Raw genomic sequence first — 57,389 nt, forward strand, 5'->3', positions numbered from 1 at the left:
GCCCGGTTACATTCCGAACCCGGAAGCTAAGCCTTACAGCGCCGATGGTACTGCAGGGGGGACCCTGTGGGAGAGTAGGACGCCGCCGAACAATCTTTGGAAGGACCCCTGGTCACCAGCGTTCAGCTGGGACCAGGGGTCCTTTTTGTTTTTGCACTGCGCGCTGGGCACCCGGCTGCGCGAGAATGACTTGCGGTACCGAAGACAGGAGTCACCATGTCCACCAACTCTCCCGACGACCGACCGGAGCGCGACCAGCGGCGACGGGAGGACGGCCGGAGCGACCGCGGCGGTCAGCGCGGGGACCGTGGCGATCGAGGCGGCTTCCGTCGGAACGACCGTGGTGAGCGCCGTGACGATCGCGGCGAGCGCGGTGGCTTCCGACGTGACGACAACCGCCGGGATGACACCCGTCGGGACGACAGCCGTGGGGGCGGCTACGGCCGGCGTGACGACCGTGACCGGGGTGGTTTCCGCCGCGACGATCGTGGTGACCGTCCTCCCTTCCGTCGCGACGACCGTGGTGACCGTGGCGACCGTCCCTCCTTCCGCCGCGACGACCGCGGGGATCGCGGAGACCGCGGTGGCTTCCGCCGTGACGACAACCGGCGCGACGACAGCCGGCGTGAGGACAGTCGTCGTGACGACAACCGGGGCGGCGGGTACGGGCGTCGTGACGACCGCGACCGCGGTGGGTTCCAGCGCCGCGACGACCGCGGAGCCCGTGAGGGCTTCCGGCGGGACGACCGACGCGATGACCGGCGGGACGATCGTCGTGACGACCGCCGGGATGACCGGCGTGACGGTGACCGCGGCGGATTCCCCCGGCGTGACGACCGCGGCGAGCGCCGCGACTTCCGGGACCGCGACCGCGACCGTGGCTTCCGCAGCGACGATCGCGACCGTGGGAACCGCGGTGACGACCGGGATCGCGGCTTCCGCGGTGACGACCGGGAGCGTGACCGTGGGTTCCGGCGGGATGACCGTGGGGGCTTCCGGGGGCGTGACGACCGCGGGGATCGTGGTGGGTTCCGGCGTGACCGTGAGGACGCCGGTCGTGGCGGGCGTCCCGGGTTCCGTCGTGAGGACGGTCCGCGCGGTGAGAGCCGTGGCGAGTTCCGACGGGACGACCGGCGCGATGACCGGCGCGACGACCGGCGTGACGGTGACCGGGGTGGATTCCGTGGTGGCCGTGACGACCGCGGTGGGCGCGGGCCCCGGCGTGACGACCGTGGCGGGCGGCCCGGCGGCGGCTTCCGTGGCGGCCGTGACGACCGACGCGGTGGCGGCGGCCGGTTCCGTGAGGAGCGGGAGCGGGACCGGGAGCCGATCAAGCGCCTGCCGATCCCCGAGGACGTCACCGGGGACGAGATCGACAAGGACGTTCGGCAGGAGCTGCAGAGCCTGCCGAAGACGCTCGCGGAGGACGTCGCCAGGAACCTGGTGATGGTCGCGCGGCTCCTCGACGAGGACCCCGAGGGCGCGTACGCGTACTCCAGGATCGCGCTGCGGCTGGCCTCGCGAGTCGCCGCCGTGCGGGAGGCCGCCGGATTCGCGGCCTACGCCAACCAGAAGTACGGCGAGGCGCTGGCCGAGTTCCGGGCCGCCAAGCGGATGACCGGGAACACCGACCTGTGGCCGGTCATGGCGGACTGCGAGCGTGGGCTCGGGCGGCCGGAGAAGGCCCTGGACATGGCCGGTGCGCCCGAGGTGCACAAGCTGGACAAGGCCGGACAGGTCGAGATGCGGCTCGTCGCGGCCGGTGCGCGGCGGGACATGGGGCAGCTGGACGCGGCCATCGTGACGCTCCAGAGCCCCGAGCTGGCGGCCAGCTCGGTGCAGCCCTGGACCGCGCGCCTGCGCTACGCGTACGCGGACGCGCTGCTGGCCGCCGGGCGTGAGGACGAGGCGCGGGAGTGGTTCGCGAAGGCCGTCGAGGCCGACCGGGACGGCAGCACGGACGCCTCGGACCGGCTCGCCGAGCTGGACGGTGTGGAGTTCCTGGACGTCCTCTCCGAGGATGACGAGGACGAGGACGAGAACACCGATGAGGTTCCGGGTGGCGGTGCGGACGGCGACGCGGCTGCTGACGAGCCGGAGCACAAGGACTGACGTGAGGACTGACGTCCGGCCATGAGCGAGTCGCGTGAGTGAAGGGGGCGGATCCCGGTCGGGGTCCGCCCCCTTTCGCCTGTCGTGGAGCGCGGGTCAGAGGTCCAGCGCGCGCAGGACCAGCCCCGTCGCCGGCTTCGGGCCGAACGACGTCGACTTGCGCGGCATGGTCACGCCCTGCCGGGCCAGGTCGCGGACGACCTCCTCGCGGACCGGGTGCATCAGGACGGCCGTACCGCCGTCGCGCTCGGCCTTGGCGACCGTCGCGGCCGTGTCGTGGATGTAGGCGATGCGGTCGGGGGAGTCGTCGGGGATGTGCCAGACGTGGTCGAGGAGCGTGGCGTGCAGGACCGTCGCGTCCAAAGTGCGCCAGGCCGTGGGCCGGTCGGCCGGGATCGTGCGGGCCAGCAGGTCCGGGTCCGGGCGGTCGACGAGGTGGAAGGCGCCGTCGCCGGCCAGCAGGAACGCGTTGCCCGCGCAGGCCGCGTCCGCCAGTGCCGCCAGGGCCTCGGAGAGCGGCACGTCGAGACGGCATACGCGGAAGCGGCCGTCCAGGGCGGCCACCGCCTCGCCGACCGGCAGGTCGTGCAGGAGGCGGTGGATGGCGCGGACCCGCAGGGGGTAGCGGGCCGTGTCGACGAGGAGGACCAGGCCGTGGTCCCACGGGCTGGGCGAGGGGTGCTCCGTGCGCAGGCGGCGGTAGGTCGCCCAGCGGTGGTGGCCGTCGGCGATGAGAGCCTGGTGGCGGGCCAGGTCGTGCTGGATCGTGGCGAGCTCGGCGGGGTCGGTGACCGCCCACAGGCGGTGGCGGAAGCCGTCCTCCGTGGTGGTCGCGAGGAGCGGGGGCCGATCGGCGGTGCGCTCGATCAGGTCCGCCGTCGCGGCCGACGAGTCGTCACCGCGGTACGTCAGCAGCAGGGGCTCCAGGTTCGCCGAGGTGGCCCGCATCAGGGCCGCGCGGTCCTCGACGACATGCGGCATGACGTCCTCGTGCGGCAGCACGACCCGCTCGGCCGGGTCGGACACGCGCAGGGCGCCGATGAGGCCGCGCTGCAGCATGCCCTCGCCGTCGTGCTGCTCGTAGACGTACAGGCAGGGTTCCGGCTCGGTGGTGAGGATGCCCTCGGCCAGCCAGTGGCGCAGGGTGGCGGCGGCCTGTTCGTTGCGGGCGCCGGCGGTGGCGGCCTGGGGGAGGATCAGGCGGACGATGTTGTGCGGGTCGGAGGATTCGAGGTGGTGCAGGCCGTCGGGGCGCACCACGACGTCGTACGGCGGAGATGTGACGGCGGCAAGGCTGCCGACCCGGTCGGGGTCGTAACGAAGGCCTCGGAACGGGGTGAGTTCCAGGCCTCGGTGCACCGTTGCCTCCGAGTGACCTGCTGTCTTCATCCCGGCATCGTACGGGTGTCGGTGGCATGGGGGATGATCGGGGGAAAGCCGCCGAACCGAGGAGCGATGCGGGATGAGCCGGAGCGTCAGGACGAGGCCCGAGGGCAGTGGGCAGGCCCTGAGCGAGGCCTACGACACGGCACTGCTCGACCTGGACGGGGTCGTCTACGCGGGCGGGAGCGCGATCGAGCACGCGGTCGAGTCGCTGGCGTCGGCCCGCGAGGGCGGGATGCGTCTGGCGTACGTGACCAACAACGCGCTGCGCACCCCGGACGCGGTGGCCGGGCATCTCACCGAGCTGGGCATACCGACGGGCGCGGAGGACGTCATCACCTCCGCGCAGGCGGTCGCGCGGCTGATCAGCGAGCAGGTGCCGCGGGGCGCGCGGGTGCTGGTCATCGGCGGCGAGGGGCTGCGGGTCGCGCTGCGGGAGCGGGGGCTGGAGCCGGTCGAGTCGGCGGACGACGATCCGGTGGCGGTCGTGCAGGGGTACGGCGGGCCCGACCTGCCCTGGGGCCGGTTCGCCGAGGCCTCCTACGCGGTCGCCCGGGGTGTGCCGTGGTTCGCGTCCAACACGGACCTGACGATCCCCAGCGGACGCGGTATCGCGCCGGGCAACGGAGCGGCCGTGGAGGTCGTCCGGATCGCCACGGGCGCCGAGCCGCAGGTCGCGGGCAAGCCGCTGCCGCCGATGCACCGGGAGACGATCCTGCGGACGGGGGCGGAGCGGCCGCTGGTCGTCGGGGACCGGCTGGACACGGACATCGAGGGCGCGTTCAACGGGGAGGTCGACTCGCTGCTCGTCCTGACCGGCGTCACCGACGGGGCGCAGCTGCTGGCCGCTCCGCCGCAGCACCGGCCGACGTACGTGGACGCCGACCTGCGCGGGCTGCTGGGCGGCCAGCCGGACGTCGTCGAGGCGGGCGAGGCGGGCGAGGGCGCGTTCCGGTGCGGTGGCTGGACGGCGAAGGCCGGCACGGACCGGCTGGAGCTCGACGGGGAGGGTGACGCGCTGGACGGTCTGCGGGCGCTGTGCGCCGCGGCATGGTCGGCCGCCGGTGACGGGGAGTGCGGTCTGGACAGCGGGAAGGCGCTGGCGCGGCTGGGGATGTGAGCGCGGGGCGTGGAGGCGAGGGGCGGCCCGGCTCTCGCCTCGTGATCGATTGCGAGGATAGGCTAACCTAACTGCGTGTTGGTCGAGAGTCCCCCCGAACAGCGCGCGGAGACCGCCCCCGCGCCCCCAACCCGACGTGCGGCGCGTGCCTTTGGGCTGCTCCTGTCCGTCGCGATCCTGGTGCTCGTCGCACTGGCGAGTATCGCGATCGGAGCGAAAGAGCTCTCCCTCGGCCAGGTCTGGCACGGCCTGTTCGAGGACTCGGGGAGCTACGGCGACGTCGTCGTCGCGGAGCGGCTGTCGCGTACCGTGCTCGGGCTGCTCGCCGGTGCCGCCCTCGGACTGGCCGGGGCGGTGCTGCAGGCCCTCACGCGCAACCCGCTGGCCGATCCCGGACTGCTCGGCATCAACGCGGGCGCGTCCGCCGCGGTCGTCACGGCCATCACGTTCCTGGGCGTCACCTCGCTCACCGGCTACGTGTGGTTCGCGTTCTTCGGAGCCGCCGCGGTCGGGGCGCTGGTCTGGTTCCTCGGCGGCAGCCGGGGGGCGACACCGGTGCGGCTGGCCCTCGCCGGCACGGCGATCAGCGCCGCGCTCTTCGGCTACCTCCAGGCCGTGATGATCATGGACGACGCGGCGCTCGGCAAGATGCGCTTCTGGACGCTCGGTTCGCTCTCCGCGGCGACCGACTCGACCATCGAGCAGGTCCTGCCGTTCCTGCTCACCGGCATGGTCCTCGCGCTGGCCCTGGCCCGGCCGCTCAACGCCATGGCCATGGGCGACGACACCGCCAAGGCGCTCGGCGCCAACCTGAACCGGACCCGGGCGCTGTCGATGCTGGCCGCGACCGTGCTGTGCGGGGCGGCGACCGCCGCGTGCGGGCCGATCGTGTTCGTCGGGCTGATGGTGCCGCACGTGGTGCGCTCCTTCACCGGGCCCGACCTGCGCTGGATCCTGCCGTACGCGGCGATCCTGTCGCCGGTGCTGCTGCTGGGCGCCGACGTGATCGGCCGGATCGTGGCCCGGCCCGCGGAACTCCAGGTGGGCATCGTCACCGCGATCCTCGGCGGCCCGGTGTTCATCTACCTCGTACGACGGCGGAGGACGGCGCAGCTGTGAAGACCACCAACCGTGCCGCGAAGGCCACCGGCGATGCCGTGAGGAGCGCCGGCACCGCGAAGGCCGCCGGCGGCACCGCGAAGAGCACCAGCCGTGTCGTGCGGACCCCGGGCGGGCTGTCGATACGCCTGGACGTGCGGGCCTTCGCCGTCGTGCTCCTGCTGCTGATCGTGGCGCTCGCGGCGAGCGTGGTGCTCATCGGCACCGGCGACTTCCCGATCCCGGCCGCCGACGTGCTGCGCACGCTGGTGGGCGAGGGCACCGCGGGCCAGGAGTTCATCGTCAACGAGCTGCGGCTGCCGCGGGTCCTGGTGGGGCTGCTGGTGGGCGCCTCGCTGGGGCTGGGCGGCGCGCTGTTCCAGTCCATCTCCCGCAATCCGCTGGGCAGTCCGGACGTGCTCGGCCTCGGCCAGGGGGCGACGGCCGGCGCGCTCACGATGATCGTGCTGTTCTCCGGCAGCGCCAACCAGGTCGCGCTCGGCGCGCTCGCGGGTGGCCTGCTGACCGGCTTCGCGATCTACGTGCTGGCCTGGAAGCGGGGTGTGCACGGCTACCGGCTGGTCCTGGTCGGCATCGGCGTCTCCGCGATCGTCACCGCGGTCAACGGCTATCTGCTCACCAAATCGGACATCGTGGACGCGGCCCGCGCGGTGGTGTGGATGACCGGCTCCCTCGACGGCCGTGACTGGGCGCAGGTGTGGCCGCTGCTCGCCCTGTGCGCGGTGCTCGTGCCGCTCGTGCTGGTCAACGGCCGGGGGCTGCGGATGATGGAGATGGGCGACGACGTGGCGTACGCCCTCGGGGTGCGGGTGGAGCGCGTCCGGCTGCTGCTGATGGTCGCCGCGGTGCTGCTCACCGCGTCCGCGACCGCCGCGGCCGGTCCCGTCAGCTTCGTGGCGCTGACCGCTCCGCAGCTGGCCCGGCGGCTGACCCGGTCGCCCGGGCCGAACCTGCCGGCCTCCCTGTGCATGGGCGCCGCCCTGCTGGTCGTCGCCGACTGGGCCTCGCAGCGGGCGTTCGGCGCCGAGCAGTTGCCCGTGGGCGTCGTCACCGGCGTGCTCGGCGGTGTCTACCTGCTGTGGCTGCTGGTCACCGAACGCAAGGCGGGGCGGATATGAGTACCGGCACCGCAGCGGGCACGAGCGCCCGGAGCAGCAACAGCAGCGGGCTGAACAACCGAAGGAGCACCGTGAACCGTCTGTCCGCCGAGAACGTCACCCTCGCCTACGACCAGCGGGTCATCGCCGAGCAGTTGTCGGTGGAGATACCCGACCACTCCTTCACCGTGATCGTCGGGCCCAACGCCTGCGGCAAGTCGACACTGCTGCGGGCCCTGTCGCGGATGCTCAAGCCGAGCGAGGGCCGGGTCCTGCTCGACGGGCAGGTCATCCAGTCCCTGCCCGCCAAGAAGGTCGCCCGCACCCTCGGCCTGCTGCCCCAGTCGTCCATCGCGCCCGACGGCATCACCGTCGCCGACCTCGTCGGCCGCGGCCGCTACCCGCACCAGGGCATCCTGCGCCAGTGGTCCACCGAGGACGAGCGGGTCGTGCAGGAGTCCATGCGGCAGACCGGCGTGGCGGAACTCGCCGACCGTTACGTCGACGAGCTCTCGGGCGGTCAGCGCCAGCGCGTGTGGATCGCCATGGCGCTGGCCCAGCAGACCCCGCTGCTGCTGCTCGACGAGCCGACGACGTACCTGGACATCCAGCACCAGATCGACGTGCTGGACCTGTGCGCGCAGCTGCACGAGGAGCAGGGGCGCACGCTGGTCGCCGTGCTGCACGACCTGAACCACGCGGCCCGCTACGCCACCCACCTCATCGCCCTGCGGCAGGGCACGGTCATCGCCGAGGGCGCGCCGAAGGACATCGTCACGGCCGAGCTGGTCGAGGAGGTCTTCGGACTGCGCTGCCAGGTCATCGACGACCCGGAGACGGGCACCCCCCTGGTCGTGCCGGCGGCGCGCAAGGCACGGGTGCGGGAGGCGGCCGGGCCGCGGGCCACGGCGGAGACCGGGGCGGAGAAGATCGCCGCCACGGAAGCCTCCTGAGACGGAGAAGGCCGCCGCTACAGCAGTTTCCTGAGGCGGAGCAGGTCCCGCAGCCCCGCGTGCAGCTTCACCCGGCCCGAACCCCAGGCCGTGGCGAAGCTCAGCTCACCGTCGACCAGGGCCACCAGGTCGTCGCCGGTCATGGCCAGTCTGATCCCGGCCTTGTCCGGCGGCGGTCCGGGCACCGTGTCGTGCACCTCGATCCGGCCGCCCCGCATCCGGCCCACGAAGGTGACGTCCAGGTCCGTGATGTGACAGCTCACCGAGCGGTCCAGAGCCGCGGCCTCGCGGACGTCCCCTTCGGCGCGCTGCATGCTGTCCGAGAGCTTGTCGAGTGCGCTGCGGCACTCCTCGATCGTGGCCATCGCGACCGACGGTACCGCAGCGGTTCGCGGTAGCGTCGGGGCATGGACGACGCAGTTCCCCCCGCGGACCTCCCCGCGGACCTCCCGGCGGGCCTCGCGGAGGACCTCCCGGCGGATTGCCCGCAGGAGGCGCGGCAGGCGGAGCCCGAGCCCGACCCGGCCGCCCCCGCCCCCCTGAACGTGCCCCGCACGCCCACCGGCGACGCCGGCGTGGACGCCGCCCTGACCCGGCTCGGCGACGCCGACCACCTCGCCACGGACGGGCACATCGAGGTGTACGAGGATGTACACCGGGGGCTGCGCGACGCGCTGACCGCGCTCGACGTACGCCCGGGACCTCCGGCGCCCCCGCCGCCGCCTGGACCGAGGAGCTGAACCGAACGTGGCAGGAGTCGCACGACGCCGTCTGGACGCGGAGCTGGTCCGCCGCAAGCTCGCGCGCTCGCGTGAGCACGCCGGCCAGCTGATCGCCGCCGGGCGGGTCTCCGTCGGCAAGACCGTCGCGACGAAACCGGCCACGCAGGTGGAGACCGCCGCCGCGATCGTCGTCGCGGCCGACGAGAACGATCCCGACTACGTCTCCCGGGGCGGCCACAAGCTCGCCGGCGCGCTGGAGGTGTTCGTGCCGCAGGGCCTCGCCGTCGAGGGCCGCAGGGCGCTGGACGCCGGCGCGTCGACCGGCGGGTTCACCGACGTCCTGCTGCGGGCGGGCGCCGCGCACGTCGTCGCCGTGGACGTCGGATACGGCCAACTCGCCTGGTCCCTGCAGAACGATGAACGCGTCACCGTCAAGGACCGTACGAACGTACGCGAGTTGACGCTTGAAGCGATCGATGGGGAGCCTGTGGATCTTGTCGTGGGGGATCTTTCCTTCATCCCGCTCGGGCTGGTCCTGCCCGCCCTGGTGCGGTGCGTGAAGCCGGACGCCGACCTGGTGATGATGGTCAAGCCGCAGTTCGAGGTGGGCAAGGAGCGGCTCGGCAGCGGGGGAGTCGTCCGCAGCCCCGAGCTGCGGGCCGAGACGGTCCTGGGGGTGGCCCGGAAGGCCTGGGAGCTGGGGCTCGGGGTGAAGGGCGTGACCGCCAGTCCGCTGCCCGGGCCGTCGGGGAATGTCGAATACTTCTTGTGGCTGCGGGCCGGGGCACCGGAACCGGACCCGGCCGACGTTGACCGCGCAGTGGCGGAGGGGCCGCGTTGACCGAGAACCGAGCTCGTACTGTTTTCCTGCTCGCCCACACCGGCCGGCCCGCGGCCGTGCGCAGTGCCGAGCTCGTCGTGAAGGGGCTGCTGCGCTCCGGCCTCGGCGTGCGGGTCCTGGAGGACGAGGCCCGCGACCTGCCGCTGCCGGACGAGGTGGTGCTGGTCAAGGAGGCGACCCCGCAGTGCCTCGACGGGTGCGAGCTGCTCATCGTGCTGGGCGGCGACGGGACGCTGCTGCGCGGCGCCGAGTTCGCGCGGGCGTCGGGGGTGCCGATGCTCGGCGTCAACCTCGGGCGGGTCGGCTTCCTCGCCGAGGCCGAGCGCGACGACCTCGACAAGGTCGTCGACCGGGTGGTGACCAAGGCGTACGAGGTCGAGGAGCGGATGACCGTCGACGTCGTGGTGCACCAGAACGGCGACATCGTGCACACGGACTGGGCGCTGAACGAGGCGGCCGTGCAGAAGGTGTCCGCCGAGCGGATGCTGGAGGTCGTCCTGGAGATCGACGGACGGCCGGTCACCGGGTTCGGCTGCGACGGGATCGTGTGCGCCACGCCCACGGGATCGACCGCGTACGCCTTCTCCGCGGGCGGGCCGGTGGTGTGGCCGGAGGTGGAGGCGCTGCTGATGGTGCCGATCTCCGCGCACGCGCTGTTCGCGAAGCCCCTGGTGACCTCGCCGGACTCCGTGCTGGCCGTGGAGGTGCTGCCCCACATCCCGCCGGGTGTGCTGTGGTGCGACGGGCGGCGGACGGTGGAACTGCCGGCCGGGGCCAGGGTGGAGGTGCGGCGGGGGGCCGTGCCGGTGCGGCTGGCCCGGCTGCACCACGCGTCGTTCACGGACCGGCTGGTGGCGAAGTTCGCGCTGCCCGTGTCCGGCTGGCGAGGGGCTCCTCACTAACGGGTGACAAGGCCGGGCCGGTCGCAATCCCCGGCCCGGACCTCGTAAGGTCGTGTCCGTGTTGGAGGAGATGCGGATACGGTCGCTCGGTGTGATCGACGACGCTGTCGTCGAGCTGTCGCCGGGGTTCACCGCGGTCACCGGTGAGACGGGTGCGGGCAAGACCATGGTGGTCACCAGCCTGGGGTTGCTGCTGGGCGGCCGGGCCGACCCGGCGCTCGTGCGGATCGGGGCCGGCAAGGCCGTCGTGGAGGGGCGGATCACCGTCTCCCCGGACGACACGGCCGCGCTGCGCGCCGAGGAGGCCGGGGCCGAGCTCGACGACGGTGCCCTGCTGATCAGCCGTACCGTTTCGGCCGAGGGGCGCTCGCGGGCGCACCTGGGCGGACGCAGCGTGCCCGTGGGCGTGCTGGCGGAGCTCGCCGACGAGCTGGTGGCCGTGCACGGGCAGACCGACCAGCAGGGGCTGCTCAAGCTGTCCCGGCAGCGGCAGGCGCTCGACCGGTACGCGGGCGACGCGGTCGCCGTGCCGCTGGCCAAGTACGCCGAGGCGTACAAGCGGCTGCGGGCCGTCTCCGCCGAGCTGGAGGAGATCACCACGCGCGCGCGGGAACGGGCCCAGGAGGCCGACCTGCTGCGCTACGGGCTCGACGAGATCGCCGCCGTCGAGCCCCGGCCCGGTGAGGACGTGGAGCTGGCCGAGGAGGCCGAGCGGCTCGGGCACGCCGAGGCGCTGGCGTCCGCCGCCGCGGCCGCTCACGCCGCTCTCGCGGGCAACCCGGAGGACCCCGAGGGCGTCGACGCCGGGACGCTCGTCGCGGGCGCCCAGCGGGCCCTGGACGCCGTACGGTCGCACGACCCGGCCCTGGCCGCCCTGGCCGACCGCATCGGCGAGATCGGGATCCTGCTGCGCGACGCGGCCGGGGACCTCGCGGGCTACGCCGACGACCTGGACGCCGATCCGCTGCGGCTGGCCGCCGTCGAGGAGCGGCGGGCGGCGCTGACCGGGCTGACCCGCAAGTACGGCGAGGACATCGCCGCCGTGCTGGCCTGGGCGGAGAACGGCGCCACCCGGCTGACCGAACTCGACGGCGACGACGAGCGGATCGGGGAGCTGACCGCCGAGCGGGACGCGCTGCGGGCCGAACTGGGCGGGCTCGCGCAGGCCCTGACGGACGCGCGGACGGAGGCCGCCGAGCGGTTCGCCGCCGCCGTGACCGCGGAGCTGGCCTCCCTCGCCATGCCGCACGCGCGCGTGTCCTTCGACATCCGGCAGACCGAGGACCCCGAGGGCGTCGAGGTCGGCGGGCGGCCCGTCGCCTACGGGCCCGCCGGTGTGGACGAGGTGGAGCTGCTGCTGGCGCCGCACCCGGGCGCGCCGCCCCGGCCGATCGCCAAGGGCGCCTCCGGCGGTGAGCTGTCCCGGGTGATGCTGGCCGTGGAGGTCGTCTTCGCGGGGACGGACCCGGTGCCGACGTACCTGTTCGACGAGGTCGACGCCGGGGTCGGCGGCAAGGCGGCGGTCGAGATCGGCCGGCGCCTGGCACGCCTGGCGAAGTCCGCGCAGGTCGTGGTCGTGACGCACCTGCCGCAGGTGGCCGCCTTCGCCGACCGGCAGTTGCTGGTCGAGAAGACGAACGACGGGTCCGTGACCCGCTCCGGCGTCAAGGTCCTGGAAGGGGAGGAGCGGGTCCGGGAGCTGTCCCGCATGCTCGCCGGCCAGGAGGACTCGGAGACGGCCCGGGCGCACGCGGAGGAGTTGCTGGCGACGGCGCGGGCGGATCTGTAGGAGAGGGCGTCACGGCGCCGGGCGGGTTACCCAACTTCACTCGTGTGGGTGACCCGGCCCGGCGCATTTCCCCGGTGCCGCGCCCCGCGGTCGCGCCGCCGCGGTTCCGTCGTTCCCGGAACCCCCGTACGGCCTGGCATCCTTGGCGGAGTACGCGTGGGAAACCCGCGCCGTGACCGCCCGACCGAACCAGGAGCCCGGCCACGTGACGCCCGTGAGCAGCCACTCACCGCCTGGCCAGTCGCCGCTGCGCACCGTGCAGGTGCTGGGCGGGGGCAATGCCGCCAGCAGTGCGCATGTGCGCTCGCTGGCCGCGGGGCTCGTCGCCCGGGGCGTGAGAGTCACGGTGTGCGCCCCCTCCGAGGCCGATCGCGCCTACGACTTCCGCGGGGTCGGGGCCGACCACGTGCACGTGCCGCGCAGCAGTGACCCCGTGTCGGTGGCGGCGCTGCGGGCGGCCTGCGCCGACGCCGACCTGGTGCACGCCCACGGGCTGCACGCCTCCTTCCGGACGGTGCTCGCGCTCAGCGGGCGGCGCGTGCGGACCCCACTGGTGGTCACGTGGCACGACCGGGCGCACGTCGACGGGGCGCGGGCCCATCTGCTGCGCGTGCTGGAACGCCGGGTCGTCAAGGCGGCCACGGTGGTGCTGGGCACGACCTCGGCGCTCGTGGACCGGGCCCGGCTGACGGGCGCCCGGGACGCACGGCTGGCCGCCGTGGCGCTGCCCGGCCCCCGCGGGCCCGCCGAGCCCGAGGACCCCGACCTGCTGCGGCCCAAGGTGCGGGCCGAACTCGGCGCGACCGGACGGCCGTTGCTCATGGCCGTCGGCTCCCTGGAGCGGCACCGCGGCTACGACGTGCTGCTGGACGCCGCGCGCGTGTGGCGCCGCCTGGATCCCCTGCCCCTGGTCGTGATCGCGGGGGAGGGGCCACTGCGCGGCGAACTCCAGGGGCGCATCGAGGACGAGGGACTTCCGGTCCGGCTCATCGGGCGCCGTGACGACATCGGCGACCTGCTCGCCGCCGCCGACCTCGCCCTGCTGCCGAGCCGCTGGGAGGCCCGCTCGGTGCTCGCCCAGGAGGCCCTCCACGCCGGTGTGCCGCTCGTCGCCACCGACGTCGGCGGCATCCCCGAACTCGTCGGCGACGCGGCCGCACTCGTCCCGGCAGGGGACGCCCAGGCCCTCGCCGCGTCCGTCGTGGACCTGCTCGGCGACCCCGGGCGCCGGGACCGGCTGCGGGAGAAGGGCGCCCGGCAGGCGGCGACCTGGCCGACCGAGGACGAGACCGTTGCCCAGGTGCTCAGCGTCTACGACGAACTGACCCGGCCCCTGCCCCTGGCCTAGCCTGGACTAGAGGGCCTGGGGCACGTGGCGCCGGGCCCGCAGGGCCAGGCTCAGGGCCAGTACCGTCTGCGGATCGTCGAGGTCCGTGCCCAGCAACTCCCCGATGCGCGCCAGCCGGTTGTAGAGCGTCTGCCGGTTCAGGTGCAGCTCCCGGGCCGTCTCCGCCTTGCGGCCCGCGTGGGCGAGGTAGGTCGTCAGGGTGGGCAGCAGCGGCGGCCGGGAGCGGCGGTCGTGCTCCAGCAGCGGCCCGAGGGCCCGGTCGACGAAGGCCGCCAGGTCCGGATCGTCGCGCAGCCGCCACAGCAGCAGGTCGATGTCCAGGCGGCGGGCGTCGAACCAGGGCCGGTCCGGCAGCCCCTGGGCGGCCGTGGCCGTCTCGGCGGCGTGCCGCAGGCCCGAAGCCGCCGCCGTCCAGCCGCCCGCCACTCCGACGACCACCACGGGCGGCTGTCCGCCCGGCCGCAGCATCCCGGCCCGGCCCACCCCGGCCCGCAGCGCCGCCGCCACCCGGTCGGCCACCGCCGCCCGCTCCGCCTCCGCGCGCAGCCCGAGCAGCACCAGCACCCGCCCCTCCACCGGCCGCACCCCGAGCAGCACCGGCATGCCCACCGCCGCCAGTTCCTCCGAGACGGCCCGGGCCAGTACCGCCCAGCCGCCCCCCGGGGAGAGCGCGTCGCCGAGCCGCATGACGACCGGCAGCAGCGGCCCCTCGCCCGGCCGGAAGCCCAGGACCCGGGCCTGTGCCGGGGCGTCCTCGGCGGTGACCCGGCCCTCGGCGAGGTCCGTGAGGAAGTCGCCCCGCCCGCGCGCGGCCAGCTCCTCCTCCTGCCGCGCCTGCATCAGCACCACGGCCAGGATGCCCGCGGCCCGCTCGGCGGCCATCCGGTGCACCGGCGCCAGGGGTGACCGGACCGGAAGCAGCACCAGCCGGGCCCGGACGCCCCCGCTGCCGGGACCGCCGCCCGGCACGTCCACGAACAGCGAGCCGGCCAGCGGCGGTTCGTCCCTGTGCTGGCCGCGCAGCCCCTCCCACACCTGGAGCGGGTCCGCGCCCTCGGGGCCGGCCCCGGCGGCGTACAGCAACTGCCCCTCCGCCGTCTCCAGGAAGACCGGGTTGGCGGCGAAGTCGGCCAGGATGCCGAGCACCTGGGGCACCCCGCCGCCGCTGAGCACGGCCCGCGTGCAGCGGCGGTGCACCTCCTCGGCCCGCTGGAGCAGCGCGTAGTGGCCGTTGACGATCTCGGTGTGGACCTCCTCCGTCACGGTGACGAACGGCACCTCGCGGTGCAGCTGCACCAGCGGCAGCCCGGCCGAGCGCGCGGTGTCGACCAGGGCCGCGGGCAGCCGGGTGAAGCGCGGGCCGAGCTCCACCACCAGGGCCGCGATGCCGCGCTCGGCCAGGGTGCGCACGAACGCCCGCTGCTCGGCCGGGCGGGTGCCGAGACCGTAGCCCGTGGTCAGCAGCAGTTCGCCGCCCTTGAGCAGGGAGGCGATGTGCGGCACCTCGCCGGCGTGCACCCAGCGCACCGTCCGCCCGAGCCGGTCGGCGCCCGCCAGCACCTCGGGCAGTCCGCTGCGCAGCCCCGGCAGCTCCAGCGCCCGCTGCACGGTGATCCCGGCGCCCTGGGTGCCGTAGCCGCTGTCCGTCCCGCTCTCCATGGGCCGGACGCTACCCGGACGGCTGCCCCTCGGACATCTCCGGACGGGCACCGGGACGATCACACCGCGCCGGGCGCGCGGCGGACGCCGCGCGGATTACGGCCCGGCCGGCCGGGTACGGGCGCCGTCATGGACATGAGCGTGGTGGCGGTGGGGCGGGAGGACGACAGTCCGGTCGAGGAGCCGTTGCGGGTCGCGGTGCTCGCCGACCGGCTCGGATACCGGGAGGTGTGGGCGGGCGAGGGGCCGACCTGGGACGCGTTCGTGCTGGCGACGGCGATCGGCGCGGCCACCGAGCGGGTCGCGCTGACGGCCGGGCCCGTGCCGGTGAACGTGCGCGATCCGCTGACCGTCGTCCGGGGCGCCGCCTCCACCGCGGCCCTCACCGGCCGGCCCGTCGGCGTCGCCCTCGGCACCTCCAGCAAGCGGGTCGTCGAGGGTGTGCACGGCCGGCCGCGCACCCGGCCCGCCGCGACCCTGGAGGAGTCGGCCGCGGCCGTGCGGGCGCTGATGGAGAGCGTGCCGGGCGAGCCGGTCGTGCCCGGCAGCGGCTTCCGGCGCCGGCTGCCGCCGCCCGGCGGGACGCTCACCGTCGCCGCGTTCGGTGAGCGCGCGGTCGCCGCGGCCGTCGGGCACGCCGACCGGATGCTCCTCGACCTCGTCTCGCCGGGGCAGGTGCGGATGCTGCGGGCGCGGATGCTGGCGGCCGCCGAGAAGGCGGGGCGCACCCCGCCGCGGCTGGCCGCCTGGCTGCCCGCCGCCGTCGACCCGGAGCCGGAGTCGCTCACCCAGATCCTGCGCGGCGTCGTCGGCTACCTGCCCGTACCGGGCTACAGCGACATGTTCGTCGACGCCGGGTTCGCCGAGGTCGTCGAACTGGCCGTCAAGGGAGCCGACCGGGACACCCTGCTGCGGGCCCTGCCGCCCGAGGCGGCGGGCACGGTCGCCCTCGTCGGCGACGCCGCCACCGTCCGCGCCCGCGTCGACGCCTACGCCGAGGCCGGCCTGGACGAGATAGCCCTCGTCCCGGCCACGGCGGGCGACCCGGCCGGGGAGCGCACCCTGACGGCCCTCAAGCCGGAGTGAGGCTCCCCAGGGCCCCGGTCAGCCGCCGTACGCGCCCGAGGCCGTCAGCCGCAGCGCCGTGTCGATGAGCGGCACGTGGCTGAAGGCCTGCGGGAAGTTGCCCACCTGGCGCTGCAGCCGCGGGTCCCACTCCTCGGCCAGCAGCCCGAGGTCGTTGCGCAGGGACAGCAGCTTCTCGAACAGCCTGCGCGCCTCGTCCACACGGCCGATCATCGCCAGGTCGTCGGCCATCCAGAAAGAGCAGGCGAGGAACGCGCCCTCGTCGCCGGGCAGGCCGTCCACGCCCTCGTCGCCGCCGGAGGTCGGGTAGCGCAGGATGAAGCCGTCCGGCGTGGACAGCTCCCGCTGGATCGCCTCGATGGTGCCGATGACCCGCTTGTCGTCCGGCGGCAGGAAGCCCACCTGCGGGATCAGCAGCAGCGACGCGTCCAGCTCCTTCGAGCCGTAGGACTGCGTGAAGGTGTTGCGCTCCTTGTCGTAGCCGCGCTCGCACACGTCCCGGTGGATGTCGTCGCGCAGCTCCCTCCAGCGCTCCAGCGGGCCGTCGGCGTCGCCGGACTCGATCAGCTTGATCGTGCGGTCGACGGCGACCCAGGCCATCACCTTGGAGTGCACGAAGTGGCGGCGCGGGCCGCGCACCTCCCAGATGCCCTCGTCCGGCTCCTGCCAGTGGTCCTCCAGGTAGCGGATGAGCTTCAGCTGCAGCAGCGAGGCGTAGTCGTTGCGCGCGAGGCCGGTCATGTGGGCCAGGTGCAGGGCCTCGGTGACCTCGCCGTACACGTCCAGCTGGAGCTGGTGCGCGGCGCCGTTGCCGACCCTCACCGGGGCGGAGTTCTCATAGCCCGGCAGCCAGTCCAGCTCCGCCTCGCCGAGTTCGCGCTCACCGGCGATGCCGTACATGATCTGCAGGTTCTCCGGGTCGCCCGCCACCGCGCGCAGCAGCCACTCGCGCCAGGCGCGGGCCTCCTCGCGGTAGCCGGTGCGCAGCAGCGAGGACAGGGTGATGGCCGCGTCGCGCAGCCAGGTGTAGCGGTAGTCCCAGTTGCGCACGCCGCCGATGTCCTCCGGCAGGGAGGTGGTCGGCGCGGCGACGATCCCGCCGGTCGGGGCGTACGTCAGCGCCTTCAGCGTGATCAGGGAGCGGACCACGGCCTCGCGGTAGGGGCCGTGGTACGTACAGTGGTCGACCCACTCGCGCCAGAAGTCCTCCGTCGCCTCCAGCGACTGCTCCGGCTCGGGCAGCGGCGGCGGCTGCTTGTGCGAGGGCTCCCAGGAGATCGTGAACGCGATCCGCTCGCCCGGCGCGACCGTGAAGTCCGAGTAGGTCGTCAGCGACTTGCCGTACGTCTCGACGGATGTGTCGAACCACACGGAGTCGGGGCCCGCGACGGCCACCGTGCGCCCCTCGTGCTTGTGCACCCACGGCACCACCCGCCCGTAGGAGAACCGCATGCGCAGCGCCGAGCGCATCGGCACCCGGCCGGAGACGCCCTCGACGATCCGGATCAGCTGCGGGGCGCCGTCGCGCGGCGGCATGAAGTCCGTCACCCGGACCGTGCCCCGCTGGGTGTCCCACTCGGACTCCAGGATGAGCGAGTCGCCGCGGTAGCTGCGCCGGGCCGCGGTGGGCGGCTCCTGGTCGGAGGCGTGCGCGGGGCCGAGCCGCCAGAAGCCGTGCTCCTCGGTGCCCAGCAGGCCGGCGAAGATGGCGTGCGAGTCGAAGCGGGGCAGGCACAGCCAGTCGACTGTCCCGTCCCGGCAGACCAGGGCAGCGGTCTGCATGTCTCCGATGAGTGCGTAGTCTTCGATGCGCCCGGCCACGTGCAACTCCAGTCGAACGGCCACGTCACCCCGCAAGGGGGCTGTCGCTAGTGCGGTCAAGGGGGGTTTCAGCAGGTCTTGCAATGCGTCGTTGAGCGATGAAGCAAAACAGTTCACTCGGCCGTGACGCAAAGCGCCAATTGTCGCTCAACGAACTGACGAGCTCACGTTGTTCCGGTGCTTACGGGCGGGGGGTGGTGCCGTTGGGCCGGACGGGCTCGGCAGCGAGTGTCCGAGCAGGATACGACGCACGCGGATGTTCCGGGTGCCCGTCGCGACAAGGCGGGTACGCCGAACGAGTGAGCAGCGGGTGAGAGGCGGGTGAGGATGATCGCCCCGTGTCGGAATGTGCGCGGAGCGTGGCCGGAAGCCATCACCTCGCGGCGCTGATACGCTGGTAGCCCGTGGACCGGTGGGCGTCTGACCCCCGAACCGCACCTCCAGATCGCGACCACGGGAGCCCCCTCTTGGCCATGCCCAATTCCACGACGACCAAGCACATCTTCGTCACCGGGGGTGTCGCCTCCTCGCTCGGCAAGGGCCTCACGGCCTCCAGCCTCGGCATGCTGCTCAAGGCCCGGGGCCTGCGCGTCGTGATGCAGAAGCTCGACCCGTACCTCAACGTCGACCCCGGCACGATGAACCCCTTCCAGCACGGTGAGGTGTTCGTCACCAACGACGGCGCCGAGACCGACCTGGACATCGGCCACTACGAGCGCTTCCTCGACCGCGACCTCGACGGCTCCGCCAACGTGACCACCGGCCAGGTGTACAACACGGTGATCGCCAAGGAGCGGCGCGGCGAGTACCTGGGCGACACCGTGCAGGTCATCCCGCACATCACCAACGAGATCAAGCACCGCATCCGCCGCATGGCGACCGACGAGGTCGACGTCGTGATCACCGAGGTCGGCGGCACGGTCGGCGACATCGAGTCGCTGCCGTTCCTGGAGACCGTCCGCCAGGTCCGGCACGAGGTCGGCCGTGACAACGTCTTCGTCGTCCACATCTCGCTCCTGCCGTACATCGGCCCCTCGGGTGAGCTGAAGACGAAGCCCACCCAGCACTCGGTCGCGGCCCTGCGCAACATCGGTATCCAGCCGGACGCGATCGTGCTGCGCTGCGACCGCGAGGTGCCCACCGCGATCAAGCGGAAGATCTCGCTGATGTGCGACGTCGACGAGGCCGCCGTCGTCGCCTGCCCCGACGCCCGCTCGATCTACGACATCCCCAAGACCGTGCACGGCGAGGGCCTGGACGCCTACGTCGTCCGCAAGCTGGACCTGCCGTTCCGCGACGTGGACTGGACGACCTGGGACGACCTGCTCGACCGCGTCCACAACCCCGACCACGAGATCACCCTCGCCCTGGTCGGCAAGTACATCGACCTGCCCGACGCCTACCTGTCGGTGACCGAGGCGCTGCGCGCCGGCGGCTTCGCCAACCGGGCGCGCGTGAAGATCAAGTGGGTCACCTCCGACGACTGCAAGACCCCGGCCGGCGCCGCGGCCCAGCTCGGCGACGTCGACGGCATCTGCATCCCCGGCGGCTTCGGCGAGCGCGGGGTGAACGGCAAGGTCGGCGCCATCCGCTACGCCCGCGAGAACAAGGTGCCGCTGCTCGGCCTCTGCCTGGGCCTGCAGTGCATCGTGATCGAGGCCGCGCGGAACCTGGCCGACATCTCCGACGCCAACTCCACCGAGTTCGACCCCGCCACCAGCCACCCGGTCATCTCCACCATGGCCGAGCAGATGGACATCGTCGCCGGTGAGGGCGACATGGGCGGCACGATGCGGCTCGGCATGTACCCGGCCAAGCTGGCCGAGGGTTCGATCGTGCGCGAGGTGTACGACGGCAAGGAGTACGTCGAGGAGCGCCACCGGCACCGCTACGAGGTGAACAACGCCTACCGCGCCGAGCTGGAGAAGAGGGCGGGCATCCTGTTCTCCGGCACCTCGCCGGACGGCAAGCTCGTCGAGTACGTCGAGTACCCGCGCGACGTCCACCCCTACCTGGTCGCCACGCAGGCCCACCCGGAGCTGCGCTCGCGCCCGACGCGCCCGCACCCGCTGTTCGCCGGGCTCGTCAAGGCCGCGGTCGAGCGGAAGACTTCGAAGTAACACACCAGTTGTACGGTGGCCGGGGTGCATCCCTTCAAAGGGTGTGCACCCCGGTTTCGTTTCCGCAGGTCGTGTTGGGTACGTGGAAGGACAGGCATGACGATCAAGGACACCCCGGAGGAGTGGGAGATCCGGGCGACGGACACGCCCTTCGTGGGCAACAAGACCTCCGTCCGGACCGACGAGGTGGTCATGCCCGACGGCACCGTGGTCGGCCGCGACTACCAGGTCCACCCCGGCTCCGTCGCCGTCCTCGCCCTCGACGAGGCCGACCGCGTCCTGGTCCTGCGCCAGTACCGCCACCCCGTGCGCCACAAGCTGTGGGAGATCCCGGCCGGACTGCTCGACGTCCCCGGCGAGAACCCGCTGCACGCCGCGCAGCGCGAGCTGTACGAGGAGGCGCACGTCAAGGCCGAGGACTGGCGGGTGCTGACCGACGTCTACACCACCCCCGGCGGCTGCGACGAGGCCGTGCGGATCTTCCTCGCGCGCGATCTGTCCGAGGCCGAGGGCGAGCGCTTCGCGGTCGCGGAGGAGGAGGCCGACATGGAGCTCGACCGGGTGCCGGTCGAGGAGCTGGTCCGGGGCGTGCTGGCCGGCGACCTCCACAACAACTGCCTGGTGGTGGGCGTCCTGTCGCTGGTCGCCGCGCGGGCCGGCGACGGCCTGGACGCGCTGCGCCCGGCGCAGGCGCCGTGGCCCGCGCGTCCGTTCGAGGCGTAGCGTTCCGCCGGGAGGGCCGCGACGGGCCGGGCGGGCCGCCGGCCGGGTGCGCCGGCGTGGCCGGGACGCGCGGTTCCCCGCGCCCCTGCCGAGGCGCCCACGACGCGACCGGTCCTACGATCTGCTGATCCGATCGGGGGAAGCGCCCGCCGTGCCACCGCGCTCCGCCCGGAACGTTGCAGAGCGTGAACTAGGCTCTGAGCACGCCCGAACCGGAGTCCCGGCGGGCTCGCAGGTGCGGTGGGACGGGAGTGTGGCCCGTGACGGATCAGGTCGTGGAGACAGACGACGTGCGGCTGACCGGGCGCGCCGCCGCGAAGCACCAGTTCCTGGGCCGCACACGGGAGTTGAAGGAACTGCGCGCCGACATCGAGCGCGCCGGACTGGACACCCTCGCGGGCCGCAAGGCCCCCCGGGCGCGCGTGCTGCTCATCGCCGGCCGCCCCGGCTCGGGCCGCACCGCCCTCGCCGGGGAACTCGCCCGGCAGGTCGCCGACGGCTACCCGGACGGCGTGCTGCGCGCCCGCCTCACCGACCCCGACGGCACCCCGGTACCCGTCGAGCGCGCCGCCCGCGACCTGCTCGCCGCCCTGGACGAGCAGGCCCCGGCCGGGGCCTGCGAGGACGACCTCACCGACGCCCTGCGCACCGCCCTGGCCGACCGGCGCGTCCTGCTCCTGCTGGACGACGCCGCCGACGCCGAGCAGGTCGACGCGCTGCTGCCCGACTCGCCGGACTGCCTGGTCGTCGCGGTCTCCCAGGGCCCGCTCACCGGCATCTCGGACGTGCGCCCCTGCACCCTGGGCGGCCTGGACGCCAAGTCCGGGGTGGAACTGCTCTCCCGGCACACCGGCTCCGTCCGCATCACCGTCGACCCCCGGGCCGCCGAGGGCCTCGCCGAGGAGTGCCAGGGACAGCCCGCCGCGCTGATGCTGGCGGGCGGCTGGCTCGCGGCCCGGCCCCAGGCGGCCGTCTCCGACCTGGCCAAGCAGCTGCGCGCCGAGGAGCCCGAGGGAACCGCCCTCACCCGGGTCTTCCGGCTCGCCTACGCCGCCCTGCCCGCCACCGCCGCCCGGATGCTGCGCCTGCTCGCCCTCGCCCCGGCCGGATCGGTCGACCCGCAGGTCGCCTCCGCGCTCGCCGGCTGCTCCGTCGGCACCGCCCGCACCACCCTCGACGACCTCGTCGCGCTCGGTTTCCTGCACGCGGTGGACTCGCCGCTGCCGCAGTACGAGGTGCCCGGCTGCCTGCACGGCCAGCTCCGCCTCCTCGCCCGGCACCACGAGCGCCCGGCCGAGCTCCAGCTGGCCCGTGCCCGCATGCTGGAGCGGACCGTGCGGCTGCTCCAGGCCTGCCGGGCGATCACCGAGACCGACAACGCCCAGGCGCGCCAGAAGCTCCTCGACATGCCGCGGGCGCTGCGCTTCCCCACCCCGCGGGCGGCCGCCGAGTGGCTGCGCCTGACCCGGCCCGCGCTGCTCGCCGCGGCCCGGCTCGCGGTCGCCGACGGGGAGCTGGACACCCTGGCCCGGCGGCTGATGTCCCAGCTGGTCCGGGCCATGGTGGCGCACGTCGGGACCCGGGCGGCCGCCCCCGACCTCTACGTCGTGCACCGCCTGGTCCTGGACATCGCCGAGCGCCGCGACCTGCCCCGGGAGCGGGCCGCCGCCCTGCTGAACCTCGGCGACCTCGACGCCCGCACCGGCCGCACCGCCGAGGCCCTGGCGCGCTACCGGGCCGCGCTGGACGCCGGACGCGAGGTGAACGACACCTACGCGACCGGCCGCGCGATGGAATCCGTAGGGGGCGCACACCTGGAGCTCGGCGACTTCGACCGGGCCGCCGACTGGTTCGGGCGGGCCCTGACCGAGCGGCTGGCCCGGGGCGAGCGGGCGGACGCCGCCCGGCTGTACGGGCGCATCGCCGCCGCCCACACCTTCGCGGGCCGTTACGGCGAGGCCCTGCGCAACTGGCGCTCGGCGATCGCCGGGCACCGCAAGAACGGGGACGTGGCCGCCCAGGCGCGGGCGTTGAGCGAGCTGGCCCGGGTCCAGGAGTACGCGGGCCGTCCCGAGGAGGCGCTGCGCACCTGCCGGGAGGCCGTGGAGTGGGCCCGGCGCGCGGAGGACACCCGGCTGCAGGCCGCGCTGCACCTGCGGGTGGCCGACACTCTCGACCGCCTCGGTGACCCCGCCTCGGCCGGGCTGCACCGGGGCGCCGCCGAGCGGATCCTCGGCGATGAAGACCTGCAAACCGCACCCGACGCCTGCGAAATCCGTACCGCATCCGCTGAAGATTGATGCAATGGAAGGCTAGACAGCGGGAACACCTTCATTAGACTGGCTCTGCCGCACGTTCTCCTGCGGTCTCTCCCGGTGTGCCCGTGCGTGCCCGGGTATGTGTAAGAAATACTCCCCCATACCCTCTGAGCCAAGGACCGTGATCGACGTGAAGGTCGGCATCCCCCGCGAGGTCAAGAACAACGAGTTCCGGGTGGCCATCACCCCCGCCGGCGTGCACGAGCTGGTGCGCCACGGCCACCAGGTCGTCGTCGAGCGCGACGCCGGTGTCGGCTCCTCGATCACGAACGAGGAGTACGTCGCCGCCGGCGCCCGGATCCTCGACACCGCCGACGAGGTGTGGGCCACCGCCGACCTGCTGCTGAAGGTCAAGGAGCCCATCGCCGAGGAGTACCACCGCCTCCGCAAGGACCAGACGCTCTTCACCTACCTGCACCTGGCCGCCTCCAAGGAGTGCACGGACGCCCTGCTGGAGTCCGGCACCACGGCCATCGCCTACGAGACCGTCGAGCTGCCCAGCCGCGCGCTGCCGCTGCTCGCCCCGATGTCCGAGGTCGCGGGCCGGCTGGCCCCGCAGGTCGGCGCCTACCACCTGATGCGCGCCAACGGCGGCCGCGGGGTGCTGCCCGGCGGTGTCCCCGGCGTGCTCGCCGGCCGCGCCGTGGTCATCGGCGGCGGCGTCTCCGGCTGGAACGCCGCGCAGATCGCCATCGGCATGGGCTTCCACGTGACCCTGCTCGACAAGGACATCAACAAGCTCCGCGAGGCCGACAAGATCTTCGGCACGAAGATCCAGACCGTCGTCTCCAACGCCTTCGAGCTGGAGAAGGCCTGCCTGGAGGCCGACCTCGTCATCGGCGCGGTGCTCATCCCCGGCGCCAAGGCCCCGAAGCTGGTCACCAACGAGCTGGTCTCGCGGATGAAGCCCGGAAGTGTCCTTGTCGACATCGCGATCGACCAGGGCGGCTGCTTCGAGGACTCCCGCCCGACCACCCACGCCGAGCCGACCTTCCAGGTCCACGAGTCGGTCTTCTACTGCGTCGCCAACATGCCCGGCGCGGTGCCCAACACCTCCACCTACGCACTGACCAACGCCACGCTGCCCTACATCGTGGAACTGGCCAACCACGGCTGGGTGGACGCGCTGCGCCGCGACCCGGCGCTGGCCAAGGGCCTCAACACGCACGACGGCAAGGTCGTTTACCGCGAGGTCGCCGAGGCGCACGGCGTGGAGCACGTGGAGCTGTCCTCGCTGCTCGGCTGACCCCTCGGTCGAGCCCTCCACCCGCACGCGACGGCCGGTAAGTCGGCTAAGTCATCGACCGGCAAAGGCGATACGTCAACACGTGTCGTCAACGCCGCGCATCAGGCCGGACCTTGCCCGACAAGGTCCGGCCGGATGTGTGTATGGTCACTTCGCGATTCTCGGGCAACTCGCCTCGAACGTAACCCTTCAACCGATTCGCACACCGGTGAAACCTGCCGTGCGACGGCCGTACGCCCTTGACAGCGGGATGTTTCATTGCCGACACATCGGGCCGGGTCCGGCGGATTGTGTTGCTGCGGACGCCCGACACGCCATAGAGTCGCCAACCGTCGGCATGGTGCCACGCTGACCTGTCTAGAAGTTTCCTGGTCACCAAGGAGGTAAGACGACTTGTGAATGAGTCGACATTTTCTCCCGGGGGTGGTCAACCAGGAATGCCTGCACGGGGCCAGGGGCCCGCGGGGTTCGAGGCTGTCGGCTCCGTCGCTGTGCGCACCTTCGCAGCCCACCAGAGTCAGCAGGCGACTCACACAGCACACCAGAAGATGGATGGCCATCACGTGAACGCCATGGCCGGCGACGGAAGTGGCGCGCCCCACAACCACTTCGCCGACTACGACGAACTGCCCGAGGGGCACTTCTACGACCCCGACGCGGAGTACGAGCCGGATCCCGAGTACGCGGCCACTCTCGCGCCCGACGCGGCCCGACAGCGCCGGGAGCGCATCGGCCCGACCGGGCGCCCGCTGCCGTACTTCCCGATCCCGGGCCCGCTGACCGACCACGGACCCGCGAAGATCATCGCGATGTGCAACCAGAAGGGCGGCGTCGGCAAGACCACGTCGACCATCAACCTGGGTGCCGCGCTCGCGGAGTACGGACGCCGGGTCCTGCTCGTGGACTTCGACCCGCAGGGCGCGCTGTCGGTCGGACTCGGCGTCAACCCGATGGAGCTCGACCTCACCGTCTACAACCTGCTCATGGAGCGGGGGATGGCGGCCGACGAGGTGCTGCTGAAGACGGCGGTCCCCAACATGGACCTGCTGCCCAGCAACATCGACCTGTCGGCGGCCGAGGTCCAGCTCGTCTCCGAGGTCGCCCGCGAGTCGACGCTGCAGCGCGCCCTGAAGCCGCTGCTGGACGACTACGACTTCATCGTCATCGACTGCCAGCCCTCGCTCGGCCTGCTCACGGTCAACGCCCTGACGGCCGCGCACAAGGTGATCGTGCCGCTGGAGTGCGAGTTCTTCGCGCTGCGCGGTGTGGCGCTGCTGACCGAGACCATCGAGAAGGTCCAGGAGCGGCTCAACCCCGACCTGGAGCTCGACGGGATCCTCGCCACGATGTACGACTCGCGCACCGTGCACAGCCGTGAGGTGCTCGCGCGTGTCGTCGAGGCGTTCGACGATCACGTCTACCACACGGTCATCGGGCGCACGGTCCGCTTCCCGGAGACCACGGTCGCCGGTGAGCCGATCACCACGTACGCCTCCAACTCCGTCGGTGCCGCCGCCTACCGCCAGCTCGCCAGGGAGGTGCTCGCCCGGTGTCACGCCGAGTGAGTCTGCCGGGGGCCGACGAACTCTTCCGTACGACAGGGGGGATGGGGCTGCAGCCGTCCACGCCCAGGCGCCAGGCCAACGGCGACGCCCGGGTGCCCGCCCCGGCGGGCGAGGGCGACGCGGCGGCGGCAGCGGAGGACGCACCGCAGTCGGTGCCCGCGCAGGGCGGCGACGGCGAGGGCGCGGAGCATGTCGCGGCGGACGCGGATCCGGCCGAGGCCGGGGAGTCCCGCAGCCGCTCCGGCCGCCGGACGGCGGCGCAGGAAGGTTCTGCCGCCGCCGCGGCGGCGCCCCGCAAGCGCGGGCGGGCCGCTGCGCGCCGCCCCAGTGGCCGTGAGCGGCACGACGAGAAGATCACGGTGTACGTGTCGGCCGAGGAGCTCATGGACCTGGAGCACGCCCGTCTCGTGCTGCGCGGTGAGCACGGCCTGGCCGTCGACCGCGGGCGCATCGTCCGCGAGGCCGTCGCCGTGGTCCTCGCCGACCTGGAGACCCGCGGGGACGCCAGCATCCTCGTACGACGACTGCGCGGGCGGTAGCGGTAGCCTGCGGGGGCCATGACCTCGAACGCTCCCCCTCCACCACCCGGCGGCCCGGCCGGCCGCCGGCGTGCGCTGGGGAGGGGGCCGGGGGTTGTGCAGGCCGAGCCGGCGGGGCCTGCCGCGGCGCCCGCCGAGCAGCCGGCGGCGGAGCCGGACCCCGAGGCTCCGGCCGCCGCCGCGCCGGACCCGGCCGGACCCGGCGGGACGCACGTCGCCATCACCGGGCCGGACAGGACGTCCGACGGGGCCGCAGGTGCCGGTGTGCCGTCCACAGCGGTGCCGCCACCGGTGCCGCCGCGGGAACCGGCCGGGCCGGGGGCGGTGGCTGTCCGGGACCGTCAGGAGCGCTCGGCCGGGCCGACGGCTCCGGGACGGGGCGGTGCGGCCGTTTCGCCGACGGCTCCGGAAACGGGCGGTGCGGCCGTTTCACCGACGGTTTCTCTCCCGGCTTCCCCGTCGGCTTCCCTCCCGGCTTCCAGGGCGGCGGAGGACGCGTCCGCCCGGGGCGCCGGGCGTCCGGGGCCCGGGCGCCCCGAGGCCGCGGGGGAAGACGCCGACGGCACGGTCTTCAAGGTCCGGCTCGCCAACTTCGAGGGCCCTTTCGATCTGCTGCTGCAGCTGATCTCCCGGCACAAGCTGGACGTCACCGAGGTCGCGCTGTCGAAGGTGACCGACGAGTTCATGGCGTACATCCGGGCCCTCGGGCCGGACTGGGACCTGGACGAGACGACCGAGTTCCTGGTCGTCGCCGCCACGCTGCTCGATCTGAAGGCCGCCCGGCTGCTGCCCGCCGCCGAGGTGGAGGACGAGGCCGACCTGGCGCTGCTGGAGGCCCGGGACCTGCTGTTCGCGCGGCTGCTGCAGTACCGCGCGTACAAGCAGGTCGCCGACATCTTCAACGATCGCCTGGACGACGAGGCCCGGCGCTACCCCCGGACCGTCGGGCTGGAGCCGGAGCACGCCGAGCTGCTGCCCGAGGTCGTCATCAGCATCGGGGCGGCAGGGTTCGCCCGGCTCGCCGTGAAGGCGATGCAGCCGAAGCCCAAGCCGCAGGTGTACGTCGACCACATCCACGCCCCGCTGGTCAGCGTCCAGGAGCAGGCGGGGATCGTGGTCGCGCGGCTCCGGGAGCTGGGCGAAGCCAGTTTCCGCACCCTCGTGGCGGACACCGACGACACCCTCACCGTCGTCGCGCGGTTCCTCGCCCTGCTGGAGCTGTACCGCGAGAAGGCCGTGGCGCTGGAGCAGGAGACCGCGCTCGGGGACCTGCTCGTGCGGTGGACCGGCGGGGACGGGGACGAGGCGCCGACCGTCACCGACGAGTTCGACCGGCCGCCCGAGCCGCCGAAGGAGGAGAGGACCCCGTGAGCCGACAAGCCGGCGAGACCCCGGCCGGGCTGCGCGACGTGACCGGCCTCGACCTGAAGCCCGCCCTGGAGGCCGTGCTCATGGTCGTGGACGAACCCGCGACCGAGGAGCACCTGGCGAAGATCCTGGAGCGGCCCCGGCGCCAGATCGCCGACGCGCTGCGCGAGCTGGCCGACGAGTACACCGTCCAGGGCCGCGGCTTCGAGCTGCGGTTCGTCGCGAACGGCTGGCGGTTCTACACCCGGGCCGCCTACGCGCCCGCCGTCGAGCGCTTCGTCCTGGACGGCCAGCAGGCCCGGCTCACCCAGGCCGCGCTGGAGACCCTGGCCGTCGTCGCCTACCGCCAGCCGGTCAGCCGCAGCCGCGTCTCGGCCGTGCGCGGAGTGAACTGCGACGGCGTCATGCGCACCCTCCTGCAGCGCGGTCTGATAGAGGAGGCGGGCACGGAACCCGAAACAGGTGCGATCCTGTACAGGACGACGAACTACTTCCTGGAGCGGATGGGCCTGCGCGGTCTGGACGAGCTCCCGGAGCTCGCGCCCTTCCTCCCGGAGGCGGAGGCGATCGAGGCCGAGACCCAGGAGGGCGTACCGTCGTTCGACCCGGACGCGCCCGACGACGACGCGCCGGGCCGCCCGGTGAGCCCGGGGACCCACGACGAAGACGACCAGACGGAACTTTGATGCGAAGCAGCAGCGGCAGGAACAGCAGCGGAAACAACGGCGGGAGCCGTGGTGGCAACAGCGGCGGCCGCGGCGGGAGTGGTGGTGGTCGCGGCAACTTCCGCGGCGCCGGCAACAACCGCGACGACAAGCAGGGCAGCGGCCGTCCGAAGAAGCCGCGCCCGGAGGAGCGCCGCTACGACGTGGGCCCCGGGGCGACCAAGGACGGCCCCAAGGCCGGACGGGGCGGCGCGGCCCGCGGCGGCGCCAAGGGCGGGCCCAGGCAGCCCCAGCGGCCGGGCCGCACGGCCCCGGCGCGCCCCCGTGAGTACGAGGCGCAGATCGAGGAGCGCAACCGCGACCGGTACGCCGGGAAGAAGGAGGTCAAGCTCCCCAAGACCTTCCCCGGCGCCGAGCAGGAGGGCGAGCGGCTGCAGAAGGTCCTCGCCCGGGCGGGCTTCGGCTCCCGGCGCGCCTGCGAGGAGCTGATCGACGAAGCCAGGGTCGAGGTCAACGGCGAGATCGTCCTGGAGCAGGGCAAGCGCGTCGACCCGGAGAAGGACGAGATCAAGGTCGACGGGCTGACCGTCGCCACGCAGCGCTACCAGTTCTTCTCGCTGAACAAGCCCGCCGGTGTCGTCTCCACGATGGAGGACCCGGAGGGCCGGCAGTGCCTCGGGGACTACGTCACCAACCGTGAGACCCGCCTCTTCCACGTCGGCCGGCTCGACACCGAGACCGAGGGCGTCATCCTGCTCACCAACCACGGCGAGCTGGCGCACCGGCTGACCCACCCGAAGTACGGCGTGAAGAAGACCTACCTCGCGCACATCGTCGGCCCCATCCCGCGCGACCTGGGCAAGAAGCTCAAGGACGGCATCCAGCTGGAGGACGGCTACGCCCGCGCCGACCACTTCCGGGTCGTCGAGCAGACTGGCAAGAACTACCTGGTCGAGGTCACGCTCCACGAGGGCCGCAAGCACATCGTGCGCCGGATGCTGGCCGAGGCCGGCTTCCCCGTCGACAAGCTGGTGCGGGTCGCCTTCGGCCCGATCACCCTCGGCGACCAGAAGTCGGGCTGGCTGCGGCGCCTGTCCAACACCGAGGTCGGCATGCTGATGCAGGAAGTCGACCTCTAGGCCTTGTGACCGACGCACACCCCCTTTTATAGTCGTCGTGACTATTAAAGGGGGTGTTCGTCATGGCGCTCGTCAGGGACGGCTACGACAAGTACGCCCACGAGCCCTTCGCCGTCACCGCCGACCTCGCCGTGTTCACCCTCCGGGACGGCGACCTGCACGTGCTGCTCGTCGAGCGCGGGCAGGAGCCGTACGCCGGGCAGCAGGCCCTGCCCGGCGGGTTCGTGCGGCCGGACGAGTCCGCGGAGACGGCCGCCCGGCGCGAACTCGCCGAGGAGACCGGCCTGTCGGACGTCTCCGGGCTGCATCTGGAACAGGTGCGCACGTACAGCGAGCCCGGCCGCGACCCCCGGATGCGGGTCGTGTCCGTCGCCTTCGCCGCGCTGCTGCCCGACGCGCCCGAGGCGCACGGCGGCAGCGACGCGGCACGGGCCGACTGGGTGCCGTACGGCGCGGCGGGGCCGCTCGCCTTCGACCACGACCGCATCCTCGCGGACGCCCATGAGCGCGTCGGCGCCAAGCTGGAGTACACCTGCCTCGCCACCGCCTTCTGCCCGCCCGAGTTCACCCTCGGCGAGCTCCAGCGGGTCTACGAGGCGGTGTGGGGCACCCCGCTGGACCGGCCCAACTTCCGGCGTAAGGTGCTCGCCACCCCCGGCTTCGTCGAACCGGTCCCCGGTGCCGCCCGGCTGACCGGCGGCCGGGGCAAACCCGCCGCGCTGTACCGCGCCGGCGCCGCCACCACGCTCCACCCGCCGCTGCTGAGGCCGACTCCGGAAGGACGCCCCGCATGACCACCCTCGTCCACAAGCAGGCCGCCACCGGGGCGCTCACGGGTCTCGCCCTGGGGGACGCGCTGGGCTTCCCGACCGAGTTCGACGACGTCCCCTCGATCCTCGCCAAGTGCGGGCCGTGGCGGGAGACGGAGCTGCCGAGACCCGCGATCGTCACCGACGACACGCAGATGACGCTGGCGCTGGCGCGTGGCCTGCGGACCGCGATGGACCGCGGCGTGCTGGAACCCCGCGGCATGGCCGCCGCCGTCCGGCAGGAGTTCATCGCCTGGAACCGCTCCCCGGAGAACGACCGCGCTCCCGGCAACACCTGCCTGCGCGCCTGCGCCCTCCTGGAGCACACGGACCGCCCCTGGCAGGACGCCAGCCAGATCGCATCCAAGGGCTGCGGAGCCAACATGCGCGTCGCACCCCTGGGCCTGGTGCCCGGACTCAGCGACGAACAGCGCGCGGGCGCCGCCCAGCTGCAGGCCGCCCTCACCCACGGGCATCCGACCGCCCTGGCCGCCTCCGACCTCACCGCGCACGCCGTACGCCTGCTCGCCCGGGGCGCCGAGCCGACCGGGCTCGTCGGGCTGCTGCGGTCGTACGCCCTGGAGAACCGCAACCGGTACCACGAGCGCTGGCTCGGCGACTTGTGGAGGCGGGCTGAGGACGCCGGGCCCGGGCAGTTCATCGCCCGCGGCTGGGACGAGTGCCTGGCGATACTCGACCGGCTCCAGCACGCCGTACGGACCGTCTCGCCGGAGACCGACCCGTGCCTGGCCACCGGGGAGGGCTGGATCGCCGAGGAGGCGCTGGCGACTGGGCTGCTGTGTTTCCTGCTCTTCGTGGACGAGCCGGTCACGGCCCTGCGCCGGGCCGCCTGCACCGCCGGCGACTCGGACTCCATCGCCTGCCTCACCGGCGCCTTCGCCGGCGCGTACCGGGGCGCGGAGGCCTGGCCGGCCGAGTGGGCCGACCGGGTCGAGTACCGGACCGATCTGCTGACCCTCGGGGCGCACTGGGACGCCTGACCGTCAGACCAGGCGGACGGTGCCGCCCTCCACGGTGATCTTCTCGGCGGGCAGAGGGCTCGTCGCCGGGCCGTTGGCCACCGAGCCGTCCGCGACACGGAACCTGCTGCCGTGGCACGGGCAGTTGATCGTGCCGTCGGAGACCGACCCCAGCAGGCAGCGCTGGTGCGTGCAGATCGCCGAGAAGGCCTTGAATTGCCCCTGCTCCGGCTGGGTCACCACGACCTTCTCGTCCTTGAAGACGCGGCCGCCGCCCACCGGGATCCCGTCGGTGGAGCCCAGCTCCCGGCCCTGGCCGGCCGGGGTGCTCGTCGCCTGGCCGGTGGGGGAGTCCGCCGGCGAGGAGCCGCTGTCGTCGCCGCCCCCGCCGCAGGCCGTGACGAGTGCCGCCGCGCCCGTCGCGCCCGTGGCGAGGAGGACCGTGCGGCGCGTGGTCTCGTGGGTCATGTCGTCACTCCGAAGATGCATAGAGAGGGATAAAGGGAACTTCAATGCATGTCGGCTCTGAAAATACCCAAGGATCTGCAATCCGGGCGTCTCACCGGGCGGGCGCCGCGTACCCGGTCCGCGCGGGCTGACTAGGCTGGACGGACGCAGAGCGACACGCACGTCAGCAAGGAGCATCGCCGTGGCGGTACGAGCGGTCCGGGGCGCCGTCCAACTCGAACGGGACGAGGCCGGGCACATGGACGAGCAGGTCGGCGCCCTGCTCTCGGCCGTCCTGGAGCGCAACGGCCTCACCGCCGACGACCTGATCAGCATCTGGTTCACGGCCACGCCGGACCTGCACAGCGACTTCCCGGCGGCCGCCGCCCGCAAGCTGGGCATCGTCGACGTACCCCTGATCTGCGCCCAGGAACTGGACATCGAGGGCGCCATGCCGCGTGTCGTCCGGGTCCTCGCCCACATCGAGTCCGACCGGCCCCGCGCCGAGATCGCCCACGTCTACCTCGGCGCCGCGGCCGCCCTGCGCAAGGACATCGCCCAGTGAGAACCGCACTCGTCATCGGCACCGGCCTCATCGGCACGTCCGCCGCCCTCGCCCTGTCCCAGCGGGGCGTCACCGTGCACCTCGCCGACCCCGACCCGGAGCAGGCCCGTACGGCGGCCGCACTGGGCGCCGGGACGGACGAGGCGCCGGACGGGCCCGTCGACCTGGCCGTCGTCGCCGCCCCGCCCGCGTACGTGGCCGACGTGCTCGCCGACGCCATGGGACGCGGTGCGGCGCGCGGCTACCTCGACGTGGCCAGCGTCAAGGGCGGGCCGCGCCGCGAGCTGGAGGCGCGCGGTCTCGATCTGGCCGCCTACATCGGCACGCACCCCATGTCCGGCCGGGAGAAGTCCGGCCCGCTCGCCGCGAGCGGCGACCTCTTCGAGGGCCGCCCCTGGGTGCTCACCCCGACCCGGGACACCGACACCGAGGTGCTGAACCTCGCCCTGGAACTGGTCTCGTACTGCCGTGCCGTGCCCGTGGTGATGGACGCCGACGCCCACGACCGGGCCGTCGCGCTGGTCTCCCACATGCCGCACCTGGTCTCCAGCCTGGTCGCCGCGCGCCTGGAGCACGCCGAGGAGGCCGCCGTCCGGCTGTGCGGGCAGGGCATCCGGGACGTGACGAGGATCGCCGCCTCCGACCCCCGCATGTGGATCGACATCCTCTCCGCCAACCCCGGGCCGGTCGCCGACCTGCTCACGGACGTCGCCGCGGACCTGGAGGAGACCGTGCGGGCGCTGCGGGCCCTGCAGTCGTCCGACGACCACAAGCGGCGCGAGGGGGCCGACGGCATCGAGGACGTGCTGCGGCGCGGCAACGCCGGGCAGGTCCGCGTTCCCGGCAAGCACGGGTCCGCTCCGCGGACCTACGAGGTCGTGGCCGTGCTCATCAACGACCAGCCGGGGCAGCTGGCCCGGATCTTCGCGGACGCGGGGGCGGCCGGGGTCAACATCGAGGACGTGCGGATCGAGCACGCGACGGGGCAGCAGGCCGGACTGATGCAGCTGATGGTGGAGCCGAAGGCCGCGCCCGTGCTGTCCGCCGCGCTGCGGGAGCGGGGCTGGGCGATCCGGCAGTAGCCGGCGCCGGTGCGCAATCGGCGTGGGTGTCGGCGTCGCCGTCTGAGGCGGGTGCCACGGGGGTGGCCGGGCGCGTCGGCCGTCGTGCGCCGGGCGGCGCGGGTGTGAGCGGGGCCTCGTCAGCCGTGCGGCCCCGGCGCCGACGCGCGGCCGGACGAGTGACCCGCACGCAGTAACCTTGTGCGGGGCAGTCGCGCCCTCACCCCGCCAGCCCGGTTCAGGAAGGTCCCCACAGTGGAAAGCGCCACGCCAGTGATTGTCGCCATCGACGGCCCCGCCGGCACCGGCAAGTCGAGCACGTCGAAGGCCGTGGCGGCCCAGCTCGGGCTGAGCTACCTGGACACCGGCGCCCAGTACCGGGCGATCACCTGGTGGATGGTGAACAACGGCATCGACATCGACGACCCGTCCGCGATCGCGGCCGCCGCGGGCAAGCCCGAGATCGTCTCCGGCACCGACCCGGAGGCACCGACCATCACCGTCGACGGCGTGGACGTGGCCGGCCCGATCCGCACCCAGGAGGTCTCCTCCAAGGTCAGCGCGGTCAGCGCGGTGCCCGAGGTGCGGGCCCGGATCACCGAGCTGCAGCGCTCCATCGCGGCCTCCGCGACGCACGGCATCGTCGTCGAGGGCCGGGACATCGGCACGACCGTGCTGCCGGACGCCGACCTGAAGATCTTCCTCACCGCCTCCGCCGAGGCCCGCGCCGCCCGCCGCAGCGGTGAGCTGAAGGGCGCCGACGTGCAGTCCACGCGCGAGGCCCTGATCAAGCGCGACGCCGCCGACTCCAGCCGCAAGACCTCCCCGCTGGCCAAGGCGGACGACGCCGTCGAGGTGGACACCACCGAGCTCACGCTCGCCCAGGTCATCGAGTGCGTCGTCACCCTCGTCGAGGAGAAGCGGGCCGGGAAGTGACCGAGCTGCCTTCGGTGCGGGGCGCCGAGGTCGGGCGGCGCATCGGCGTCGGCCTGATGTACGGGCTGTGGAAGCCGCGCGTGCTCGGCTCCTGGAAGGTGCCCGCGACCGGCCCGGTGATCCTCGCGGTCAACCACTCCCACAACATCGACGGCCCGATGGTCATGGGCGTGGCGCCCCGGCCGACGCACTTCCTGATCAAGAAGGAGGCGTTCGTCGGCCCGCTCGACCCCTTCCTGACCGGCATCGGCCAGCTGAAGGTGGACCGCGACACCACCGACCGCACGGCGATCACCCGCGCGCTCGGCGTCCTGGACAACGGCGGCGTCCTCGGCATCTTCCCGGAGGGCACCCGCGGCGAGGGCGACTTCGCCTCGCTGCGCGCCGGGCTCGCCTACTTCGCGGTGCGCAGCGGCGCCCCGATCGTGCCGGTCGCCGTGCTGGGAAGTTCCGAGCGCCCCGGACGGTTGATAAAGGCGCTGCCCCCGCTGCGCTCGCGCGTCGACGTCGTCTTCGGGGAGCCCTTCGAGGCCGGCGACGGCAGCGGCCGCCGCACCCGCAAGGCACTCGACGAGGCGACCGGCCGCATACAGAAGCAGCTGGCCGCCCACCTGGAAAACGCCAGGCGCCTCACCAGGCGCTAGGCGACACTGAGTAGTGGATCAGCCCGCACCCGGCGGGCACTCCACCGACCACCACGATGAACGACGAGGTACGGACTTCATGAACGACCACATCCAGCCCGAGGGCGCGCACGAGCACGACCACGGGGCGCTCGGCGACGCCGAGTACGCGGAGTTCATGGAGCTCGCCGCGGAGGAGGGCTTCGACCTCGAGGACGTCGAGGGCGCGATCGAGGCGGCGGGTCACGGCCCGCTGCCCGTGCTCGCCGTCGTCGGCCGCCCCAATGTCGGCAAGTCGACCCTGGTGAACCGCATCATCGGGCGCCGCGAGGCCGTCGTCGAGGACAAGCCGGGCGTCACCCGCGACCGTGTCACCTACGAGGCCGAGTGGGCGGGCCGCCGTTTCAAGGTCGTCGACACCGGCGGCTGGGAGCAGGACGTCCTCGGCATCGACGCCTCCGTGGCCGCCCAGGCCGAGTACGCGATCGAGGCCGCCGACGCCGTCGTGTTCGTCGTGGACGCCAAGGTCGGCGCCACGGACACCGACGAGGCCGTCGTGCGGCTGCTGCGCAAGGCCGGCAAGCCGGTCGTGCTGTGCGCCAACAAGGTGGACGGCCCGAGCGGCGAGGCCGACGCGGCGTACCTGTGGTCCTTGGGCCTGGGCGAGCCCTACCCGGTCTCCGCGCTGCACGGCCGCGGTACGGGCGACATGCTCGACCAGGTCCTGGAGGTGCTGCCCGAGGCGCCCCGCGAGACGTTCGGCGCCGGCGGCATCGGCGGCCCGCGCCGCATCGCCCTGATCGGCCGCCCCAACGTCGGCAAGTCCTCCCTGCTGAACAAGGTGGCGGGCGAGGAGCGCGTCGTCGTCAACGAGCTGGCGGGCACCACCCGCGACCCGGTCGACGAGCTGATCGAACTGGGCGGCGTCACCTGGAAGTTCGTCGACACCGCCGGTATCCGCAAGCGGGTCCACCTCCAGCAGGGCGCCGACTACTACGCCTCCCTGCGCACGGCCGCGGCCGTGGAGAAGGCGGAGGTCGCGGTCATCCTGATCGACGCCTCCGAGACCATCTCGGTGCAGGACCAGCGCATCGTCACCATGGCCGTCGAGGCGGGCCGCGCGGTCGTCCTGGCGTTCAACAAGTGGGACACCCTCGACGAGGAGCGCCGCTACTACCTGGAGCGGGAGATCGAGACCGAGCTCGGCCAGGTCGCCTGGGCGCCGCGCGTGAACGTCTCGGCGCGCACCGGCCGGCACATGGAGAAGCTGGTCCCGGCGATCGAGACGGCCCTGGCCGGCTGGGAGACCCGGGTGCCGACGGGCCGGCTGAACGCCTTCCTCGGCGAGCTGGTCGCCGCCCACCCGCACCCGATCCGGGGCGGCAAGCAGCCGCGCATCCTCTTCGGCACGCAGGCGGGCACCAAGCCGCCGCGGTTCGTGTTCTTCGCCTCCGGCTTCATCGAGGCGGGGTACCGGCGCTTCATCGAGCGCCGCCTGCGCGAGGAGTTCGGCTTCGAGGGCACGCCCATCCACATCTCGGTGCGGGTGCGCGAGAAGCGCGGCAAGAAGAAGTAACGCGGCACAGCAGTGAGGGGCGGCCCCGTCGGGGGCCGCCCCTCACTGCTGTCCGGTGCGCGCTCAGACGCCGCTGCGCCGGCCCGGCGGCAGCGCGGCCGGCACGTGGTGCATCTGCGTGCCGGGCGAGCCGATGGTCCCGACCCGCTGCCACTGCGGCTGCTGCCCGGCGGCGTACCGGGCGCTCTGGGCACCTGCGCTGTAGGCACTGTAGGAGCTGCCGTACGACCCGCCGTACGAGCCCGTACCGTGCGGAATGTTCCCGAAGGCGGTGAAGCCCAGCTTCTCCTCGCCACTGCGGTCGCCGGGCAGCGCGCGGAAGGACTTGACGTACTCGGCGTAGAGCGCGTCGTAGATCGGCGTGGCCGATGGGCCGCCCTGGGAGTCCTGAGCCGACCGCGCGGAGGGGATCGACGAGAAGGACTGGCGGCGGGGAACCTCGTATGCGTGCACGTATGTCCAAACGACCTCGCGGGTCAAGGGATGCGGCTGCGGTTACGGCTTTCGCAGGGGTTTCGGGCCGCGCGGGTGACGTCGGCTCAGGTGCCGGCCAGCGGCAGGGCCGCCGCCACCAGCTTGCCGTTGGCGGCCGCCTTGTCCAGGGCGTCGCGGAGCAGGTCCTCGCGCGGCTGGCGGCCGATCGAGCCGACGGGCGCGGCGAACATCAGCACCTGCTGGTGCTTGTTGGCCGCCGACCGCCAGGCGTCGGTGACCTGCAGCGGCTGGTGCGCCTGCCACCAGGCCACCGGCTGGCCCCCGTTGCCGCCCGGCTGGAGCACCGCGTGCAGCTGCCCCACCGCGAGCAGCACCGACCAGCCGTGCAGCACCGGCGGCACGGCCGACAGCTCGGTCAGCGGCTGGAAACCCTGCTCGATCAGCAGCGGCAGGAAGTCGTCGCCGGAGCCGATCGTCCCGGGCCGGGCGATGGGCGCGGTCGGCTCCACCACCAGGGCCGGGTGCAGCTCACCGCCGATCAGCACGAGGCCGCTGGTCACGCCGAGCACCGCCTGCTCGGGCACCACCTTGTCGGGCTCCAGGTCGACGGTGTCGCCGCTGATGGACTTCACGGCGCCCCGGAGTTGCTCCTCGGTGACCTGGACGACCTGCGAGGGCAGGCAGCCGGCGTGGGCGAAGGCGAGGACGGCGGTCTCGTCCCCGATGAACAGGACGGTGCTGGTGCGTTCCTGTTCGGAGTCGCCCGGGGTGCGGCAGGACGTGCAGTCGTAACTGCCCGGGGCGGTCTCTCCGGCGAGCAGGCGGTCGGCTTCTTCGTCGCCGATCTCGGCGCGTACCTCGTCGCTGACGTCGAGCATGCGCGGCACGGGTGGCTCCCTCGGGGGTGCGGTGCGTGGCGAGGCCGGGTGGCTCCCGGCCCGTGGTCCGGGTCGGCCCCGGCTCATGAAGAAGACAACGGGCGATCTGTGGCGGGAGTCACGCCCCGGAGCGAACGGAATCGAACCAACCGGCGCACCGGGCCACCCTCCGCGCGGAACGGCGCACTCATCGTCAACTCGACGTGACGCGGCGGACGTTGGGACAGGGAAGTGGGTCACAGGACGCCGCCCGCATGGGTCGACAAATCCGGAAATCCGCGAATGAAGCGGGTGTCCGGAAACCGCCGTTACCCGAGGTATCGGCGAAGCTCGCCCGCCTCGCCGGCGAACACGACGGCGCCGCGCCGCAGTTCGTAGACGAGCGCCGGCCGGTCCCGCAGGGCGGGCGGCAGCCGCTGCTCGGCGATCACCACACACGCCCGGAGCCCGGCCAGCACCTCGTACGTGCGGGCCGCCACCGCGGGCGCCATGCCCTGGGCCGGCTCGTCGACCAGCACCACGCGCGCGCGTGCCAGCAGCGCCCGGGACAGGGCGAGCATGCGCTGCTCCCCGCCGGAGAGCGTGCCGGCGCGGCGGTCCAGCAGGGGACGCAACTGGGGGTAGGCCTCCAGGGCCGCGTCATGGCCGGGGGCGACCAGGTCGAGGTTCTCGCGGACGGTGAGCGAGCCGAACACCGCCTGCCGCTCGGGCACCAGGCACATCCCCCGCCGGGCCCGCTCGTACGCCGGTACGCGGGTCACGTCGGTCCCGTCCCACACCATCGCGCCGCCCGACAGGGGAACCGCGCCGGCCAGGGCGCGCAGGGCGGTGGTGCGGCCCGAGCCGTTGCGGCCCAGCAGCAGGGTCAGACCCGGCCCCGGGGCGGCGAGCGTGACACCATGCAGGGCCTCCACGGGGCCGTAGCGCACGCGCGCGTGGCGCAGGGAGACGGTGGTCATCGGCCGGCCCGCGTCCCCGGGGCGTCCAGCACACGCCCGGGCGGGCCCGAGGCGACGATCCGGCCGGCCGCCATCACATGGACGACGTCGGCCAGGCCCGCGACCAGATCCAGGTCGTGCTCGACCACCAGAAGGGCCGTGCCGTCGGCGGCCAGCGCCCGCAGCACCCGGGCCAGGGCGTTCACCTCGGCGGTGTCCAGACCGGCGGCGGGCTCGTCGAGCAGCAGCACGCGGGGGGCGCCCGCGAGGATCCGGGCGAGTTCGACGCGGCGCAGCGTCCCGGTGGGCAGCCCGGCGGCGGGCCGTGCCCGTACCGGCCCGTCCAGCCCGAGCAGCCTGAGGGTCCGCTCGACGGCGCCCGGGTCGGCCACCCGGCCCTGCTCGGCCCCCACCCGGACGTTCTCGGCCACCGTCAGCGAGGGGAAGACGGCCAGTTGCTGGAAGCTCCGCGCGACTCCGAGGCGGGTGCGGGCGTGGGCGGGCAGCGCGGTGATGTCCCGCCCGGCGAGCAGCACCGCCCCGCGCGCGGGCCGCAGTGTCCCGGCCAGACAGTGGAACAGGGTGCTCTTCCCGGCCCCGTTGGGTCCGACGACCGCGGTGACCCGCCCGGGGAACACCTCCAGGTCGACTCCGTCGAGAGCGGTGAACCCGCCGTAACGGGCGTACAGACGGCGGGTGGTGAGGAGAGGGGAGGCGGGGGAGGGCGGCCGGGTGGCGCGCGCGGGCGGGGTTCCGGGCGTTGCGCCGGCCGCTCCGGCCGCTCCCGTCGCCCCCCTCCCTTCCGACACCCGCGTCGCCCCGGCCGGCACCGGTGCCCGTCGGGACCGTCCGGGTTTCGCCGGTCGGGGACGCAGCAGGTCGCGGGCCGCGGTGCCCGTCGGTGTGAGGGTCGCGGCGCGGCGCGGGCGCAGCCGGTCCGCCGTGGTGCGCAGGGCCTGGTGGGGGCCGCCCGGGAAGCGGCCCACGAGGACCGCCAGGACGCCGATCAGGGCCGCCGCGACTCCACCGCGGGTCCCCGCGTCCAGACCGACCAGCAGGGCCGCCGCGGCGAGGGCGCCGAGCGTGCTGTCGGCGCCCAGCACCACCACCGCCGCGAACCACAGCAGGCCCCGCACCGGGTCGTACGCCGCGGCGTCGAAGGCGCGCAGGCCCATGCCGAGCATGCCGCCGCCCAGCGCGGCCAGCGCGGCCCCCGCCACGAACGCCAGCAGCTTCAGCGACGGCACCCGCACGCCCGCCGCCTGCGCGCCCGCCTCGTGGTCCCGCATCGCCGCGAGGGCCCGGCCCGTACGGCCCCGGCGCAGCGCGTGCACCGCCGTCAGCGCGGCCGCCAGCAGGAGCAGTTCGAGGACGTAGTAGGCGCGGTCCCCGGCGAAGCCCGCCGGACGGCCCAGCGACAAGCCCGCCGTCGCGTACGGCTGCGCGAAGACGAACCGGCTCACCCCCACGCCGACCGCGAACGTCGCCAGCGCCGGCGCCAGCCCCCGGCGGCCGAGCGCCGGCCAGCCGGTGAGCAGGCCCAGCGGCGCCACCAGGACGACCGCCACCGCGAGCGCCGCCAGCTCCGGCAGGCGCGGCAGCCCCGGGAAACGGCCGGCCGCCAGCAGGGCGGTGAACAGGGCCCCCAGCCCCGCGTACGCCGCCTGCCCCAGCGAGATCTGCCCGCCGCGCCCGGTCACCACCACCAGGGACAGCAGGATCACGGCCAGCGCCGGCACCTGCACCGACGTGTGCAGATCGCGGCCGGCCAGGCCCAGCGGCAGCAGGAACAGCACGCCCGCCACGATCCACGCGCCGGGCGGCGGCGTCGGCACCCGCGCGCCCGCCGGGCGCGGCAGCGCGTCCCGCGCACCGACACCCGGCACCACCAGCGCCGCGACCAGCAGCGCCACGACGAACAGGTTCGTGCCCGCCGCCTGGACCAGCGGCCCGGCCCAGCCCGTCGGGTGCAGCCGCGTCAGCTGGCTCTGCGCCACGCCGATGCCCAGCGCCACCACCACCGCGACCGGCAGGCTCCGCATCCGCGCGGCCACCGCGACCGCCACGACCTCCATCACGAGCAGCGGCAGCCCGTACGGATCGAGCCGCACGTACGGCGCGAGCAGCACGCCCGTCAGCCCCGCCGTGAAGGAGCCGAACGCCCAGCCCGCCGCCGCGACCCGGTCCGCGTCGATGCCGCCGAGCAGCGCCAGCCCCCGGTCGTCGACCACCGCCCGCAGCCGGCGTCCGAACCGCGTCCGGCGCACCACCACGGCGATGCCGGCCGCCAGCACCAGCACCACCGCCAGCTGCCCCCACGGCTCGTCCGGCACCAGCTCCGGCGCGTCGTCCCGGGCGCCCTGCCCCCACAGCAGCGCCGCCCCGCCCACCAGCAGCACGAACACCCCGATGGACGCCACCAGCGTCTGCGCCGGGTCCGACCCCAGGACGGACAGGGGCCGGAACACGAACCGCTCCAGCACCACCCCCAGCCCCGGCGCCAGCACCAGCAGCGTCACCGCGGCCCCGAGCCACAGCGGCCAGCCCCACTCCACCACGCACTGGCGCAGCGCGTAGGCGCACACCATCGCGATCGCGCCGTGCGCGAAGTTGAGCACCCCGGTCGCGCGGTACGTCACGATCAGGCCGATCCCGGTCAGCGCCGCGGCGCTGCCGACCGAGAGACCGGCCAGCGTGAGGTCGTACGTCAGCGAGGACATCAGTCGGTCTCGTCGGCCGGCTCGCAGATCGGGCAGGGGCCCAGTTCACCGCTCGCGAGCAGCTTGGAGTCCACCGGCACCGCCTCGGCCTTCCCCGCGACCAGCGGGCAGTCCGCGCGGTGCCACAGCGTGCCGCCCGGCACCATCCGCAGCTCGCCGCTGACCGCGAGCGGCGCGACCGCGGCCCGGCCGGCCGACTCCGGCTCCTCGTCCGGCCCGGCCGCCACCAGCAGGCCGTACAGCTCCTCCACGCGCGCGGCGGCGCTCGCACCCCGGCCGTGGCCCAGCAGCACCGCCCCGGCGACGATCAGCGCGGCGCCGGGGACCGTGCAGGAGGCGAGGTAGGGCAACTGCCGCTCGGCATAGCGCTCGCCGGAGATCCCGTACCAGCCGACGACGCACAGCACGGCGCCGGCGGCCAGCGCGGCCCAGCCGGCCCACAGGACGGGATGCACGCTCCGCAGTCGGCTTGTCCGCATCACTGGCTCCCACACGTCGGTCCCGGCTGTGCACGTGTCTGGCTGCCTGTTCAAGTCCGCCGATCGCTTGCACTATGCCCTGTGGAAGCTGACCCTGAAAGCACCGGGCGCGCAGGGCCCGGACCGACACCCGGTGGTGAGCCAGATGGTTCTCGGCAGCGACCTCAAGCGGGGGAACGCGACGGGCGGTCCACGCACCGCGGGACGGGGCACGGCGATCGCGGCCGCCCTGCTCCTGGCCCTCGCCCCGGCCCTGGCGGCCTGCAGCGACGACGACGGCGGCGGCAGCGGGTCCACGCCCCCCACACCCACGGTGGAGCGGACCACGAGCGCCCCGGCCACGGCGCCGGCGGACCGGGCCGCGGCGGAGGCGGAGATCAGGCGGAACTGGCAGAAGTTCTTCGACCCGAAGACCTCGACCGAGGACAAGCAGGCCGTCCTGGAGAACGGCGACCGGATGGGCCCCGTGCTGCGGGCCTTCGGCGGCGACGAGCGCGGCGGGCAGGTCCGGGCGCAGGTCGGCAAGGTCGAGTTCACCTCGGCGACCGAGGCGACCGTGACGTACACGCTCACCCTGCAGGGTGCCACCGCCCTGCCGGACGCCTCCGGCACGGCCGTCGAACAGCAGGGCACCTGGAAGGTGTCCGTCAAGACCCTGTGCTCGCTGGTCCGGATGAGCGGCGATGGGTCGCCCGTCCCGGGCTGCTGAGGCGATCGCCGCGGTGCTGCTGCTCGTCCTGGGCACGGCGTGCGGCAGCCGGCTCCCGGAGAGCGACTTCACGCGCGAGAACCGTACGTCCGCCCCGCCCCGCGACACCGCGCCCCTGAAGGTCGGCATCATCACCAGCGCCACCAGCCCGGTCGGCGGCAGCGCCTTCACCGGCCCGCGCGACGGGGCCGAGGCCTTCTTCGACCGGCTCAACGCGCGCGGCGGCATCGGCGGACGCCGGGTCGAGGTGCGCCCGTGCGACGACGGCGGCAGCGGCATCGGCAACAACGAGTGCGTCGACAGGCTCGTCAAGCAGGAGAAGGTCGTCGCCCTGGTCGCCACCACCGCCCTCGACTACGCGGGCGCCTCCCGCGTCTCCCGCGCGCGGGTGCCCGACATCGGCGGCCAGCCCCTCGGCCCCGCCTACGACACCCACCCCCACCTGTACGGCATCTACGGCAGCCTCGCGCCCCGCGACGGCACCACCGGCTGGAACGGGAAGCTGTACGGCGGCACCGAGGTCTACCGCTACTTCAAGCGCGAGCACGGCGCCCGGACCGCCGCCGTCGTCTCCTACAACCAGGCCGCCTCGGCCGCCTACGCCCGGCTCGTCGAACGCGGCCTGCGCGCCGAGGGCTACCGGGTCGTCACCGAGCAGGTCGACTTCGCCCTGCCCAACTTCCGGGCCGTCGCGGCCGATCTGAAGGAACAGGGCGCCGACCTGGTCTTCGACGCCATCGACGGGCACGGCAACGCCCGCCTGTGCCGGGCCATGGACGAGGTCGGCGCCCACGTCACCGCCAAGGTCACCAACGTGCAGAACTGGACGTCCACCGTCCGCGAGGCCTACGCGGACGCCCCGCGCTGCCGCAACGCGCTCTGGGCGACCGGCGCCAGCCGCAACTTCCAGGACACCGGCCACCCGGCCGTACGGGAGTTCCGCGAGGCGACGAAGGACCTGAAGACGCACGGGCAGTGGCAGCTCGAGGGGTGGGCGGCCGCGCGCTGGTTCACCGACGCCGCGCGGTCCTGCGCGCGCAGCGGCATCACGCGCGCGTGCGTCGACGCCTGGATGGACCGCAGCCGGGGCTACACCGCCGGCGGACTGCTCCTCCCGGTCGACTTCGCCCGCCTGCCCGAACCGCCCAGGACCAGAGACACCTGCCTGTCCGTGGCCCGCTGGCGGGACGGCAGGGGCTGGGTCGCCCAGGGCGACATGAACCGCACCTGCTTCACCGTCCCGCAACTGGCCTACACCCCGTGAGCGCGGAGGCTCGGCGACAGGGGGCCGAGGCTCGAGGACAGCGGCTGTCCGCAACGGCTGGCAGACTCGCCCCATGTTGGAGACCTCGGCACGCCTGCTGCGTCTGCTGTCCCTGCTCCAGGCCCACCGCGAGTGGTCCGGCGCCGACCTGGCCGACCGGCTCGGCGTCAGCGCCCGCACCCTGCGCCGGGACGTGGACCGGCTGCGCGAACTCGGCTACCCGGTCAACGCCAGCCCCGGCACCGGCGGCGGCTACCAACTCGGCGCCGGCGCCCAGTTGCCGCCGCTGCTCCTCGACGACGACGAGGCGGTCGCCGTCGCGGTCGGGCTGCGCACCGCCGCCGGACAGGGCATCGAGGGCATCGGCGAGACCTCGGTCCGGGCCCTGGCCAAGCTGGAGCAGGTGCTGCCGAGCCGGCTGCGCCACCGGGTGAGCGCCCTGAACGCCGTCACCGTGCCGATGCTGCGCGGCTCGCTGCCCTCCTCCGTCGACCCGGCCGTCCTCACCGAACTGGCGCACCTGTGCCGGGACGCCGAACGGCTCCGCTTCGCCTACGAGGGCCACGACGGCACCCCGTCGCGCCGCAGCGTCGAACCGCACCGGCTGGTGTGCACCGAGCGCCGCTGGTACCTGGTCGCCTGGGACCTCGACCGCGAGGACTGGCGCACCTTCCGCGTCGACCGCATCACCCCCAAGCCCCCGCACGGCCCGCGCTTCGTCCCCCGCGACCCGCCCGCCGAGGACCTGGCCGCCTACGTCTCCCAGGGCGTCTCCACGCGCGCGTACGCCACCCACGGTGTCGTACGGCTGCTGGCGCCCCTGGAGGAGGCCGCCGCGCACATCTCGCCCTCCGCCGGAGTGCTGGAGGCCGAGGGCCCGGACACCTGCCTGCTGCGCTGCGGGGCCGGCAGCCTCGACGTGATGGTCATCCACGTCGTCATGCTGGGCTTCGAGTTCGAGGTGCTGGAGCCGGCCGGACTGGTCGACGCGGTCAGGAGGACTCGCGACCGGCTTGATGGCGCTCTGGCTCGGGCTGCGCAGTCACCGCCGCGTACTGCGGATGGTGCAGGTCGAACGCCGGCGACTCCGAGCGGATCCGGGGCAGCGTCGTGAAGTTGTGCCGCGGCGGCGGGCAGGAGGTCGCCCACTCCAGGGAACGGCCGAAGCCCCAGGGGTCGTCCACCTCGACCCGCTCGCCGTACCGGGCGGTCCTCCACACGTTGTAGAGGAACGGCAGCGTCGACATGCCGAGCAGGAACGCGCCGATCGTCGACACGGTGTTGAGCGCGGTGAAGCCGTCGGCCGCGAGGTAGTCGGCGTAGCGGCGCGGCATGCCCTCGGCGCCCAGCCAGTGCTGCACCAGGAACGTGGTGTGGAAGCCGACGAACAGCGTCCAGAAGTGGATCTTGCCGAGCCGCTCGTCGAGCATCTTCCCGGTGAACTTGGGCCACCAGAAGTAGAACCCGGCGAAGATCGCGAAGACGACCGTGCCGAAGACCACGTAGTGGAAGTGCGCCACCACGAAGTACGTGTCCGTCACATGGAAGTCCAGCGGCGGCGACGCCAGGATCACCCCGGTCAGCCCGCCGAACAGGAACGTCACCAGGAAGCCCGTCGCCCACAGCATCGGCGTCTCGAACGACAGCGAGCCCTTCAGCATGGTGCCGGTCCAGTTGAAGATCTTCACACCCGTCGGCACCGCGATCAGGAAGCTCATGAAGGAGAAGAACGGCAGCAGCACCGCGCCGGTGGCGAACATGTGGTGCGCCCACACGATCATCGACAGACCGGTGATCGCCATCGTCGCCCCGACCAGGGTCAGATAACCGAACAGCGGCTTGCGGCTGAAGACCGGGATGATCTCCGTGATGATGCCGAAGAACGGCAGCGCGATGATGTACACCTCGGGGTGGCCGAAGAACCAGAACAGGTGCTGCCACAGGATCGCCCCGCCGTTGGCCGCGTCGAACACCTGCGAGCCGAACCGCCGGTCCGCCTCCAGCACCAGTAGCGCCGCCGCCAGCACCGGGAACGCCATCAGGATCAGGATCGACGTGAACAGCGTGTTCCAGGTGAAGATCGGCATCCGGAACATCGTCATGCCCGGGGCGCGCATCCCGATGATCGTGGTGATGAAGTTGACCGCGCCGAGGATCGTGCCGAAGCCCGACAGGGCCAGCCCCATGATCCACAGATCGGCGCCGATGCCCGGCGAGCGTTCCGCGCTGCTGAGCGGTGCGTACGCCGTCCAGCCGAAGTCGGCCGGACCCGAGGGCACCAGCAGCGAGCCGAGCACCATGAGCCCGCCGAACAGGAACAGCCAGTACGAGAACATGTTCAGCCGGGGGAAGGCCACGTCGGGCGCGCCGATCTGCAACGGCATCAGCTCGTTCGCGAAGCCCGCGAAGGTGGGGGTGGCGAACAGCAGCAGCATGATCGTGCCGTGCATGGTGAACGCCTGGTTGAACTGCTCGTTGTCGATGATCTGCAGGCCGGGTCGGGCCAGTTCGGCCCGCATCAGCAGCGCCATCGCCCCGGCGACCAGGAAGAACCCGAACGCCGTGGCCAGGTAGAGGTGCCCGATCTTCTTGTGGTCCGTCGTCGTCAGCCAGTCGACCGCCACCCGGCCGTGCCGCGTCCGCTGCTCGGGCGGCACCGTCGCCCGTACGGTCTGCGTCCCCATCGCTCGCTCGCCCCTTCGCTCCTCGCGTGCCGGGCCCGCCGCGGTCCGCCCGGCGTGTCCGCGGGCCCACGCCATGATGCTCGCGTCACCGCGCGCCCGGACAGGGGGCGTACCGGCCTCTTCCGTGCCGGAGGCCCGGATTTCCCCGGGCGGTGCCGGTGCTGCCCGGCCGGTCCGGCGGCGGAATGGAAGCAGGCCCCGGGAGTACTTCTCCCGGCCCTTTCCGCCACTCTTTTCCAGCAGCTCACGGAACGCGCGGGAATTGCGTTCGCATGCCTGCGGAAGGCCTACGGAACCGCTCGTCCGTGTGACCGGCACGCCCCGAAACGCCTGTCGTGATCTTGTGACAGAAGCGTGACCGGGAGCGGACAGTGACCGCCGGTGCGGGCCCGGGCTTCCGTGCCCGGCGGGCAGGACATAGCGTGGCGGCATGGCACCGACACCTTCCGCGGAACCCGACGACAGCCCGGACGCCTATGTCGGCCTGGAGGCCGGCCGGGCCGAACGCCTCGCGCGCGAGCGCGGCTGGCCCACGGTGCGTTCCCTGCCGCCGGGGGCGATCATCACCATGGAGTACCGGGTGGGACGGCTGAACTTCGAGGTCGACGGCGGCCGGGTCGCCCGGGCCTGGAAGGGCTGAGACCCGGCGAAGGCCCCGGTTCCGTGCGGAACCGGGGCCTTCGCGCTGCCTGCCGGGGTGCGCACCGGGCCGTGGTCAGCCGCCCGTCAGGGGGCGGGCCGAGGACGCGGAGCCGCGCGGGTGCCGCTCCGGGTGGGGCGGACGGCGGCTGCCGGCCGGGGTGGTCGGCGTGCGCTCGGAACGGGCCGTGTGCGGGCCCGGCGCCAGGTAGACGGGGGTTCGGGAGGAGCGGGCCGGCACGTCGTCCCGGTCGACGGGCAGCGGCGTGAGCACCACGGGCGGTACGCCGACCGGGGCGGCCACGGTGCCGCGGCGGTCCTGCAGGCGATGGCGCAGATCGAGGATCCGGGCCTCCGCGCGGGCGATCAGCGGCTCGAACCAGGGCAGGGCCAGCAGGATCAGCAGACCGGCGGCCCAGCCGAGGAGCACATCGCTCAGCCAGTGCGTACCGAGGTAGACGGTGGCCATGCCGACGCCGAGCGAGGTCACGGCGGACACGGCGGACAGCCAGCGGCGCGCTCTCGGGGTGGAGGCCATGTAAGCCAGGATTCCCCAGGTCACCACGGCGTTGGCGGTGTGACCGCTCGGAAATATATCGCCGCCGCGCCACATCTCGTTCGAGCCGATCACGGTGGCGTAGTGCGGGCCCAGACGGCCCATGCCGTACTTCGCCGCGCCGACCGTGACGTTCAGCAGCAGCAGCGAGACGCCGAGGGCGAGCAGCGGGCGCAGGGTGTGCTGCCGCCAGGAGCGCCAGCCCAGCCAGGCCGCGACCATCACGGCGGTCGGGCCGCGCTGGCCGAGCACGACGTAGTAGTCGACGAACCAGTGGATCTCCGACCACTGCTGGTACGGCCGGAAGAACATCACCTGCCAGTCGAGCCGGACCAGCCAGGACGTGATCACCACGGCCCACACGATGGCGCCGTAGAAGGCGAGCGTCGCCGCGAGGAGCACGATGCGGTGTCTGCTCATCTTCGGCACATCGATGTGGGCCGGTCGTTCCGGCTCACGGTCCAGCCGGGCGAACACCCGGTCCAGACGGGTGAGCTTCGGTTCGGTACGCACCCAATCGACGTTACAGCGAGTGAGCTCGGATCCCGGTCGAATCAACGGCTTTGTGATGACGATGTGATGTGGGATTCCTCTCAGGAGCAGGTTTATTTCCAGCGAATCCACAATCGCCGGGCGCTGCGGCCTTCAATTCCTTTGATCATTCCGGACCGGGTTTTATTGCGCTTTTGAATTCGTTCACCGGGGGATGGGCCGGAATTCTCCCGTCGCTCACAGCCGGTCAGGGCGGACCGGAGCCGTTCAGCCAGAACGCCCCGTACCCCGCGCCGATCACGGCGGCGACCCCCAGAACCCACGCCGACCTGCGCGTACGCTGCCTCGCCAGGGCCAGGGCGAGTGGCAGCAGGAGGGGGAAGGCGGGCATCAGCAGCCGCGGTTTCGAGCCGAAGTAGCTCGACGCGCACAGGGCCAGCGCGGTGACGACCCCGCTGTACACGAGGAGGGGAAGCGGCTGGCGCTGACGCACGCCGACCGCGTACAGCCAGACGACTGACGCGACCGCGAGGATCAGCGCCGCGCCGGCGAGCGCCGAGGGGAACGAGCTGAACTTCGCGGCGACGAACCGGGCGAAGGCGTAACCGCCGTCGAAGCCGTTGCGCCAGCCCGCCTGCACGTCGAGATAGCCGAGCGGGCCGTCGCCGGTGCGGTGGCCGACCCAGAGCACGTAGCCGGCGGTGCCGAGGGGGGCGAGGGCCATGCCGAGAACGCGCCGGGCCCGGAGGTGCGCCGGGCCCGGCGCACTGCCCGCCTCGCACACGTGACCCTGCCCGGCAGCGGTCTCGCGGCGCTCCGTCAGGAGGGAGGCGATCGCCGCCGCCCACACCGCCGCGACCACCGCCGTCCCCACCGGCCGGGTCAGGCCGGCCGCCAGGGCCAGCGTGCCCGCCGTCACCCAGCGGCCGGTCAGCACCGCGTGGAGCGTCCACGCCGCGAGCGCGGTGAACAGCGACTCGCTGTACGCCATCGACTGCACGATCCCGACCGGCAGCACGGCCCACAGCAGCACCGCGCACACCCCGGCGCGGCGGCCGTACACGTGGTCGGCCACCGCGAAGATCCCCCAGGCCGCGGCGAGCGAGGCCAGCAGGCTGACGAGGAACCCCCCGTCGGCGTACGACAGCGGCGACACCGCCGCCACCAGCCGCTCCAGCCAGGGCAGCAGCGGGAAGAACGCCAGGTTCGAGTGGACGTCGCCGTTGGCCAGGCGCACCTCGTAGCCGTAGCCCAGTTCGGCGACCCGGACGTACCAGAGGGCGTCCCAGCGGGCCGTCAGCAGGGTGTACGCGCTCTTGTCCCGCGCCGCGCTCCACAGGAACAGGGCGAGCAGGCCCAGGGCGCGGACGGCCGCGTACCCGAGGAGCGCCGGAGCCGCCCGGCGCAGCGCCCCGGCGCGGGCCGGAGCCGCGCGCGTCACGAGATCGGTCACGGGCCCGATTATCGACCGCGGCGGGAACCGGCCGGTCGGGCGGGGCGTGCTGGTCGGAGAGGACAGTGGCGTACGCCACATCCCCGCGCGGGATGTGTGAGAGGTCCGCCACTAGGCACCGGCGCGGACTCGCGTACGCTGACGTGTCACTCGCTGTTCCGTTTGCGCGGGCCGGAGACCACCGCTCCTCTCCGGCCGAGTCGCGGGGGCGTTCCCCACCCCGTGAGCCCGCCGATCGCGAGGAACATCTTGGAGGTACGTACATGTCCGGGACGACCACGGCCGCCGCTGCGCTGCGCCGTCGGGCGGCCGGGGCCGGTGCCAACCGCTGGGTGGTTCTGGTCGTCCTCTGCGTCAGCCTGCTGCTGGTCGCCGTGGACGCCACGGTGCTGCACGTGGCGGTCCCCGCCGTCAGCGAGGACCTCAGGCCCGGCGGGATCGAACTGCTCTGGATCGTCGATGTCTACCCGCTGGTCTGCGCCTCGCTGCTGATCCTCTTCGGCACGCTCGGCGACCGCGTCGGCCGCAGACGGATCCTGCTCCTCGGCTACGCGCTGTTCGGCGTCGCCTCGGGCCTGGCGGCCCTGGCCGACACCGCCCAGGTGCTGATCGTGGCGCGGGCGCTGCTCGGCGTCGGCGGCGCGATGATCATGCCCGCGACGCTGTCGATCCTGCGGCAGGTCTTCCCCGACCGGCGCGAGCGGGCGCTCGCGATCGGCGTCTGGAGCGCCGTGGCCGCGGTGGGCGCGGCGGTCGGGCCGCTGCTCGGCGGCTTCCTGCTGGAGCACTTCTGGTGGGGCTCGGTCTTCCTCGTCAACATTCCGTTGATGCTGGTCAGCCTCCCGGTGGGCCGGCTGCTGCTGCCCGAGTCCAAGGGCGAGCGCGACGGGCCCTGGGACGTGGTCGGCGCGCTGATGGCGGCGGCCGGCCTGTTCGGCGTGGTCCTGGGCGTGAAGCGGCTCGGCGGCGGGGAGCCGGCGGCGGGCCTGGCGACCGTGCTGCCGCTGGTGGTGGGCGCGGCGCTGCTGATCGCGTTCGTGCGACGGCAGCGGCGGCGGACGCACCCGCTGGTCGACCTCACGATGTTCGCGCGGCCGGCCTTCAGCACGTCCGTCGGGTGCATCGTGCTGGCGATGCTCGCGCTGGTGGGACTGGAGCTGATCGCGGCGCAGTACCTGCAGTTGGTGCTCGGGCTGTCGCCGCTGGAGACGGGGCTGCGGCTGCTGCCGCTGACGTTCGCGGCGATGGCGGCCGGGCTGGCCGGGGCGCGGATGCTGCGGCGGTTCGGGCCGCGACGGATGGTGTGCGCCGGGTTCTGCCTGACGGCGTTCGCGGTGGTGCTGCTCACGGCGCTGGGGCGGACCGACGACTGCGCGCTGATGCTGGGCGGGTTCGTACTGCTGGGCTTCGGTCTGGAGACGACGCTGTTCGGGGCCTACGAGTCGATGCTGAGCGAGGCGCCGCCGGAGCAGGCCGGCGGGGCGGCCGCGATCGGGGAGACGTCGTACCAGCTCGGGGCGGGGATCGGGATCGCCCTGCTGGGCACGGTGATGAACGCGGCGTACGCCCCGGGGCTGTCGGGTGTGCCGGGCGTTCCGGACGCGGCGTCGTCGGCGGCGGGACATTCGCTGGGGGAGGCGTACGAGGTTGCCGCGCAGTTGGGCGGGGCGGCCGGGATCGCCCTGCGGCATGCCGCGCGGGACGCGTTCGTGCACGGGCTGCATGTGACGTTGCTGGTGAGTGCGGGGTTGCTGCTGCTGGGGGCGGCGATGGCGCTGCGGTTGCCGCGGGTCATGCAGTGTGAGGCGGGGCCGGTGGAGGTGCCCGCGCAGAGGGACGCGGCGGAGTCCCGCGTCTCGGTATGACACCCCTTCATCCCGCCGCGCGCCGCCCCGCCGGTACGGGTGGTGCGGGGGCGGGCCAAGGCCGTAGCGTCTTGGCTAGCAGTGCTAGTTGAAGAGTCTCGGAGGGATGTCGATCATGTCCGGTTCGTCCAAGCTGCCTCCCTTCGATCCCGCCGACCCCCTCGGGCTGGACGACCTGCTGGAGCCGGAGGACCTCGGCATCAGGGACACCGTGCGGTCCTGGGCCGCCGACCGGGTGCTGCCGCACGTCGCCGCGTGGTACGAAGCGGGCGAACTGCCGGACATCAGGGAGCTGGCCAGGGAGCTCGGGAGCATCGGCGCCCTCGGCATGTCCCTGGAGGGCTACGGCTGCGCCGGGGCGAGCGCCGTGCAGTACGGCCTGGCCTGCCTGGAACTGGAGGCCGCCGACTCCGGCATCCGCTCCCTCGTCTCCGTGCAGGGCTCCCTCGCCATGTACGCCATCCACCGCTTCGGCAGCGAGGAGCAGAAGCAGCGGTGGCTGCCCCGCATGGCGGCCGGCGAGGTCATCGGCTGCTTCGGGCTCACCGAGCCCGACCACGGCTCCGACCCCGCCTCCATGCGCACGTACGCCAAGCGCGACGGCACGGACTGGATCCTCAACGGCCGCAAGATGTGGATCACCAACGGCTCGGTCGCCGGCGTCGCCGTCGTGTGGGCGCAGACCGAGGAGGGGATCCGCGGCTTCGCCGTGCCCGCCGACAGCGACGGCTTCTCCGCGCCGGAGATCAAGCACAAGTGGTCCCTGCGCGCCTCCGTCACCAGCGAGCTGGTCCTGGACGACGTACGGCTGCCCGCCGACGCCGTCCTGCCGGACGTCACCGGCCTGCGCGGACCGCTCAGCTGCCTGTCCCACGCCCGGTACGGGATCGTCTGGGGCGCCATGGGCGCGGCCCGCAGCTGCTTCGAGGCGGCGGTCGACTACGCGAAGTCACGGGAGCAGTTCGGGCGGCCCATCGGCGGCTTCCAGCTCACCCAGGCCAAACTCGCCGACATGGCGGTGGAACTGCACAAGGGGATTCTGCTCGCCCACCATCTGGGGCGGCGGATGGACGCCGGCCGCCTGCGTCCCGAGCAGGTCAGCTTCGGCAAGCTCAACAACGTGCGGGAGGCGATCGAGATCTGCCGCACGGCCCGCACGATCCTCGGGGCCAACGGGATCTCCCTGGAATACCCCGTCATGCGGCACGCCACGAACCTGGAGTCGGTGCTCACCTACGAGGGCACCGTCGAGATGCACCAGCTCGTGCTGGGCAAGGCGCTCACCGGACTCGACGCCTTCCGGTAGACCCGGTCCGGTACACCCTGCGCGGAGGCAGGGCCGGTGAGCGGCCCTGCCCTAGCTCTGGTTGAAGAAGCCGTCCGCGCGGTGCGCGGCCGGGTCGCCGTTCACGATCTCCGTGTGGGCGGGGGTCAGCAGGAACACGCGGGTCGACACTCTCTCGATCGAACCGCGCAGACCGAAGATGAGTCCGGCCGCGAAGTCGACCACGCGCTTGGCGTCGGCGGCCTCCATGGCCGTGAGGTTCATGATGACGGGCACGCCCTCGCGGAACAGCTCGCCGATCGCCCGGGCGTCCCGGAAGCTGTCCGGGGTCACCGTGCCGATGCGGCGGCCCTTCTCCTCGGCGACGTCCGAGGCCACCCTGACCCGCGGATCGGTGACCCAGGCCTCCCCGGTCTCGGGCCCGTCGGAGTAGTCGTCGTCGTAGTAACGCTCGTCTTCGTTGTCGTCGACGAGGCCAAGCCAGGCACTTGCCTTGCGTACCGATCCCATGGACGCCTCCTCTCACAGCGGTCTTTCTGCTTTCCGCATCCCTATGGTCGTCCATGATGCGGATGGCGCGCCAAGTGGATAGACGCCGCGCGGGGGGTTTGTGACGGTACTGGTGCACAGCGAATCCGTCGAGAGTCCGTATGTCCCAAGGGTCGTTTCCCAAACGGCTGCTGACTGTGAGTGAAATATGATTCTTCTCGGCGTCCGGGTGACGGCCGGGGCGTACGGGTGAATGCGCGGGCCGATACGATGCCGCAGCTCAGCGTCGCAACGAAGCTCGGGGGAGCGCCGTGTTCGGAATCGTCAGGCCCTGCAGACACCATCTCGGGGAGAAGCTCACCAGTCAGTGGATGGCGCATTTGTGCGGACTCTGTCTCGCACTGCGCGGAGATCACGGACAGTTCGCGCGCATCGTGACGAACTATGACGGTCTCCTCATATCGGTTTTGACGGAGGCTCAGACCGGGCTGCCCGGTGCGGGGCGGCGCACGGCCGGACCGTGCCCGCTGCGCGGGATGCGCACCGCCTCCGTCGCGCACGGCGAGGGCGCGCGGCTCGCCGCGGCCGTCTCACTGGTGCTGGCCTCCGCCAAGGTGCGCGACCACGTCGTCGACGGTGACGGGCTGCTGGCCCGCGCGCCGGTCGCACGCGCCGCGCGCCGGGTCGCCGCCGGCTGGGACCGCGCCGGGGCGCGCACCGGCTCCGCCGTCGGCTTCGACACGGCCGTCCTGGTCGACGCCGTGGACCGGCAGAGCGGCATCGAGGCGCTGGCCGGGCCCGGGACGCCGCTGCTGACGGTCACCGAACCGACCGAGACCGCGACCGCCGCCGCCTTCGCGCACACGGCCGTCCTCGCCGGCCGGCCGCACAACGCGGGGCCGCTCGCCGAGGCCGGGCGGCTCTTCGGGCGCCTCGCCCATCTCCTGGACGCCGTGGAGGACCTGCACGCCGACGCCGCGTCCGGCGCCTGGAACCCGATCGCCGCCACGGGTACGCCCCTGACGGAGGTCCGGCGGCTCGCCGAGGACGCGGTACAGGGGGTGCGACTCGCGCTGCGCGACGCCGAGTTCGCCGACGCGAAGCTCGTGCACCTGCTGCTCGTGCACGAACTGCGGCGTTCGGTGGACCGGGCGTTCGGCACGGTGCCGGTGTGCGCCTCGCACCAGGGCGGCGGACCGTACGGGCAGCAGCCGCCGCAGGGACCGTACGGGCAGCAGGGGGCGTACGGGCAGCAGGGGGCGTACGGCTCTCCGCAGCACCCCTATGCGGGCGGGGGAGGGAACCCGTTCGGCGGGGGCGGTCCCGGCGGGGGCGGCTTCGGCGGGGGCGGATTCAGCGGGGGCGCGCCGGTGCCCCAGCCGCCGCGGCGCGGGTTCTGGGCCGGCTGCGGGATGTTCTGGCTGCTGTGCTGCACCTGCCGGCTGTGCTGCGCCAAGGAGTACGAGGGGCCGTGGTCCCGGAAGAAGCGCGAGGGCTGCTGCCGGGACTGCGACTGCGACGGCTGCGACTGCTGCTGCCCCTGCGACGGCTGACCCGGCCTCCTGTGGCAGGGCCGCCCGTATGACGAGGGGCCGCTCGCCCTCGTCATAGACCCACTGGCTCCCGGACGATCCGGACGGTCGACTTCCGGACATCCCGGCGGTCTGGCGGGCCGACGGGGACGCGGTCGTGCTGAACGCCGCCGAAACGGACGTCCTCACGGTGGACGAACGGCCGTTCGCCGGCGAGGTGCGGCTCACGGCCGACCCGGGACCGACCGGCCGGGCGCGGGTGGCGTACGGCGATCCCGGCTGGTTGTGCTGATGCGCGAGGGGGCGTGGGGGGTGCGGGACTACGACCCGGAGCCCTCTGCGCGCCGGGTGTTCCGCGGCCTGCGGGCCACGCCGTACGTCCCGCGCTGGGGGGTGCCGGGGCGTTTCCCGCCCTGCGGTGGCGGCGCTCGTACCGTTCGGGTGCCGAACGCCGACGGGCGCGAGCGGGGCCTCGGGCTCGGCGGGGAGCTGACCTTCGCGCGGGACGGCCGGGAGAAGGGCGTTCAGGTGACGGTCGAGCAGGACGGTTCGCTGCGGGCGTGTTCGCCGACGCGACCAGCGGCAACGGCAGTCACCGCTTCCGGTTCCCGCGGCCCGGCGCACCGGACGCCGGGGGGCGCACGACAGTCGAGTTCAACCGGGCGCTGCTGCCGCCCTGCGCCTCGGAACGCACACGTGCGTGACAGGTGGGTTCCGAGGGACTGAACGCAAAGATCGTTCAAAGGTTGACGGCCGAAAGGCACCCTTGCGCCGACCGTCCGTTCGGCCGAATACTCCCCCTCAGCGCTTGTCAGGGACACGGTGTGTTCGGAATCCGGACAGCCGTTCCCGGACTGCGCCTCACGGGCCCGCAACCCCACGAGGGCCCCCGACTTCCTTTGTGGAGGAACGAAAAGTGAGGATCAAGCGCACCACCCCCCGTAGCGGCATCTCGAGACGGACCCGGCTGATCGCCGTCTCCACCGGCCTCGTCGCCGCTGCAGCGATCGCGATCCCCAGCGCGAACGCGGCCGACACCCCCAGCACCTTCAGCGCTGCCGAACTCAAGAGCGCCAGCAGCTCCCTGCTGAAGGCCGACATCCCGGGCACCGCCTGGGCCGTCGACAGCAAGACCAACCGCGTGCTCGTCACGGTCGACAGCACGGTCAGCCAGGCCGAGATCGCGAAGATCAAGCAGCAGGCCGGCGGCAACGCCGACGCGCTGACGATCAAGCGCACGCCGGGCAAGTTCAACAAGCTGATCCAGGGCGGCGACGCCATCTACGCGAGCAGCTGGCGCTGCTCCCTCGGCTTCAACGTGCAGAACAGCAGCGGTCAGCAGTTCTTCCTGACCGCCGGCCACTGCACGGACGGCGCGGGCACCTGGTACTCCAACTCCGGCCGCACCACGGTCATCGGCTCGACGACCGGCTCCAGCTTCCCGGGCAACGACTACGGCATCGTCCGCTACAGCGGCTCCGTCAGCCGGCCCGGCACCGCCAACGGCGTGGACATCACGCGCGCGGCCACGCCGAGTGTGGGCACCACCGTCATCCGCGACGGTTCCACGACCGGTACGCACAGCGGCCGGGTCACCGCCCTCAACGCCACCGTCAACTACGGCGGCGGCGACGTCGTCTCCGGCCTGATCCAGACCACGGTCTGCGCCGAGCCCGGCGACTCCGGCGGCCCGCTCTACGGCAGCAACGGCACCGCGTACGGTCTGACCTCCGGCGGCAGCGGCAACTGCTCCTCCGGTGGCACGACGTTCTTCCAGCCGGTCACCGAGGCCCTGAGCGCCTACGGCGTCAGCGTCTACTAGGCCGGTCCGGCTCGCAGTTCGCAGCATCCTGGGCCCCCGTGCGCTTCGGCGCGCGGGGGCCTTTCTCGTGGTGCGGCAGGGGCGAAAATCAGCCAGGCGCAGACCGCACAGAGTGCGCACATATTACTCGCGCGTAATGTTTGCAGTGGGAACGGGAGTTGATTGGGTCCGATTTGACCATGGACGGTCAAAGTAAGGGGGCGTGCGAAGCGCTGTCTACGCGCGTCTCGAACTCACCCTTGTGTGCTCCCCGTTGGCCTCGGAATAGTGGGCGCTCGTCAACGAAGCCTTCCGGTCCGGCCAGGTCCCCACAACCTCCCGGGCCGACCCCCCACAGGAGGACAGAAGTTGAAGCACCGACGCATACCCGGGCGGCGTGCAGCCGTGGCCGGTGCGGGCATCGCCGCACTCGTCGCCGCGGGAGTGACGTTCCAGACCGCGAACGCCAGTGAGACCCCTGAGGCGTCCGCACCCCGCACGCTGTCCGTCACGGCGGCCGGAAAGCTCGCCTCGACGC

Annotated in this window: 50 protein-coding genes, 1 rRNA gene and 2 pseudogenes (1 of these 53 running past the window's edge); 39 read left to right on the forward strand and 14 right to left on the reverse strand. The window is 73.3% G+C overall.

All coding sequences use genetic code 11. From position 1 onward, the window contains the following. From rrf to ACIGAN_RS18110, 3 genes are all read left to right on the forward strand, one after another. Nucleotides 1-91, forward strand: a 5S ribosomal RNA gene (rrf, locus tag ACIGAN_RS18100); the annotation flags it as partial. Between the two features lie 216 nt (nt 92-307). Continuing rightward, nucleotides 308-1,447, forward strand: coding sequence for a hypothetical protein (locus ACIGAN_RS18105; RefSeq protein WP_399859212.1), 1,140 nt, complete (start codon nt 308-310; stop codon nt 1,445-1,447). Next, on the forward strand, nt 1,339-2,112 hold the full coding sequence (locus tag ACIGAN_RS18110) for a tetratricopeptide repeat protein (protein WP_365737257.1): 774 nt from the start codon (nt 1,339-1,341) through the stop codon (nt 2,110-2,112). Before ACIGAN_RS18105 ends, ACIGAN_RS18110 begins: the two co-directional genes overlap by 109 nt. A gap of 96 nt (nt 2,113-2,208) precedes the next feature. Here ACIGAN_RS18110 and ACIGAN_RS18115 read toward each other — a convergent pair whose 3' ends face one another. Continuing rightward, a complete protein-coding gene (locus ACIGAN_RS18115) occupies nt 2,209-3,501 on the reverse strand; it encodes a DUF1015 domain-containing protein (RefSeq protein ID WP_399858619.1) in 1,293 nt (430 codons plus the stop codon). A gap of 73 nt (nt 3,502-3,574) precedes the next feature. Here ACIGAN_RS18115 and ACIGAN_RS18120 point away from each other — a divergent pair, with 73 nt between their 5' ends. The 4 genes from ACIGAN_RS18120 (at nt 3,575) to ACIGAN_RS18135 (ending at nt 7,784) form a co-directional block, all read left to right on the forward strand. Next, nucleotides 3,575-4,615: an HAD hydrolase-like protein gene (locus tag ACIGAN_RS18120; protein WP_365737238.1), complete on the forward strand. Its 1,041-nt coding sequence runs from the start codon at nt 3,575-3,577 to the stop codon at nt 4,613-4,615. Nucleotides 4,616-4,690: 75 nt separating this feature from the next. Next, a complete protein-coding gene (locus ACIGAN_RS18125) occupies nt 4,691-5,734 on the forward strand; it encodes a FecCD family ABC transporter permease (RefSeq protein WP_365089743.1) in 1,044 nt (347 codons plus the stop codon). A 38-nt stretch (nt 5,735-5,772) separates the two neighbouring features. Then, a complete protein-coding gene (locus ACIGAN_RS18130) occupies nt 5,773-6,852 on the forward strand; it encodes a FecCD family ABC transporter permease (RefSeq protein ID WP_365737255.1) in 1,080 nt (359 codons plus the stop codon). Next, nucleotides 6,849-7,784 carry an ABC transporter ATP-binding protein gene (locus ACIGAN_RS18135; protein ID WP_399858622.1) on the forward strand — a complete coding sequence of 312 codons (936 nt, stop codon included), beginning with the start codon at nt 6,849-6,851 and terminating at the stop codon, nt 7,782-7,784. Before ACIGAN_RS18130 ends, ACIGAN_RS18135 begins: the two co-directional genes overlap by 4 nt. A 17-nt stretch (nt 7,785-7,801) precedes the next feature. Here the strand turns inward: ACIGAN_RS18135 and ACIGAN_RS18140 are convergent, their stop codons facing one another. Beyond that, nucleotides 7,802-8,149: a sterol-binding protein gene (locus ACIGAN_RS18140; protein WP_365089738.1), complete on the reverse strand. Its 348-nt coding sequence runs from the start codon at nt 8,147-8,149 to the stop codon at nt 7,802-7,804. Between the two features lie 42 nt (nt 8,150-8,191). Here ACIGAN_RS18140 and ACIGAN_RS18145 point away from each other — a divergent pair, with 42 nt between their 5' ends. The 5 genes from ACIGAN_RS18145 (at nt 8,192) to ACIGAN_RS18165 (ending at nt 13,386) form a co-directional block, all read left to right on the forward strand. After that, nucleotides 8,192-8,524 (forward strand): hypothetical protein, encoded by a 333-nt coding sequence (locus ACIGAN_RS18145; RefSeq protein ID WP_399858625.1) that lies wholly within the window; start codon nt 8,192-8,194, stop codon nt 8,522-8,524. A 7-nt stretch (nt 8,525-8,531) separates the two neighbouring features. Further along, nucleotides 8,532-9,347 (forward strand): TlyA family RNA methyltransferase, encoded by an 816-nt coding sequence (locus ACIGAN_RS18150; protein ID WP_399858628.1) that lies wholly within the window; start codon nt 8,532-8,534, stop codon nt 9,345-9,347. Then, the gene (locus ACIGAN_RS18155; RefSeq protein WP_094055423.1) at nt 9,344-10,249 is read left to right on the forward strand and encodes an NAD kinase; all 906 of its coding nucleotides are present in this window, start codon (nt 9,344-9,346) and stop codon (nt 10,247-10,249) included. The genes ACIGAN_RS18150 and ACIGAN_RS18155 overlap by 4 nt, the downstream gene beginning before the upstream one ends. A gap of 70 nt (nt 10,250-10,319) precedes the next feature. After that, on the forward strand, nt 10,320-12,038 hold the full coding sequence (gene recN / locus ACIGAN_RS18160) for a DNA repair protein RecN (RefSeq protein ID WP_365089770.1): 1,719 nt from the start codon (nt 10,320-10,322) through the stop codon (nt 12,036-12,038). Between the two features lie 205 nt (nt 12,039-12,243). Next, nucleotides 12,244-13,386 (forward strand): glycosyltransferase family 4 protein, encoded by a 1,143-nt coding sequence (locus tag ACIGAN_RS18165; protein WP_365737251.1) that lies wholly within the window; start codon nt 12,244-12,246, stop codon nt 13,384-13,386. A gap of 6 nt (nt 13,387-13,392) precedes the next feature. On the opposite strand, the gene ACIGAN_RS18170 is transcribed toward ACIGAN_RS18165, so the two are convergent. Then, nucleotides 13,393-15,045, reverse strand: a complete 1,653-nt coding sequence (locus tag ACIGAN_RS18170; protein WP_399858631.1) for a PucR family transcriptional regulator — start codon at nt 15,043-15,045, stop codon at nt 13,393-13,395. A 129-nt stretch (nt 15,046-15,174) separates the two neighbouring features. Between ACIGAN_RS18170 and ACIGAN_RS18175 the strand changes: the two genes are divergently transcribed. After that, nucleotides 15,175-16,131 (forward strand): LLM class F420-dependent oxidoreductase, encoded by a 957-nt coding sequence (locus ACIGAN_RS18175; RefSeq protein ID WP_399858634.1) that lies wholly within the window; start codon nt 15,175-15,177, stop codon nt 16,129-16,131. 18 nt (nt 16,132-16,149) lie between these two features. Here ACIGAN_RS18175 and ACIGAN_RS18180 read toward each other — a convergent pair whose 3' ends face one another. Then, nucleotides 16,150-17,952, reverse strand: a complete 1,803-nt coding sequence (locus tag ACIGAN_RS18180) for a glycoside hydrolase family 15 protein (RefSeq protein WP_365089765.1) — start codon at nt 17,950-17,952, stop codon at nt 16,150-16,152. A gap of 473 nt (nt 17,953-18,425) precedes the next feature. On the opposite strand from ACIGAN_RS18180, the gene ACIGAN_RS18185 reads away from it, so the two are divergent. The 11 genes from ACIGAN_RS18185 (at nt 18,426) to ACIGAN_RS18235 (ending at nt 31,445) form a co-directional block, all read left to right on the forward strand. Further along, nucleotides 18,426-20,072 (forward strand): CTP synthase, encoded by a 1,647-nt coding sequence (locus tag ACIGAN_RS18185; protein WP_365089726.1) that lies wholly within the window; start codon nt 18,426-18,428, stop codon nt 20,070-20,072. A 96-nt stretch (nt 20,073-20,168) separates the two neighbouring features. Next, nucleotides 20,169-20,795 (forward strand): NUDIX hydrolase, encoded by a 627-nt coding sequence (locus ACIGAN_RS18190; protein WP_365737223.1) that lies wholly within the window; start codon nt 20,169-20,171, stop codon nt 20,793-20,795. Nucleotides 20,796-21,055: 260 nt separating this feature from the next. Next, a complete protein-coding gene (locus ACIGAN_RS18195) occupies nt 21,056-23,095 on the forward strand; it encodes a tetratricopeptide repeat protein (protein ID WP_399858638.1) in 2,040 nt (679 codons plus the stop codon). Nucleotides 23,096-23,234: 139 nt separating this feature from the next. Further along, nucleotides 23,235-24,359 (forward strand): alanine dehydrogenase, encoded by a 1,125-nt coding sequence (gene ald, locus ACIGAN_RS18200; protein ID WP_309096549.1) that lies wholly within the window; start codon nt 23,235-23,237, stop codon nt 24,357-24,359. Between the two features lie 437 nt (nt 24,360-24,796). Next, complete coding sequence (locus ACIGAN_RS18205) at nt 24,797-25,924, forward strand: ParA family protein (protein WP_351365949.1); 1,128 nt, start codon at nt 24,797-24,799, stop codon at nt 25,922-25,924. After that, nucleotides 25,909-26,463: a hypothetical protein gene (locus tag ACIGAN_RS18210; RefSeq protein ID WP_365089716.1), complete on the forward strand. Its 555-nt coding sequence runs from the start codon at nt 25,909-25,911 to the stop codon at nt 26,461-26,463. The genes ACIGAN_RS18205 and ACIGAN_RS18210 overlap by 16 nt, the downstream gene beginning before the upstream one ends. Before the next feature lie 18 nt (nt 26,464-26,481). Next, nucleotides 26,482-27,834 (forward strand): segregation and condensation protein A, encoded by a 1,353-nt coding sequence (locus tag ACIGAN_RS18215; protein WP_399858643.1) that lies wholly within the window; start codon nt 26,482-26,484, stop codon nt 27,832-27,834. After that, a complete protein-coding gene (gene scpB / locus ACIGAN_RS18220) occupies nt 27,831-28,517 on the forward strand; it encodes an SMC-Scp complex subunit ScpB (RefSeq protein WP_365089714.1) in 687 nt (228 codons plus the stop codon). Before ACIGAN_RS18215 ends, scpB begins: the two co-directional genes overlap by 4 nt. Continuing rightward, entirely contained in the window at nt 28,517-29,635 is a 1,119-nt protein-coding gene (locus ACIGAN_RS18225) for a pseudouridine synthase (RefSeq protein ID WP_399858645.1), read from the forward strand. The genes scpB and ACIGAN_RS18225 overlap by 1 nt, the downstream gene beginning before the upstream one ends. A gap of 62 nt (nt 29,636-29,697) precedes the next feature. After that, nucleotides 29,698-30,429 carry an NUDIX hydrolase gene (locus ACIGAN_RS18230; RefSeq protein ID WP_399858648.1) on the forward strand — a complete coding sequence of 244 codons (732 nt, stop codon included), beginning with the start codon at nt 29,698-29,700 and terminating at the stop codon, nt 30,427-30,429. Next, nucleotides 30,426-31,445 carry an ADP-ribosylglycohydrolase family protein gene (locus tag ACIGAN_RS18235; protein WP_399858651.1) on the forward strand — a complete coding sequence of 340 codons (1,020 nt, stop codon included), beginning with the start codon at nt 30,426-30,428 and terminating at the stop codon, nt 31,443-31,445. The genes ACIGAN_RS18230 and ACIGAN_RS18235 overlap by 4 nt, the downstream gene beginning before the upstream one ends. A 3-nt stretch (nt 31,446-31,448) precedes the next feature. Here ACIGAN_RS18235 and ACIGAN_RS18240 read toward each other — a convergent pair whose 3' ends face one another. Beyond that, nucleotides 31,449-31,892: a Rieske (2Fe-2S) protein gene (locus ACIGAN_RS18240; RefSeq protein ID WP_399858654.1), complete on the reverse strand. Its 444-nt coding sequence runs from the start codon at nt 31,890-31,892 to the stop codon at nt 31,449-31,451. 181 nt (nt 31,893-32,073) lie between these two features. Between ACIGAN_RS18240 and aroH the strand changes: the two genes are divergently transcribed. The 5 genes from aroH (at nt 32,074) to der (ending at nt 36,632) form a co-directional block, all read left to right on the forward strand. Continuing rightward, entirely contained in the window at nt 32,074-32,436 is a 363-nt protein-coding gene (gene aroH, locus ACIGAN_RS18245) for a chorismate mutase (protein ID WP_365737207.1), read from the forward strand. Continuing rightward, complete coding sequence (locus ACIGAN_RS18250; RefSeq protein WP_399858657.1) at nt 32,433-33,518, forward strand: prephenate dehydrogenase; 1,086 nt, start codon at nt 32,433-32,435, stop codon at nt 33,516-33,518. Before aroH ends, ACIGAN_RS18250 begins: the two co-directional genes overlap by 4 nt. Before the next feature lie 252 nt (nt 33,519-33,770). Next, nucleotides 33,771-34,433, forward strand: coding sequence for a (d)CMP kinase (cmk, locus tag ACIGAN_RS18255; protein ID WP_399858659.1), 663 nt, complete (start codon nt 33,771-33,773; stop codon nt 34,431-34,433). Next, nucleotides 34,430-35,077, forward strand: coding sequence for a lysophospholipid acyltransferase family protein (locus ACIGAN_RS18260; RefSeq protein ID WP_365737204.1), 648 nt, complete (start codon nt 34,430-34,432; stop codon nt 35,075-35,077). The genes cmk and ACIGAN_RS18260 overlap by 4 nt, the downstream gene beginning before the upstream one ends. A gap of 79 nt (nt 35,078-35,156) precedes the next feature. After that, the gene (gene der / locus ACIGAN_RS18265) at nt 35,157-36,632 is read left to right on the forward strand and encodes a ribosome biogenesis GTPase Der (RefSeq protein WP_365089691.1); all 1,476 of its coding nucleotides are present in this window, start codon (nt 35,157-35,159) and stop codon (nt 36,630-36,632) included. Nucleotides 36,633-36,695: 63 nt separating this feature from the next. Here der and ACIGAN_RS18270 read toward each other — a convergent pair whose 3' ends face one another. The 5 genes from ACIGAN_RS18270 to ACIGAN_RS18290 all read right to left on the reverse strand — a co-directional run bounded on the left by ACIGAN_RS18270 (nt 36,696) and on the right by ACIGAN_RS18290 (nt 42,082). Beyond that, nucleotides 36,696-37,085, reverse strand: a complete 390-nt coding sequence (locus ACIGAN_RS18270; RefSeq protein ID WP_365737202.1) for a hypothetical protein — start codon at nt 37,083-37,085, stop codon at nt 36,696-36,698. Between the two features lie 86 nt (nt 37,086-37,171). Then, nucleotides 37,172-37,954, reverse strand: a complete 783-nt coding sequence (locus tag ACIGAN_RS18275) for a hypothetical protein (RefSeq protein WP_399858661.1) — start codon at nt 37,952-37,954, stop codon at nt 37,172-37,174. A 299-nt stretch (nt 37,955-38,253) separates the two neighbouring features. Next, the gene (locus ACIGAN_RS18280; RefSeq protein WP_399858663.1) at nt 38,254-38,904 is read right to left on the reverse strand and encodes an ABC transporter ATP-binding protein; all 651 of its coding nucleotides are present in this window, start codon (nt 38,902-38,904) and stop codon (nt 38,254-38,256) included. Continuing rightward, on the reverse strand, nt 38,901-41,603 hold the full coding sequence (locus ACIGAN_RS18285; RefSeq protein ID WP_399858665.1) for an ABC transporter permease subunit: 2,703 nt from the start codon (nt 41,601-41,603) through the stop codon (nt 38,901-38,903). The genes ACIGAN_RS18280 and ACIGAN_RS18285 overlap by 4 nt, the downstream gene beginning before the upstream one ends. Next, complete coding sequence (locus ACIGAN_RS18290) at nt 41,603-42,082, reverse strand: hypothetical protein (RefSeq protein ID WP_399858667.1); 480 nt, start codon at nt 42,080-42,082, stop codon at nt 41,603-41,605. Before ACIGAN_RS18290 ends, ACIGAN_RS18285 begins: the two co-directional genes overlap by 1 nt. Nucleotides 42,083-42,227: 145 nt before the next feature. Between ACIGAN_RS18290 and ACIGAN_RS18295 the strand changes: the two genes are divergently transcribed. From ACIGAN_RS18295 to ACIGAN_RS18305, 3 genes are all read left to right on the forward strand, one after another. Beyond that, a complete protein-coding gene (locus tag ACIGAN_RS18295) occupies nt 42,228-42,791 on the forward strand; it encodes a hypothetical protein (protein ID WP_365737194.1) in 564 nt (187 codons plus the stop codon). After that, nucleotides 42,766-44,055 carry an ABC transporter substrate-binding protein gene (locus ACIGAN_RS18300; RefSeq protein WP_399858669.1) on the forward strand — a complete coding sequence of 430 codons (1,290 nt, stop codon included), beginning with the start codon at nt 42,766-42,768 and terminating at the stop codon, nt 44,053-44,055. Before ACIGAN_RS18295 ends, ACIGAN_RS18300 begins: the two co-directional genes overlap by 26 nt. A gap of 73 nt (nt 44,056-44,128) precedes the next feature. Next, nucleotides 44,129-45,169 carry a helix-turn-helix transcriptional regulator gene (locus tag ACIGAN_RS18305; protein WP_399858672.1) on the forward strand — a complete coding sequence of 347 codons (1,041 nt, stop codon included), beginning with the start codon at nt 44,129-44,131 and terminating at the stop codon, nt 45,167-45,169. A 43-nt stretch (nt 45,170-45,212) separates the two neighbouring features. Here the strand turns inward: ACIGAN_RS18305 and ctaD are convergent. After that, nucleotides 45,213-47,171: pseudogene (ctaD, locus tag ACIGAN_RS18310) on the reverse strand (cytochrome c oxidase subunit I); the annotation flags it as partial. On the opposite strand from ctaD, the gene ACIGAN_RS18315 reads away from it, so the two are divergent. Next, a complete protein-coding gene (locus ACIGAN_RS18315) occupies nt 47,170-47,379 on the forward strand; it encodes an I78 family peptidase inhibitor (protein WP_365089664.1) in 210 nt (69 codons plus the stop codon). The pseudogene ctaD and the gene ACIGAN_RS18315 sit on opposite strands and share 2 nt — an antisense overlap. A 75-nt stretch (nt 47,380-47,454) precedes the next feature. Here ACIGAN_RS18315 and ACIGAN_RS18320 read toward each other — a convergent pair whose 3' ends face one another. Both ACIGAN_RS18320 and ACIGAN_RS18325 read right to left on the reverse strand, forming a co-directional pair. After that, complete coding sequence (locus ACIGAN_RS18320; protein ID WP_399858675.1) at nt 47,455-48,447, reverse strand: phosphatase PAP2 family protein; 993 nt, start codon at nt 48,445-48,447, stop codon at nt 47,455-47,457. Nucleotides 48,448-48,673: 226 nt separating this feature from the next. Further along, nucleotides 48,674-49,879, reverse strand: coding sequence for a hypothetical protein (locus ACIGAN_RS18325; RefSeq protein WP_399858678.1), 1,206 nt, complete (start codon nt 49,877-49,879; stop codon nt 48,674-48,676). Between the two features lie 263 nt (nt 49,880-50,142). Here ACIGAN_RS18325 and ACIGAN_RS18330 point away from each other — a divergent pair, with 263 nt between their 5' ends. After that, complete coding sequence (locus ACIGAN_RS18330) at nt 50,143-51,744, forward strand: MFS transporter (protein ID WP_399858681.1); 1,602 nt, start codon at nt 50,143-50,145, stop codon at nt 51,742-51,744. Nucleotides 51,745-51,859: 115 nt separating this feature from the next. Beyond that, a complete protein-coding gene (locus ACIGAN_RS18335; protein WP_399858684.1) occupies nt 51,860-53,050 on the forward strand; it encodes an acyl-CoA dehydrogenase family protein in 1,191 nt (396 codons plus the stop codon). 51 nt (nt 53,051-53,101) lie between these two features. Here ACIGAN_RS18335 and ACIGAN_RS18340 read toward each other — a convergent pair whose 3' ends face one another. Continuing rightward, entirely contained in the window at nt 53,102-53,539 is a 438-nt protein-coding gene (locus tag ACIGAN_RS18340; protein WP_365089655.1) for a cell division protein SepF, read from the reverse strand. 290 nt (nt 53,540-53,829) lie between these two features. Here ACIGAN_RS18340 and ACIGAN_RS18345 point away from each other — a divergent pair, with 290 nt between their 5' ends. The 4 genes and pseudogenes from ACIGAN_RS18345 to ACIGAN_RS18360 form a co-directional block, all read left to right on the forward strand. After that, complete coding sequence (locus tag ACIGAN_RS18345; RefSeq protein WP_399858687.1) at nt 53,830-55,071, forward strand: DUF5685 family protein; 1,242 nt, start codon at nt 53,830-53,832, stop codon at nt 55,069-55,071. A gap of 58 nt (nt 55,072-55,129) precedes the next feature. Next, nucleotides 55,130-55,733: pseudogene (locus ACIGAN_RS18350) on the forward strand (DUF1684 domain-containing protein); the annotation flags it as partial. A gap of 233 nt (nt 55,734-55,966) precedes the next feature. Continuing rightward, on the forward strand, nt 55,967-56,872 hold the full coding sequence (locus ACIGAN_RS18355; protein ID WP_365089650.1) for a S1 family peptidase: 906 nt from the start codon (nt 55,967-55,969) through the stop codon (nt 56,870-56,872). Nucleotides 56,873-57,220: 348 nt separating this feature from the next. Beyond that, nucleotides 57,221-57,389 carry the beginning of a S1 family peptidase gene (locus ACIGAN_RS18360; protein ID WP_399858690.1) on the forward strand. Its footprint extends 914 nt past the window's final position, so 169 of the gene's 1,083 nt are visible here — the first part of the coding sequence; its start codon is at nt 57,221-57,223; its stop codon lies beyond the right edge, outside the window.

This window comes from Streptomyces sp. NPDC085931, from assembly GCF_044540565.1.
In the GTDB taxonomy this organism is placed as follows: domain Bacteria; phylum Actinomycetota; class Actinomycetes; order Streptomycetales; family Streptomycetaceae; genus Streptomyces.

Coding starts and splice junctions, on each gene's coding strand:
- ACIGAN_RS18335 (WP_399858684.1), top strand. CDS start 51,860: ATGTCCGGTTCGTCCAAGCTGCCTCCCTTCGATCCCGCCGACCCCCTC.
- ACIGAN_RS18120 (WP_365737238.1), top strand. CDS start 3,575: ATGAGCCGGAGCGTCAGGACGAGGCCCGAGGGCAGTGGGCAGGCCCTG.
- der (WP_365089691.1), top strand. CDS start 35,157: ATGAACGACCACATCCAGCCCGAGGGCGCGCACGAGCACGACCACGGG.
- ACIGAN_RS18235 (WP_399858651.1), top strand. CDS start 30,426: ATGACCACCCTCGTCCACAAGCAGGCCGCCACCGGGGCGCTCACGGGT.
- ACIGAN_RS18145 (WP_399858625.1), top strand. CDS start 8,192: ATGGACGACGCAGTTCCCCCCGCGGACCTCCCCGCGGACCTCCCGGCG.
- ACIGAN_RS18215 (WP_399858643.1), top strand. CDS start 26,482: ATGACCTCGAACGCTCCCCCTCCACCACCCGGCGGCCCGGCCGGCCGC.
- ACIGAN_RS18295 (WP_365737194.1), top strand. CDS start 42,228: ATGGTTCTCGGCAGCGACCTCAAGCGGGGGAACGCGACGGGCGGTCCA.
- ACIGAN_RS18115 (WP_399858619.1), bottom strand. CDS start 3,501: ATGAAGACAGCAGGTCACTCGGAGGCAACGGTGCACCGAGGCCTGGAA.
- ACIGAN_RS18175 (WP_399858634.1), top strand. CDS start 15,175: ATGGACATGAGCGTGGTGGCGGTGGGGCGGGAGGACGACAGTCCGGTC.
- ACIGAN_RS18190 (WP_365737223.1), top strand. CDS start 20,169: ATGACGATCAAGGACACCCCGGAGGAGTGGGAGATCCGGGCGACGGAC.
- ACIGAN_RS18170 (WP_399858631.1), bottom strand. CDS start 15,045: ATGGAGAGCGGGACGGACAGCGGCTACGGCACCCAGGGCGCCGGGATC.
- ACIGAN_RS18230 (WP_399858648.1), top strand. CDS start 29,698: ATGGCGCTCGTCAGGGACGGCTACGACAAGTACGCCCACGAGCCCTTC.
- ACIGAN_RS18140 (WP_365089738.1), bottom strand. CDS start 8,149: ATGGCCACGATCGAGGAGTGCCGCAGCGCACTCGACAAGCTCTCGGAC.
- ACIGAN_RS18340 (WP_365089655.1), bottom strand. CDS start 53,539: ATGGGATCGGTACGCAAGGCAAGTGCCTGGCTTGGCCTCGTCGACGAC.
- ACIGAN_RS18330 (WP_399858681.1), top strand. CDS start 50,143: ATGTCCGGGACGACCACGGCCGCCGCTGCGCTGCGCCGTCGGGCGGCC.
- ACIGAN_RS18315 (WP_365089664.1), top strand. CDS start 47,170: ATGGCACCGACACCTTCCGCGGAACCCGACGACAGCCCGGACGCCTAT.
- ACIGAN_RS18285 (WP_399858665.1), bottom strand. CDS start 41,603: ATGTCCTCGCTGACGTACGACCTCACGCTGGCCGGTCTCTCGGTCGGC.
- ACIGAN_RS18300 (WP_399858669.1), top strand. CDS start 42,766: ATGGGTCGCCCGTCCCGGGCTGCTGAGGCGATCGCCGCGGTGCTGCTG.
- recN (WP_365089770.1), top strand. CDS start 10,320: ATGCGGATACGGTCGCTCGGTGTGATCGACGACGCTGTCGTCGAGCTG.
- ACIGAN_RS18135 (WP_399858622.1), top strand. CDS start 6,849: ATGAGTACCGGCACCGCAGCGGGCACGAGCGCCCGGAGCAGCAACAGC.
- ACIGAN_RS18280 (WP_399858663.1), bottom strand. CDS start 38,904: ATGACCACCGTCTCCCTGCGCCACGCGCGCGTGCGCTACGGCCCCGTG.
- ACIGAN_RS18290 (WP_399858667.1), bottom strand. CDS start 42,082: ATGCGGACAAGCCGACTGCGGAGCGTGCATCCCGTCCTGTGGGCCGGC.
- ACIGAN_RS18305 (WP_399858672.1), top strand. CDS start 44,129: ATGTTGGAGACCTCGGCACGCCTGCTGCGTCTGCTGTCCCTGCTCCAG.
- ACIGAN_RS18205 (WP_351365949.1), top strand. CDS start 24,797: ATGCCTGCACGGGGCCAGGGGCCCGCGGGGTTCGAGGCTGTCGGCTCC.
- ACIGAN_RS18185 (WP_365089726.1), top strand. CDS start 18,426: ATGCCCAATTCCACGACGACCAAGCACATCTTCGTCACCGGGGGTGTC.
- ACIGAN_RS18225 (WP_399858645.1), top strand. CDS start 28,517: ATGCGAAGCAGCAGCGGCAGGAACAGCAGCGGAAACAACGGCGGGAGC.
- ACIGAN_RS18240 (WP_399858654.1), bottom strand. CDS start 31,892: ATGACCCACGAGACCACGCGCCGCACGGTCCTCCTCGCCACGGGCGCG.